The 57671-nt window shown below is 50.1% G+C and carries 37 protein-coding genes (1 of these 37 running past the window's edge); 22 read left to right on the plus strand and 15 right to left on the minus strand.

Annotated features, from left to right (window positions below; translation table 11 throughout):
* Window positions 1-51: 51 nt before the first annotated feature.
* From ACYVFD_RS21290 to ACYVFD_RS21325, 8 genes are all read right to left on the minus strand, one after another.
* Entirely contained in the window at window positions 52-1197 is a 1146-nt protein-coding gene (locus tag ACYVFD_RS21290; protein ID WP_461092517.1) for a glycerate kinase, read from the minus strand.
* 12 nt (window positions 1198-1209) lie between these two features.
* A complete protein-coding gene (locus ACYVFD_RS21295; RefSeq protein ID WP_461092518.1) occupies window positions 1210-2169 on the minus strand; it encodes a D-2-hydroxyacid dehydrogenase in 960 nt (319 codons plus the stop codon).
* 155 nt (window positions 2170-2324) lie between these two features.
* Window positions 2325-3236, minus strand: a complete 912-nt coding sequence (locus tag ACYVFD_RS21300; protein ID WP_461092519.1) for a sugar phosphate isomerase/epimerase family protein — start codon at window positions 3234-3236, stop codon at window positions 2325-2327.
* Window positions 3237-3312: 76 nt separating this feature from the next.
* Window positions 3313-5082, minus strand: coding sequence for an L-lactate permease (locus ACYVFD_RS21305; protein WP_461092520.1), 1770 nt, complete (start codon window positions 5080-5082; stop codon window positions 3313-3315).
* Window positions 5083-5179: 97 nt separating this feature from the next.
* Window positions 5180-7366, minus strand: a complete 2187-nt coding sequence (locus tag ACYVFD_RS21310; RefSeq protein ID WP_461092521.1) for an alpha-amylase family protein — start codon at window positions 7364-7366, stop codon at window positions 5180-5182.
* 54 nt (window positions 7367-7420) lie between these two features.
* On the minus strand, window positions 7421-9601 hold the full coding sequence (locus tag ACYVFD_RS21315) for a hypothetical protein (RefSeq protein WP_461092522.1): 2181 nt from the start codon (window positions 9599-9601) through the stop codon (window positions 7421-7423).
* 254 nt (window positions 9602-9855) lie between these two features.
* Window positions 9856-11565, minus strand: a complete 1710-nt coding sequence (locus tag ACYVFD_RS21320) for a GMC oxidoreductase (protein ID WP_461092523.1) — start codon at window positions 11563-11565, stop codon at window positions 9856-9858.
* A gap of 100 nt (window positions 11566-11665) precedes the next feature.
* Window positions 11666-12217 carry a gluconate 2-dehydrogenase subunit 3 family protein gene (locus ACYVFD_RS21325; RefSeq protein WP_461092524.1) on the minus strand — a complete coding sequence of 184 codons (552 nt, stop codon included), beginning with the start codon at window positions 12215-12217 and terminating at the stop codon, window positions 11666-11668.
* Window positions 12218-12791: 574 nt separating this feature from the next.
* On the opposite strand from ACYVFD_RS21325, the gene ACYVFD_RS21330 reads away from it, so the two are divergent.
* The 8 genes from ACYVFD_RS21330 to ACYVFD_RS21365 all read left to right on the plus strand — a co-directional run bounded on the left by ACYVFD_RS21330 (window position 12792) and on the right by ACYVFD_RS21365 (window position 28113).
* Window positions 12792-13490, plus strand: a complete 699-nt coding sequence (locus tag ACYVFD_RS21330) for an RNA polymerase sigma-70 factor (protein ID WP_461092525.1) — start codon at window positions 12792-12794, stop codon at window positions 13488-13490.
* 79 nt (window positions 13491-13569) lie between these two features.
* Window positions 13570-14583 (plus strand): FecR family protein, encoded by a 1014-nt coding sequence (locus ACYVFD_RS21335; RefSeq protein WP_461092526.1) that lies wholly within the window; start codon window positions 13570-13572, stop codon window positions 14581-14583.
* Between the two features lie 21 nt (window positions 14584-14604).
* Complete coding sequence (locus ACYVFD_RS21340; protein ID WP_461092527.1) at window positions 14605-18087, plus strand: SusC/RagA family TonB-linked outer membrane protein; 3483 nt, start codon at window positions 14605-14607, stop codon at window positions 18085-18087.
* A 32-nt stretch (window positions 18088-18119) separates the two neighbouring features.
* Window positions 18120-19559 (plus strand): RagB/SusD family nutrient uptake outer membrane protein, encoded by a 1440-nt coding sequence (locus tag ACYVFD_RS21345; protein ID WP_461092528.1) that lies wholly within the window; start codon window positions 18120-18122, stop codon window positions 19557-19559.
* Window positions 19560-19709: 150 nt separating this feature from the next.
* Window positions 19710-22004: a GH92 family glycosyl hydrolase gene (locus tag ACYVFD_RS21350; protein ID WP_461092529.1), complete on the plus strand. Its 2295-nt coding sequence runs from the start codon at window positions 19710-19712 to the stop codon at window positions 22002-22004.
* Window positions 22005-22009: 5 nt separating this feature from the next.
* On the plus strand, window positions 22010-24319 hold the full coding sequence (locus tag ACYVFD_RS21355) for a GH92 family glycosyl hydrolase (RefSeq protein ID WP_461092530.1): 2310 nt from the start codon (window positions 22010-22012) through the stop codon (window positions 24317-24319).
* A 314-nt stretch (window positions 24320-24633) separates the two neighbouring features.
* On the plus strand, window positions 24634-26403 hold the full coding sequence (locus tag ACYVFD_RS21360) for an L-lactate permease (RefSeq protein ID WP_461092531.1): 1770 nt from the start codon (window positions 24634-24636) through the stop codon (window positions 26401-26403).
* Window positions 26404-26475: 72 nt separating this feature from the next.
* Window positions 26476-28113, plus strand: a complete 1638-nt coding sequence (locus ACYVFD_RS21365; RefSeq protein WP_461092532.1) for a hypothetical protein — start codon at window positions 26476-26478, stop codon at window positions 28111-28113.
* Window positions 28114-28169: 56 nt separating this feature from the next.
* Here ACYVFD_RS21365 and ACYVFD_RS21370 read toward each other — a convergent pair whose 3' ends face one another.
* Complete coding sequence (locus ACYVFD_RS21370) at window positions 28170-28694, minus strand: low affinity iron permease family protein (protein WP_461092533.1); 525 nt, start codon at window positions 28692-28694, stop codon at window positions 28170-28172.
* 37 nt (window positions 28695-28731) lie between these two features.
* Window positions 28732-29613 (minus strand): hypothetical protein, encoded by an 882-nt coding sequence (locus ACYVFD_RS21375; RefSeq protein ID WP_461092534.1) that lies wholly within the window; start codon window positions 29611-29613, stop codon window positions 28732-28734.
* Between the two features lie 163 nt (window positions 29614-29776).
* Here ACYVFD_RS21375 and ACYVFD_RS21380 point away from each other — a divergent pair, with 163 nt between their 5' ends.
* Window positions 29777-30133 carry a hypothetical protein gene (locus ACYVFD_RS21380; protein ID WP_461092535.1) on the plus strand — a complete coding sequence of 119 codons (357 nt, stop codon included), beginning with the start codon at window positions 29777-29779 and terminating at the stop codon, window positions 30131-30133.
* A 37-nt stretch (window positions 30134-30170) separates the two neighbouring features.
* Here the strand turns inward: ACYVFD_RS21380 and ACYVFD_RS21385 are convergent, their stop codons facing one another.
* On the minus strand, window positions 30171-31649 hold the full coding sequence (locus ACYVFD_RS21385; RefSeq protein ID WP_461092536.1) for a capsule assembly Wzi family protein: 1479 nt from the start codon (window positions 31647-31649) through the stop codon (window positions 30171-30173).
* Between the two features lie 248 nt (window positions 31650-31897).
* On the opposite strand from ACYVFD_RS21385, the gene ACYVFD_RS21390 reads away from it, so the two are divergent.
* Window positions 31898-33274, plus strand: coding sequence for an AGE family epimerase/isomerase (locus tag ACYVFD_RS21390; protein ID WP_461092537.1), 1377 nt, complete (start codon window positions 31898-31900; stop codon window positions 33272-33274).
* A 235-nt stretch (window positions 33275-33509) separates the two neighbouring features.
* Entirely contained in the window at window positions 33510-34487 is a 978-nt protein-coding gene (locus ACYVFD_RS21395; protein WP_461092538.1) for a T9SS type A sorting domain-containing protein, read from the plus strand.
* Between the two features lie 63 nt (window positions 34488-34550).
* Here ACYVFD_RS21395 and ACYVFD_RS21400 read toward each other — a convergent pair whose 3' ends face one another.
* Window positions 34551-36215 carry a glycoside hydrolase family 28 protein gene (locus ACYVFD_RS21400; RefSeq protein WP_461092539.1) on the minus strand — a complete coding sequence of 555 codons (1665 nt, stop codon included), beginning with the start codon at window positions 36213-36215 and terminating at the stop codon, window positions 34551-34553.
* 439 nt (window positions 36216-36654) lie between these two features.
* On the opposite strand from ACYVFD_RS21400, the gene ACYVFD_RS21405 reads away from it, so the two are divergent.
* The 8 genes from ACYVFD_RS21405 to ACYVFD_RS21440 all read left to right on the plus strand — a co-directional run bounded on the left by ACYVFD_RS21405 (window position 36655) and on the right by ACYVFD_RS21440 (window position 51861).
* The gene (locus ACYVFD_RS21405) at window positions 36655-37839 is read left to right on the plus strand and encodes an esterase (RefSeq protein WP_461092540.1); all 1185 of its coding nucleotides are present in this window, start codon (window positions 36655-36657) and stop codon (window positions 37837-37839) included.
* 118 nt (window positions 37840-37957) lie between these two features.
* Entirely contained in the window at window positions 37958-39109 is a 1152-nt protein-coding gene (locus ACYVFD_RS21410; RefSeq protein WP_461092541.1) for an esterase, read from the plus strand.
* A gap of 156 nt (window positions 39110-39265) precedes the next feature.
* Entirely contained in the window at window positions 39266-43375 is a 4110-nt protein-coding gene (locus tag ACYVFD_RS21415) for a glycosyl hydrolase (protein ID WP_461092542.1), read from the plus strand.
* Window positions 43376-43499: 124 nt separating this feature from the next.
* Window positions 43500-45839, plus strand: coding sequence for a glycoside hydrolase family 3 protein (locus ACYVFD_RS21420; RefSeq protein WP_461092543.1), 2340 nt, complete (start codon window positions 43500-43502; stop codon window positions 45837-45839).
* Window positions 45840-45997: 158 nt separating this feature from the next.
* Window positions 45998-48079: a beta-galactosidase gene (locus ACYVFD_RS21425; protein ID WP_461092544.1), complete on the plus strand. Its 2082-nt coding sequence runs from the start codon at window positions 45998-46000 to the stop codon at window positions 48077-48079.
* Between the two features lie 268 nt (window positions 48080-48347).
* Entirely contained in the window at window positions 48348-49274 is a 927-nt protein-coding gene (locus tag ACYVFD_RS21430) for a sugar phosphate isomerase/epimerase family protein (RefSeq protein ID WP_461092545.1), read from the plus strand.
* Between the two features lie 82 nt (window positions 49275-49356).
* On the plus strand, window positions 49357-49758 hold the full coding sequence (locus ACYVFD_RS21435) for a hypothetical protein (RefSeq protein WP_461092546.1): 402 nt from the start codon (window positions 49357-49359) through the stop codon (window positions 49756-49758).
* Between the two features lie 195 nt (window positions 49759-49953).
* The gene (locus ACYVFD_RS21440) at window positions 49954-51861 is read left to right on the plus strand and encodes a sensor histidine kinase (protein WP_461092547.1); all 1908 of its coding nucleotides are present in this window, start codon (window positions 49954-49956) and stop codon (window positions 51859-51861) included.
* 3 nt (window positions 51862-51864) lie between these two features.
* Here ACYVFD_RS21440 and ACYVFD_RS21445 read toward each other — a convergent pair whose 3' ends face one another.
* The 3 genes from ACYVFD_RS21445 to fmt form a co-directional block, all read right to left on the minus strand.
* Window positions 51865-52359, minus strand: coding sequence for a dihydrofolate reductase (locus tag ACYVFD_RS21445; protein WP_461092548.1), 495 nt, complete (start codon window positions 52357-52359; stop codon window positions 51865-51867).
* 78 nt (window positions 52360-52437) lie between these two features.
* Entirely contained in the window at window positions 52438-53424 is a 987-nt protein-coding gene (locus tag ACYVFD_RS21450; protein WP_461092549.1) for a polysaccharide deacetylase family protein, read from the minus strand.
* 133 nt (window positions 53425-53557) lie between these two features.
* Window positions 53558-54481, minus strand: coding sequence for a methionyl-tRNA formyltransferase (fmt, locus tag ACYVFD_RS21455; protein WP_461092550.1), 924 nt, complete (start codon window positions 54479-54481; stop codon window positions 53558-53560).
* A gap of 386 nt (window positions 54482-54867) precedes the next feature.
* On the opposite strand from fmt, the gene greA reads away from it, so the two are divergent.
* The 3 genes from greA to ACYVFD_RS21470 all read left to right on the plus strand — a co-directional run.
* Window positions 54868-55341 (plus strand): transcription elongation factor GreA, encoded by a 474-nt coding sequence (greA, locus tag ACYVFD_RS21460; protein WP_461092551.1) that lies wholly within the window; start codon window positions 54868-54870, stop codon window positions 55339-55341.
* Window positions 55342-55454: 113 nt separating this feature from the next.
* The gene (locus ACYVFD_RS21465; RefSeq protein ID WP_461092552.1) at window positions 55455-55844 is read left to right on the plus strand and encodes an HIT family protein; all 390 of its coding nucleotides are present in this window, start codon (window positions 55455-55457) and stop codon (window positions 55842-55844) included.
* A 237-nt stretch (window positions 55845-56081) separates the two neighbouring features.
* On the plus strand, window positions 56082-57671 hold the beginning of the coding sequence (locus ACYVFD_RS21470; RefSeq protein WP_461092553.1) for a zinc-dependent metalloprotease. 2109 nt of this gene lie beyond the right edge of the window; 1590 of the gene's 3699 nt are visible here — the first part of the coding sequence; its start codon is at window positions 56082-56084; its stop codon lies beyond the right edge, outside the window.

Genomic DNA, 57671 nt, shown 5'->3' on the forward strand with positions numbered 1-57671 from the left:
GGCTTCTGCATCTGGTCGACTACCTAATCGACATAAACGATCCTTTCAAAATTATTGCCTGCCTGTAGCCGCCAATAGATTACCAATTTGCCGGGCGGTTCGGATTAGATTTTGCTCTGTATGACTAAGAGCGGTAGCTAAGTCGGTTGGGCTATTGCCAATCGCTAGCAGCATATCGAAATACTGTCCGAGCCCTTCATGCTGTTCAATTGGGATTTTACCGGCAAGACCAATAACGGGAAGATGCTTTGCTTTGGCCCGGTACGCCACACCATACGGACCTTTACCGTGTAGGGTTTGTTCGTCGATACTGCCTTCGCCCGTAACAACAAGATCGGCATTGTCCACCGCTTCATCGAAACCGGTGAAGTCCAGAAAGAACTCGATGCCATTGATCAGCTTAGCATTCAGGAATGTATAAAGCCCTGCCGATACGCCACCTGCAGCCCCGCCATGTTTGATCGCTGCCATATTGATACCCGTTACTTCCTGGGCCACTTTTGCCAGCGTAGTCAGGCCAGCATCCAGTTTTTTAACCATTTCAGGAGTTGCCCCTTTTTGTGGCCCAAACACAGCCGCTGAACCCTGATCGCCCAGTAAGGTATTCTCGACATCGCAGAGAATAGAAATGTCGCAGGCTAAGGCTCTTGGGTCCAGCCCCGAAACATCAATTTGGGTCATTTCAGTAAAGCTGCCGGGTTCAGTAAGTTCGTGGCCCGATGCATCGAGAAAACGGATGCCTAATGCCCGCAAAATACCGGTCCCTCCATCGACCGTGGCCGATCCGCCGATAGCCAGTACCAGTTGCTTTACTCCCTTATCCAGCGCTAGTTTAATCAGTTCGCCTGTACCAAATGACGTAGCCTTCAGTGGGTTTAACTCGTTGGCTTTAACCAGATGCAGACCAGATGCGCTGGCCATTTCGATTATGGCTGTTTCGCCATTGACTACTAGTCCAAACGAAGCGATTATTTGTCGGCCAAACGGGTCGGCTACGTCGGCTGAGATAAGTTGCCCATTGTGCTTACGAATCATTAATTCACCCGTGCCATCGCCACCATCACCGATCGGGAAACACTCACATACGCAGTCGAGCGTACTTTTCTGAAAACCTTCCTGAATGGCAAGGGCAGCGTCCAGCGCATTAAGACTGTGCTTAAAGGCATTAGGAGCAATCAGAATGCGGGTACTCTTCATAATGTAAAAGCCTTATTTATTGACAACATTGACCGGATTGCCATCGATATAAGCCGCCAGGTTCGATACAGTAATATCCATCAATCGAGAACGGGCTTCTTTGGTTGCCCAGGCAATATGCGGGGTGATGAGGCAGTTTTTAGCCGTAAACAATGGGTTATCGGCCGCTGGTGGCTCAACTGACAGTACATCGATACCAGCTCCAGCAATTACGTTGTTGTTTAACGCATCGGCTAAATCCTGATCCACGACAATGGGGCCGCGAGAGGTATTTAACAGGAAGGCTGTTGGCTTCATCCGCTTCAAATTTTCCTGGTTGATCAACCCTTTGGTCTCTGGTGTCAGGGGGCAATGAATACTGACCACATCCGATTGTTCCAGAATTTCCGGCACATCGGCCCAGCGGAAGTTTGGCCGGTGCGACTGATCGGTCTGGTGTCGTTTGGAACCTAGAACAGTCATGCCGAAAGCTGTGGCAATGTCGCCAACTTTCTCACCGATGCTGCCAAATCCAATGATTCCCATCGTTTTCCCGGCCAGTTCTACCAATGGATAATCCCAGTAACACCAATCGACAGAGTTGGCCCATTTGCCCGCCCGCACAGTGTCGCTATGGTGTTTGACGTGCTGGGTTAGTTCGAGCAATAACGCAAAAGTCATCTGCACCACTGAGGCCGTTCCATAACCGGGTACGTTGCTGACAATAATTCCTTTTGTTTTAGCGACGTCTGTGTTAACGATGTTGTAGCCTGTGGCTAAAACGCCAATAAATTTCAGGTTGGGTAGGTTTTCCAGTACCTCTTCACCCAGTGGGGTTTTGTTGGTAAAAATGACTTCAGCGTCTTTGGCCCGCTCCAGCACTTTATCGGCAGGGGTTCGGTCGTATACGGTCAGGTCGCCGAGTTTTTCGATGCCTTCCCAGGATAAATCGCCGGGGTTCAGGGTGTATCCATCCAGTACTACAATCTTCATTTTTGTTTGTCTCGTTTCAGAAGTCATGTATATAAGATTATAACACAGAGATACGCGGAGGTAAGGGAGTTACACAGAGATGGGTTAAGGAAAGGCCATCGGAGTTCTCTGTGTGTCTTTGTGTTGCTCTGTGTATCTCTGTGTTATAATTTACCTTAAACCCTTGCCCAAGCTTCGTTTAGAGTCCGTTTGGCGTTGGCAATTACGACATCCGGGTCTTCATCGCCAAATGGTTTGACTTCAAAACTGAAGATAGGAGGATTTTGCGTGTTCAGATAGCCAATATCGAGCAGTACTTTCAGGTAATGGGTTACTTCGGCCACATCGTTTTCGCCATTCGGGAAGCCAAAACGAGGGTGAACGTCACCGTAAGCGGGCATATCCGGGCTTTTGACCACGCAGTTGCCGACGTGGGCATGGGTAATGTAGTCTTTTACGGGTAACAGCGATTCTTCAATGGTTTCGTGGATCAGCGGAATGTGGCTCAAATCGACCATGAGTCCGAAATGATCGTGCGTTTTCCGGACTTCCTGGGCATAGCGTAGGGCCAGATCCGCCGGGCCAATCAACGATTTTTTGTCAACATCATAATCGAATACTTCCAGCGAAACCTTCATATCGCCCTTGCTTTTGGCATAAGCGCAGATTTCATTCGTTGATTCGACCAGCAGTTCGAAGGCTTTTTCTTTCTGTGCTTCGTCATATCTACCACTCAGGAATGAAAAGCCTGTAGCACCGAGTTCATACGCCTGATCGATACCTTCTTTGACGTTGGCAAGCGCCTTTTGTCGACCTTCTTCATTAGTGTCGTTGAGGTTTAGCCCCGTAGTAAGCAGCCGAGGTTGAGCCGCAAAGGCAACCTGCATATGGGAGGCATCCAGCAGACTTTTTACGTTCTGACGCACAACAGGGTCATTGACCGTGGTGATTTCGATGGCGGTGAAATAATCGTCGAGTACTACTTTTTTAATGGTTTCGAGGATAGGTCCGTCACCTTTCATGGTTTCCGGGAAAGCCATAAAATGAACCAGACCTACCTTCATGTACTTGCAAAGTGGAGCAGTCATAAATAGATCGTATACGAAAAGTTGCCAGACTTACATGGCCTGTACGATCATAGACTGAAAAAGGACCCTTTAGTACTTAGTTTGCGTAATCAGGAGTTTGTGCTTTTTTCTTGTTACTTACCAGAACCACGGTAGCTAATACGGCCAGAAGAATAGCCAGACCGATGAGATAGGTATAGCCTTTGGATAAGTCGGGAGTTGCTGCTGCCTTTGAGCCTGTAAGCATCTCGTAGACGGGAATAATCCATTTGAACACATAGGCCTGCGCCAGCGTGAGCACACAGATGAAAGCCAGCATAATGAAACTGTGCTTGACCGTGAATCGGAATAAATCCGACTCCTTGCCCACCAGATCACCAGCCGCAGCCGCCACCGCAATCGACTGGGGAGAGATCATCTTACCAACCACCCCACCCGACACGTTGGCCCCCACACTCACCACTGGATCAACCCCAATGGATTGGGCCGTGGCATACTGTAACTTGCTGAACAGGGCATTAGCCGAGGTATCCGACCCGGTGATGAATACGCCCAGCCATCCCAGTACCGGCGCAAAAAACGGAAACCAACTGCCCGTCTTGGCAAGCGCATCAGCTAGCGTAAGTGTAATCCCGGAATCATTGACGATATAGGCAAAACCCAAAACTGATGCGATGGTCAGAATGGGAAACCGAAGCTGATGGAGCGTAGCCCCAAAGACTTTCAATCCTTCGCCATAGGTCAGCCCAACTAATGGTATCGCTACCATCGACGCAATCAGAATGGCCGTACCGGCCGCCGACAGGTAGTTGAACTTGAAGACTTTAGCCAGCAACGTACCGTCCTGACCCTGAATAGCCTGATGCAGACCCGGAAACTCGAACTGAAGTTGTCCGTGGGCATTGAGCACGTCCTTGATCGACTGCATCCCCCAGAAAATGACCATGATCGTGAGCAACAGGAATGGGCTCCAGGCTCGCAGTAACTCCCCACCCGAATAGTGAATCGAGCTATCGAAAGTAGCCGCTGGTTCGTTGGCAAACCGCCAGATGGTTTTGGGCTTCCAGACGCGAAGGAACGTCATCAAACAGATGATTGACCCCAATCCGGCAATCACATCGGGCAGGGCAGGCCCCAGGTAATTCGACGAAAACCACTGCAATAAAGCAAAAGCTCCTCCTGACACCAGCACGGCGGGCAGCACCTCCTGCGCCTTCTTAAAACCGGCAATAATGGTCACCAGGTAAAACGGCAGGATCACCGACAGAATGGGCAGGGTTCGTCCCACCATCTGGGAGATGGGTAGTTCAGGAATGCCCGACACCTGGGAAGCGACCGTGATGGGAATACCGATGGAGCCGAAGGCAACGGGAGCGGTGTTGGCAATCAGGCAGATGCCGGACGCATATAGGGGGTTGAAGCCGAGTCCCACCAGCATGGCGGCTGTGATGGCGACGGGGGCGCCAAATCCAGCGGTACCTTCCAGGAAAGCCCCGAAGGAGAAGGCGATGAGCAGGGCCTGAAGCCGTCGGTCGGAGGTGATGGAGGCCATGAAGTGTTTGATGATGTCGAACTGACCGGCCTTAACGGTGAGGTTGAAGAGGAAGACAGCCATGATCACCAGCCAGCAGATGGGAAACAAGCCATAGAGTGCCCCGTGCGTAGCTGAAAGCAAGGCGAGTTTGACAGGCATGCCATAAACCGCAATGGCGATAACCATAGCAATGACGATAGCAATCAGACTGGCCTGATAGCCTTTCATCTTACGGATAATGAGTGCCCAGAAAATAAACAGGATGGGCAGGGCAGCTACCAGTACCGATAAGGTGATGTTGTGAAACGGGTCGATTACTTGTTTCCAGACCATGATTTGAAATGGTTATGTTCGTTTTGTGGTGTCGGTTTCTCAAAACCGACATGATTGCTGACGCGGAATGTCGGTTTTGAGAAACCGACACCACTCACTAGGCCAGATCCAGAGCGACGATTTCGTGGTCGAGAATCTTGGGGACCGAGACCATTACTTTGCCGCCCTTTAGTTCAAACTTAGGTTTTTGATCACTCATCAGTAATCTCACACCCGCTACTTTCGCACCCGCTGGGACCGGAACAGCAACCTGTGCTTCCACGGGAATCAACTCTCGAAACGGCCCTTTCATCATCATGGGATTGGTCAGGTTGACGAGGTGAACGGTCATGGAGTTAGCCTGCCGCCATACGTGTACATCGATCACACCCGGACCCTTGACGGTAGCAACCGGCTCTTCATCCAACGCCCAGTTTACCACATTGCCAAGCAGTTGACCGTGATCGATACTAAGCAGTTGCCAGAACGATCGGTCCAGATCACCGGGAATGTAGGCCACACGGCCCTTGCCAACCTGACGCAGGTACAATTCTCGGGTATCGGTCTGTGGTACGCGCGGATAAACATCTTCCATCGGCAGATCGGGGTAGGTTGGAATGAGCGTTATCGGACTGGGAAAATTGGTTGCTGTTGGCTTTACATCGACTTTGTAAATGGCGTTGATAATGCGGGGAGTATCGTCCAGTCCTTTCAGAATCATTTGAGTCTGGCTGTCTTTAGTGCCCTGTTGTAGATGCAGGTAGCTGTTTCGCATCGGGCCTTCTACCTTCTGGTCGTACGATACACCAAACAGGCTGGCCAGCCCAAAATCCGTTCGTTGTTTGCCTTCTTCATCATATAATGAGGTTTCGAACGTAGCCACCACACTACCCCCTTTATCGACAAAAGCCTGTATCTGTTTGCACTGCGTGTCGGAAAGAGCGGCAATATTGGGCAGGATCAACAGTTTGAACCGCTTAAGATCATCGGCTGAAAGGAGTCGATCGTTGACCATATCGAACGGGATACGGTGTTCCACCAGCGTATGGTACATGCCGTCGAGGTGGTCACCGCTTTTCTGCTGCCAGGGCTTTCCGCCATAATTTCGGTCAGTTTGTTCGGAATAGACCAACCCCACCCGAGCCATTGGTGCGGTATTGCGGAGGTATTTCTCATGTTTGTAGTAGCCTTCGTACACCTTCGCTATGGACTCCATCCAGCGTTTGTCGTAAATATCACCGCCAAATTTTACAAAGCAGGGACGCATGCCATTGGCGGTTCCTTCGGCGACCCAAATCCGAATTTCGGCATCGCTCTGCACGGAATCTTTCCAGCGGAATTCTTCTTCAATGCCCACACTGAAAATACCAATCAGGGGTTTCATGCCCAGCGTCGAGCGAAGTTCTTTGGCACCTTTGCCATTGGCCCAGGGTGGAATCAGACCTCGGCGAGCCTGCTGGTCGGCGAAGAACAGGTCGGCCTCTTTGCCCGTCATAACCTTGTCGGGGAAACCATTAGGTATAAATCGCGACGTAGGTTTAACCTTACGAATGCCCTCGTCCCAGGTTGCCCACACGTCGCGGAGCCGCTTCATACGCCATTCGGTCCATTTGCGATAGGTAGGGTCGAGTTTATCGATTTTCCGGGGTAAGTCCAGTCCGGAGTAGGCTTTAAAGTTGCGCTGGCAGTTGTCGCAGTAGCAGGTGTCATGGCCATGCCAGCGGTTTGAGAAAATACCCTCCGGCTGAAATTTCTCCATGATCTCTCTGTTGACCAGGGGCATGAAATCAAAACTGTAAGGGCCGAGGGCACAGGTTACCCAAAGCTCTGGATTGGCCCAGTGACGGCGTTTCTGACCATCGGCCGTGACTGCAATCCATTCAGGATGTGCATCGTACACATTCTGCCGGACAGCGTGGGGGTCGGTCCGAAGCATGATTTTCATCCCCTGCTTGCGACAACCTTCCACCAGATAACCCAGTGTGTCGGAGTTGCCCATGAAATCGCTGCGGTGGTGCAGCGGAATCTGAGTGTGATAAAACGCGACGATACCACCGGCACTGAGTAGCGCGCCATCGGCATGAATGCGTTTGAAATAGTTCAGCCAGAAATCGGGATCGTAGTGGCCGGGGTCACGCTCCACAAAGGCAAGTTGTACCCAGCGCATCGGGCCGTCGAGCCAGTAGGTTTCAGTAGGGGCTACGGTAGGAACCAGCGTGGATGGGTTGGCCAGAACGGAAGGATCCGAAAGGGCATAGGCACCGCCCAGAAGACTACTAGTTTTTATGAAATCTCGTCGTTCCATGAATTGCAGGAGCTTTCGCTCACGGTAAGGCTATAGGATCGTTACAACTATGTTTTACTGGCGACCAACCAGATCGCCCGCTTCGGCTAACTGAATGTCGCGTTCCACCTGCGGTACGTATTTGGACCAACTGAAGGTTCGGGCATCGTTGAAAGCCTTTTCCTTCGAGACATACCCATCGATGTAGGGCACCTCGTGGTAATGACTAGTGGTAATAGCACTGACAGTACGCCAATGGGTGAGACATCGGGTTAACAGGCTAATGGCTTCCTGCTGGTGCGCTTTATTCTGCGAAAGCCGGTACGTTTGTAGAGCCACCCCAGCCCGAAGTTTATCGGCAAAATACCGGCTCAAATAAGCCCAGGTTTCCAGATCGGCCAGCTCACAGGCTAGCGTCGGGGAAGCACCCGGCCGTAATTGCTGAACATTCGCCAGAACCGTTTTGCTATCAGTATCCAGCCAATTGGCCAGGGTTAGTGGGCTAATTTTACCGGCTGGTAGGGAGCTATTTGCCTGCTTTAAAGCGGCAAAATCTTTAATCGACAGGTAGGTTGGATCTAAGGGTTGGTGTTCGATCAGTTCATTGATGGAAATGAATGCCGACACATCATCCTGAAACCCTTTACCGGCTGAAAAAGGAGATAAAAAGCCTTCCGAATAGAGCGTATAATCCCAGGTCGATGCAAAAAAGGAGGCAAGTCGTAAGGGCATCTGACTGGCAGCAGCGATAGCTTCCAGCATTGGTTTCCCAGATTTGACCCCGTAGCGACTGGCAAAACCAGCTTCGAATACCGCATCGGGCGTTTGAGGGTCATAGAGCAGACGGCCCCAGAGCTGATAAAACAACCACTGTTTTTCGAACGCGTACGTCCAGGTTCGGTGTGGGTTATCGATATGGGAATAGTCTTTGGCTGGAATATATCCTTCTGAGCCAACGAAATAGCCATTCACATGCGGAGCTGTATTCTGCGCAATATGCCGACGAATAAAATCGGGCTGGCCCCACCGAAGGATGAAAAAGTCCTCATTCCGAATCATCCACTCAATGCGGTAGTTGCTGGGTAATGGATTCCAGTAGCCATCGTCACGTTTGCCTGAATGTGAATCATGCGTTAGAAGAAACGATGGAGTCGAATGACCGTGTGACCAGTTGAATTTGATCTCGACCAGAGTGGTATCGGGCAAATGGGCATTGTTGATCACTCGTCGCATCTCGGCTGGATCGGCGGAAAGGACAGAACGATGCAAAAACTTAACCGGTCGATTGGCAGCTTTGATACCCGCTACAATGGTTTCTTCGAGCCAGTCTTCCCGGTCTTTGGGCGTCATATCGGGTAGAGTAGAGCCTACTGCTTTGAAGTTGCTCATCCAGTCGGCCAGGGTAATGCCGATGCCAGCCAGATCAGGATACTCGTTGATGACTTGTGTTACCACTTCGCGCGTGTACCGTTTGACAATGGCAGAGGTATCGTTCCGTTCGTTGACCCCGTAATGCTTCGCAAATTCGGGTGAAACGGCAATGTTCCAGTTGACAATGTACGGATCGATTCCCCGCTCTTTAGCCATTCGAAACAAGCCCGTCCAAAAGCGCTTCCAGTCGGCCATCTCTTTTGCTGAAAAGGTATTGGCTTCGGGGAAATGGGTTGGCTTTACCATAAACGAGAAGGGATGAACGTTCCAGAGCGACAGAACATTGAAGCGGTTCTCGGCCATCTGATCCAGTAGCTTTTGCCAGTAGGCCAAATCCCGGCAGGTTTCTTTATGCACATCCATCACCCGACCTGTTCGGTACGACGACCACGGCAGATTAACCTTCAGCGCCCGGACCGTAAAATGGGGGTTTACCGTTTTGGTGCTAATAGATTTCCAGTTTTTCCCCATCCGAATCTGTTCTGCAACTTCCATGGCGCCATACATCGCTCCCGTTGCATTGGTGGCTGTTAACTGGAGTTGATTAGCCTGGTAGCTAATTCGATAACCTTCCTCCCGAATGGATGAATTTGCCTGAGCAGGCACCACCCGAATGGTAATAGTAGCAGCCGAGTTAACGGACTTTCTATCAACCGGATAACCAGCCTGCCGGAGGGCTTTTTTCAAATGATCAACGCCAAAGCGAATCGGGCTGCTGGTAGTGTCGAAAGCAATTGTCAGCATTGATTTTCTGGCCTGCCCGAACAACAGCATTGGCCAGAAAATCAGTGTCACTAACCCGAAACGAACGAATTGACCAGTCATACCGTAGCGTGATCGTAGGGAAAATGAGGAATAACGGGTACGAGGAGGCTTAAATCCACCTTGCTTTGAAAGAATAATCAACAAAATCAATCCTATCAGCTCGCAGCTTTAGCTGTGGGGCTCTACCAATCGATTCCATCAAAATGAACCGTTCCAACGGTTTACTGGCGTTAAACCGTTGGAACGGTTGCAGAGACCCCTTCTACTTTTCCTACCCATAGCTAAAGCAATGGGGTGATAGGGCGAGGGTTCTGTTATAAATTCCGTGCTTTCAATTGGGCAACGGCATAACTGGCGGCCCGTGCTGTCAGTGCCATATAGGTCAGCGATGGGTTTACGTTGGAGGATGAGGTCATACCCGAACCATCGGTTACGAACACGTTTTTGCAGGCATGTACCTGGTTATACTTGTTCAGTACCGAAGTTTTAGGGTCTCTACCCATCCGCGCTGTACCCATCTCGTGAATCCCCAGTCCCATGTGGGCTACCGGGTTATCATAGGGCGTTACGTTTTTGAATCCGGCGGCTTCGAGCATTTCGGCGGCATCGTTCATGATATCCTTCCGCATCGCCAGCTCGTTCTCGCCAAAATCAGCGTCGAATACAAGCTGAGGTAGGCCCCACTTATCTTTCTCCGTTTCGCTGAGATAGAATCGGTTATTCGGGTTGGAAAGCACTTCGCCAAATCCGGTAAGGCTAAACTTCCAGGGACCAGGTTTCGTCATCTGGTTTTTAAAATCGGCACCAAAGCCCGTTTCGGCTGCCCCCCGCGACCAGTCGGCCCGGCTGGCACCACCCTGGTAGCCAAAGCCCCGGAGATAGCTGCGTTTGTCGGTCCCCCAGTTGCGGAAACGCGGAATGTATAAACTCCCTGGACGCGAACCAAAGTAATAGTCATTCTCAAAACCTTCCACATCGGCACGAGCTCCAATGGCCAGGTGGTGGTCCATCAGGTTCCGGCCCAGTTGCTCGCTATCGTTTCCTAGTCCATTCGGAAAACGGGCTGATTTCGAGTTCATCAGAAGCGACGTAGAGCCGATGGTACCCGCGTTCAGGAAAAGAACTTTTGCATAAAACTCTCGTACTTCCAGCGTATTCTGGTCAATAACCCGTACGCCTTTGGCCTTCTGCGTCTTTTCATCAAACAGGATTTCTTTGACGATCGCATTGTGAACCATCGTCAGTCGGTTCGTATTCCGGGCGGCTGGTAGAGTAGCGGCCAGCGAACTGAAATAACCCCCATACGGGCAGCCACGCGTACAGCGATTCCGAAACTGGCAATCAGTTCGGCCGACGGCCAGATGCTGCGGTTGCGCTTTGGTCAGGTGAGCGACCCGGCCAATCGTAATGGGTCGGTTCAGCTTCTGCGCTACGGATTTTTTCAGATGAAGCTCAGGTGCCGTCATCGCCATGGGAGGCAGAAAATAGCTGTCGGGTAAAACGGCCAACCCTTCGGCCTGACCACTGACCCCCACAAATTTTTCCACGTAGGTGTACCAGGGAACCAGGTCTTCATATCGGATGGGCCAGTCGATTCCGATGCCTTCTTTGGCATTGGCCAGAAAATCCTGGGGATTCCAGCGGTAAGTATGTTTGCCCCACAACAGTGACTTGCCACCTGTATGATAAGCCCGAATCCAGTTGAACGGGCGTTTCTGGATGTATGGATTTTCTTTATCGTTGGTAAATAGGTATTGCGAGCCTTCTTTGGCGGAGAAGAACATGGTCGCATAGTGTTCTTCGGCGGCTACATTCGTGATTTTACCCCGGTGCGCAAACTCCCAGGGGTCTTTCATGGCGTTTTTGTAATCGGCCACGTGCTTCAGTTCATACCCCCGTTCGAGTACGAGCACGTTTAACCCCTTTTCGGTAAGTTCTTTAGCCGCCCAGCCGCCCGTCATGCCCGATCCAACAACGATGGCGTCGTAGGTCTGCGCTTTGTCTGCTTTGATATTCAGGTTCATATTTTTTTCAGGAGTGAGGAGTGAAGTATTAGGAGCGAGGAGTGAGAATGCTGACGCAAAAAAATGCTGCCGGATGGATTCTCGCTCCTCGCTCCTAATACTATACTTGATTGCCGTACATGAAGTCTTTCTGGCCGGGTTTGATTTTGATGGCTTCGAACCGTCCGGGAATGGGCTGGTAATCGAAGGAGGCCTTGATGCCGGGTTCCGACGTGAAGTAGCCCAGTAGGGTCAACTCTTTGGTAATGAGCCAGTACGTGGGCGACGTTGACGTTTGAGCATCGGCTTCTACCTGTTTGAGCAGCGCAGTTTGCTGATCGGGGCTGATCGTCAGGAAGTTCTTGCGCTCCAGGTCACTTAAGCCCGTCAGGAAGGCATCCTGAGCCGGTTTTTTGTAACAATCCCGCAGCATAAGGTCGATAAAGTCGGGAACACCGGCATCGATTGCCCCCGGTGTGTCGGTGCGGGGTAAAATCAGTTCGGCAGTTCGGGCCACGATTTCGCGTTGGGTTTCGGTCAGAAATGAGCCGATTCGTTGGGGCCGACCGCTCGAAACAAGCTGTTCCCAGCGATTCATGGCCTGTAGGGTCGGTGCTGAGAGGGTGCCCCCCAGTATCCAGGTTGCTCGTGTTAGGGCTTCCCGTCTGTTCATGTGATGCTTTTGATTTCGGTTGATTCGTTACGGTGTGATGTCGGAGCTTTACCTGCGACACCATCCTGTTCGATGATTTGACTTAAAAGGCCGTCAGGCGATTTTAATACCCCGGATTCTGCTTAATTTTTTCTTTATTCATATCAATCTGGCTTTGTAGGCCTGGAATACCAGATTATTGTCGGTCAGCGTGTTGGCCAGTCGAATCTGATCTTTCTTGCTGTTCAGGGCTGCTACAGCTCGACCCGTGCGACCAGATAAAACAATGGACTAAATTTTTAAACCACATGTTGAGGATATATTGGCGCAGCAATGCTTTTGTTGAAAAAAGTTGCCGTTAGCTGTACCATTTAGCTTACCTGCCTCACCACGTCAACCCATTGGATAGCGTTAAGCACCAATGACCTTTCCTCTCTTAAATTGCTTTCTGCACCGTTAAATTCAATTTTTTGAAAAAATAATGAAAACGGACTAAGTGTTTTCGGGCGGCTCATCGTCTTTACCAAGAGAAGTTATTAGTTCAAAGGACGATTCAGTGGCTCAGTAAGGAATCATTCGTAGAGGAAAAAATCAGATGAACCACCCACTTCAGTTACCCGTAGAGATGGGACAAGTCCTGCCACTTAGACAACGGCCTGAACCGGGGCTATTGACGGTTCAGGAATCGGAAGAAACAGGCCCGCCATCGTCTGGAAAGGCCGGATGGGATAATGAATTATTCCTGCGGAAAGCCTTTCAGGAAGACGTTGAACGCGGTATCAGTTTGCTATTTCGGCAATACTATGCCCTATTGTGTAGCCATGCAGTTCGGTATGTATCATCTAAAGCCATCGCCGAAGATATTGTCTCGGATATTTTTTATGAATTTCAGGCCGAGTCGCGCTACCAGACCATTACGAGTTCGTTTCGGGCTTACTTGTTCACTGCCGTACGCAACCGGGCGTTCGATTACGTACGGGCCGAAATGCGGCATAATACGTCGCTGGAAAATGCGGAGCTGATGCCCGCTCATAAAACCCAGAGCCCGGATTCGATTACCCAGTATGAAGAGTTGTATCACGACGTCGAAAATGCCATCAACGCCATGCCTGTGAAGCGTCGGCAGATTTATATTATGCACCGATTCGAAGGTAAAAAATACCAGGAAATTGCGGATGAACTCCAGTTGTCGCTACGAACCGTTGAAGCGCATCTGTTTCAGGCCATGCGGCAAATCAGGAATACGTTGAAAGATAAATGGTTAGTAATTATATGCCTGTTAAGCCAGCTTTAGCCTTGAATCCGTATTTTTCATTATGATGACTACGTAGTTTTCGTGTTGAAATCGTCATGATAGTATTAACATTTTATTGATGAAAACTCAGGTATCAAAAGAATCGCTTCTCAACTACTTTGCAGGCCGGGCAACGGCCCTGCAAAAGCAGGCTATTGACGAGTGGGCGAAAGAAGAGGATAACCGCGAGCTGTTTTTCGAGTATCTGGCTATGTGGGAGAGTCAAAATCCGCAATTCATTGCCGACGACCGAAAAGCGCTGGATCGGCATCGGCAGCGGATGCTCGATGGAGTAGCCAGAGAAGTAGATACTGAATCCACACCACTTGAAGAGCCTGTTATACACCCGCTAGGTTCAACCTGGTATCGCTGGCTGGTAGCGGCCTCGGTTAGTCTACTCCTCCTCGCCAGTGGGTATTTGTTCAGGGATTCGATTCGCTACACCACCTTCGAAACCGGCTTTGGGCAAACACGATCGCTGACACTGGCCGATGGGAGTCAGATTACACTGAATGCCAATTCGTCGTTGCGGGTACCCCGATTTGGCTTTGGGCAGAAAACGCGTGAGGTAGTGCTGGCGGGCGAAGCCGATTTCTCCATTAAGCACTTGCCTGATCATCAGAACTTTGTGGTACGGACCGATAAGCATTTTGAAGTGGTAGTGCTGGGTACGGAGTTTATGGTGAATACCCGCGAGCAGACCAAAAAAGTGGTGCTCAATAAAGGCAAGGTGCGGCTGTTTTATCAGGAAGGGCAGACGAATAAACAACTCACTATGAAGCCTGGTAATCTGGTTACCTTCGACAATACCGGGAAAGTGAGTTTAAAACTAACCGAGAAACCGGAAAACTATAGTTCCTGGAAAGAGCACCGCTTTACATTTGACGGGACTACACTGGCTGAAATCGGCACCTTGTTTAAAGAAAACTACGGTATTGTGCTGCAAATTCCTGACAAGGCACTAGCTCAGGAGACCATTTCGGGGGCTTTTAAAGCCTATAGTGCCGATGAGTTGCTTGAGACCTTGACGAGTATAGCCAACCTGAACTACCGACAACAAGGCGATACCATCATTATAACCCAAAATCATTAACCAAGAACCCCTTAACTAATTATGAAAAAACTCATACGTCTGCTACTCCTTTTCGGAGTAGTCCTGGGAGGAGTACGGCCGGGATTTTCGCAGGTGCTGGCCAAAGCTCAACAACTTCAGCAACGGGAGGCCTACCCGAAAGGGGCTTCGCTGAAGCTGAAAGAAGTCCTCAAAAAGCTGCAGGACCATTACGAAGTCGATATCCTTTTTTTCGACCGGAATGTAGAAGGCATGGTCGTGACCGAGAATACCATCAACTTCAATGCAAACATTGAGCAGAACCTCAACGCTGTGCTGAAACCGCTTGGCTTACGGTATAAGAAAGTGCGAAATGGTGGGTATGTAGTGATGACAAAAGAGCCGGCTGGCAAGGCTGAAACCAGCAGTAGCCAAACACCTACCTCGTTTCAGGAAATTCCGAACAAACCTGAAGAAACCGATAGTCGCGAATCGGCCATGACGCTTCCTGCAAAATTGCCTGCAGAGGCTAAACTAGCTGACATTCCGGTTCAGGGTACAGTAGTAGACGATAAGGGTGAGGGGTTGCCTGGTGTCAGTATCGTCATTAAAGGTTCTCAGAAGGGAACAACCACCGATGCGCTGGGAAAGTACCGAATGGATGTGCCGAACACATCCGCCGTGCTGATTTTCAGTTACGTAGGTTATCTGGCGCAGGAAGTAGCCGTGGGTAATCAGACCACCCTCGATGTTACGCTGAAAGCTGATAACAAAACCCTCGATGAGATCGTCGTTGTGGGGTACGGTACGGTTAAAAAGAAGGATTTGACCGGTTCCGTTGGGGTAATCAGTAACAAAGAAATCAAAGACCTGGGTGTCACCCGAATCGAACAGGGGCTGGCCGGACGGGTCGCCGGGGTTCAGGTAAAAGTTGTTTCGGGTGAACCAGGTGCCGCTCCACAAATCCGCGTACGGGGTATTGGAAGTATTTCGGCCGGGGCCAGTCCGCTGTATGTGGTCGATGGCTTTCCCACCGATAATATCCAGACCCTGAACCCCAACGACATTGAAACACTGGATATTCTGAAAGACGCATCTGCCACGGCTATTTACGGGTCGCGTGGTTCCAACGGGGTTGTGATTATCACCACCAAACGCGGTAAAGCCGGTAAAGCCAACATTACGCTCGACACCTACTACGGCTGGCAGAGTGTATCGAAAGTGCCCATCATGAAGAATTCGAAAGAACAGGCTCAGTTCTTCTACGATGGCATGCGCAACAAAAACCTGGATGCAGGTAAAGACGTAACGGGACCACCAACGTCTTGGGCAACGCCCGTACCGGCCATCATCATGGATGTGCTGGAAGGCCGGAACACGACCGACGAAAATTCACTGAACAAAGTCCTGATTACGGCTCCTCAGCGCCAGATTCAGCTATCGGCTACGGGTGGGTCAGAGAACGTTCGGTATGCGGTCAGTGGCGAATATTTCAATCAGGACGGGATTATCATCAATAGCGGTTTTAAGCGGTATTCGATCCGAAGCAATATCGATGCCCAACTAACAAAGCGATTAGCGTTAAAATTAAGCGTAAACCCTGCGTATACAGAGCTGCGTTCTCTGCCTTCAACGGGCGTGAGTGGTGGTACGGCCAGTACACTGGGTATAGTAGCATCTACCTTGCAGGTTCACAATTTCCGTCCGTTAGTGAATCCCGACGGAAGTTATTTTAATTATGCCGGTCTGGCCGATATGGCCGACATCTACAATCCACTAGCCGTAGCTCAGGAAACTATCACATCACAGAAAAACCTCCGATTGTTGGGGAATATTAATCTGGAATACCAGATCATTAATGATTTAAAATTCAATGTACTCCTGGGGGGTAGCCTGCTGAATAACAAAGGCATGTACTTCCGCCCGCAACGGGCCTATTTTGCCAACGAACTGCCCACCGGTTCGGACAACGCGGGCCTGATCACCAACTGGCTGACGGAGTACACCCTGAACTATAATAAGACGATCAATAAACATTCAATTGCTGCCTTAGCGGGTTTTACGGCACAGAAAGAACGGGGCGAAACCAGCTCGATGACGAGCAATAAGTTTCCGAACAACCTGGTACCTACGCTGAGTGCTGTGGGTGGATTGATCACCAACGGAACCGCCAACATCTACGAATGGTCGCTGATGTCGTATCTGGCACGTGTCAACTACAACTACAACAGCAAATATTACCTGACCTCTTCGATTCGAACGGATGGTTCGTCCCGGTTCGGAACTGAGAACAAATACGGTATTTTCCCCTCGCTGGCCGTTGCCTGGCGGATTTCGGATGAAAATTTCCTGAAAAACCGACGCGAGATCTCCGAGTTGAAACTGCGGGCCAGCTATGGCGTAACGGGCAACAACAACATTGGCAACTATGACCAATACGCTACTGTCAGCTACGAAAACTATGGTTTGGGCAACAGCGTAGCCACAGCTATTGCACCTGGCCGGATTGCCAATCCCAGCCTGACCTGGGAAACGCAGACTTCGCTCAATTTTGGTGTCGACGCTAGTTTTTTCAATAGTCGAATCACGGCTTCCATCGACCATTTTACTTCACGCAATACCAACCTGCTGCTGAACGTAAATATCCCAAACAACACGGGTTTCAGCACGGCGTTGCAAAACATTGGTGAGGTCAAAAACACAGGCTGGGAATTCGTACTGGGAACGGTCAACGTCGATCGGAAAATCAAATGGTCGACTGACTTTAACCTGTCTACGTACCGCAACAAAGTGGTCAAGTTAGGCCCTCAGGGCGATCCGATCTATTCGGGCAACAACGTAACCATGATTGGGCAGCCCATCGGTATGTTCTATGGCTGGCTGGTCGACGGGATTTTCAAAACGCAGGCCGAACTGGACCGGGGACCCATTTATAACCCAGGTGGCAGTGACCGCTCGCACGTAGGCGATATTCGGTTTGTCGACATCAATGGCGACGGGGTGATCACCAATGCTGATAAAACCATCATGGGCTCGCCTTATCCCGACTTTTTCTACGGCATGACCAACCGGGTTACGTATAAAAACCTAAGCCTAAGCGTCAGTCTGCAAGGATCAAAAGGGAATATGGTTTACAACACCTCGCGGGGTGGTGGCAACAGCGGCCGGGCACGGGTGAGAGGCTATGCGTTCAGCAACAACTACTGGAAGTCGGAGCAGGATCCCGGTGATGGCAAAACCCCTCGCCCCAACGATACGCCAACGGGCGGTGTTCGCCTGCCGAGTCAGTTGTTTCTGGATACAGGTACCTACCTGCGGATCAACAACATCACCCTGGCGTACGTGATTCCATCAACCATTACTCAAAAGCTCAAGCTGAACTCGCTGCGGGTATATGTCAACGCCAACAACCCATTCATCTTTACGAAGAATACGGCGTTCAACCCGGATGTCAGTACGACCGAAAATCCATTGACGCCGGGGGTAGAGGCCAACGATTATCCGCTGCCCAAAAGCCTGATGATTGGTTTGAATGTAGGATTTTGAACCGTATCTCGACAACTAAACGACTTAGCCAAATGAAAAAGATAATTTGTCTACTTACGCTGGCATCGGTGCTTACCACATCATGTCAAAAGAGTTTCATCGAATTGAACCCCATTTCCACTGTGAGCGTGGATGCCGTCTACAAAACGGATAAAGATTTCCAGGATGCTGTGGTCGGTATTTATGCCATGCTGCGGAATCAGTATCAGGACTTCTGGATTTTTGGCGACCTGCGGGCCGACGATTCCTGGCACGCACTGGGCAACGATGCCTTCCTGGTGTCGGTCGATAAGTTCAACATGAACAGCGATGCCAACCTGATGATCTCGACCTGGCGCAACTATTACAGTGCCATTAACCGGGCCAATCTGGTTCTGTCGAAACTGGAAACGGCCGACCCGGCTGTGGTGACGAACAAAGATCGGCATATGGGTGAAGCCAAGTTTCTGCGGGCGTTTGCCTACTTTGATCTGGTCCGTATATTTGGCGATGTGCCGCTCAATATCAAACCCACAACCGCCGACGAAGGCTACACGAAAGTTCGGGAGAAGGTCGATAAGATTTATGATGAGGTGATCGTCAAGGATCTGATGGATGCCGAAACGAAGCTACCGGCCAAATACACGGGCGTCGATGTTGGTCGGGCGACTAAAGGAGCGGCCAAAGCGATTCTGGGGCGTGTGTACATGACTCGCAAGGATTTCGTGAAAGCCGAAGCTAAGCTTCAGGAAGTAACCACACTGGGGTACGCGCTTCTGCCAAACTACAGCGATCTGTTCGACTACACTAAAGACGAACACCACAGCGAGTATATCTTCGATATTGAATATCAGGACGGTAACCTGGGAGCGGGTAGCGGTTTTTCGAATAAGTTTCTGCCCAAATCGGCCAACTCAGCCGCTGAAGCGTTCTACGGCGTAAAAGGCGGGGCTGGGGAGCAGAACACCCCCACGCTGGCGCTATTCGACTCCTTCGACCCGAAAGACCCCCGGCGCGACATTACCGTAGCCAAAGGGTACACGGATAACAATGGGGTGTTTCAGGGCTTTTTACAGATTGCTACGTTTACCAAAAAATACCTGGCCGCTACCAATTCGCTGAACGACAGCAAAGCCAACTGGAAAGTAATTCGCTATGCTGATGTGTTACTGATGTATGCCGAAGCCCTCAATGAGAATGGCAAAACCGATCAGGCACTTACCTATCTGAATCAGGTACGTACACGGGCCAAAATGCCAGCCTACACGACCATGACGAAAGACCAGCTTCGGGCTAAGATATACGACGAGCGCGTCTACGAACTGTCCATGGAAGGCGTTCGCTGGTTCGATCTGGCTCGTACAGACCGGCTCGCAACGGTGCTTGGGCCACTGGGTTACAAGCCATTCAACGCTCTGTTCCCCATTCCACTGGTCGAAATTCAGATTATCAATAACCCGTCGGTTCTACCCCAAAATCCGGGCTATAGTTGATTGTTTTCCCTCACCCCTAGCCCCTCTCCCAAAACGGGGGAGGGGGACTAAAAGAAGGACTCTACTTCTTAGCTCCTCTCCTGTTCTGGGAGAGGGGTTGGGGTGAGGGCGACTATCAAACCCATTTTCCGAACCTTCCTCTTTTCAGTTATGAAACGAAATATCAGCTCATTCGTCATTCTTGCCCTGGTTAGTTACCTGATGAGTAGTCAGGTGAGCTTTGGCCAGAAGAAACCGAATACAGCAGATGGATTAAAGTACATTGACCCAACTATTGGTAATGTGGCTCCCTTGCTGAACAGCAATCGGCCGGTGGTGCATTTGCCCAACCAGATGGTGCGCATCTACCCCAAGCGGCAGGACCACCTCGACATGCAGATTACGGACTTCCCAATGCTGTCGCAGAACGTTATTACGCCCCAACTAATTTTTGCCATCAAACCGTATTCCGGCGCGTTGGCCGACACGGGCTGGTACCGACGCCTTACCTACGATCACGATTTTGAAACGATACATCCCTGGTATTACTCGGTTCGACTTACCGACGACAATAGCCTGACCGAATTTACACCGGGCGCTCGTACGGGTATTTATCGGTTTACGTTCCCGGCCGGGGTAAAAAAACACTTGCTCTTATCCCACTATTACGCCAACGGTAAATACGATTTCCAGAATGGAAACGCTATTGTAGGTACCGAGTTTGTGAACGATGGCATTCATGAGCAGAAGGGCATGGCGTATCTGTATGGCGTATTCACCGGCAAACCACAAACCGGCAAGCGCGACGGCGAAAAAGACTGGGGCCGCTACACCGTGACGGGCACGCAGGAGAAACCTAAAAAAGTACCGGGTGAGCGGGCTTATGCGAGTTATTCGGAGTCAGACGGTCCGGTGGTGGAGTTTCGGTATGGGGTTTCGTTCATCAGCGTCGAACAGGCGAAAAAGAATCTGGAAACTGAGTTGAATGGTGTCAGTTTTGACCAGCAGAAAGCCAAAGCGCAGGCAGCCTGGGCTAAAACGATCGGTCGGATTCAGGTGGAAGGGGGGACTGAGGCTCAGAAACGGAGTTTTTATACGGCCCTCTACCGCTGCTATGCCCGTATGTTCGATATGACTGAGGACGGGAAATATTATAGCGGTTATGACAAGACCGTTCATACCGACAAGCGGCCCTTCTACAACGACGATTACACCTGGGGTAACTACCTGGCCTTGCATCCGTTACGCTGTATTCTGGACCCAGACCGGGAAGCTGACATGCTGGAATCGTACGTGCGGATGTACAAGGAAAGCGGCTGGATGCCCGAGTATCCCAAACCCTATGGCGACCGGCCGGGTATGTTTGGCTTCAAATCCTGTGTGATGTTTCTGGATGCCTACCGAAAAGGAATCCGCAACTTCGACACCAAAACGGCGCTGGAAGGGATGCTCAAAAATGCCGAACAAGCCACGATGCTGCCCTCCCGAAACGGACCTAAAGGCGCACTGGAAGATTTTTACTACGCCAAAGGCTATTATCCGGCTTTGCGACCGGGCGAAACCGAAACCGATCCGTTTGCCTCACAGAAGCGGGGACAAAAGCGGTCGGCGGTGGCGATTACGCTGGGAAACAGCTACGATAGCTGGGCCTTGAGCGAATTAGCCAAAGAGTTGGGGAATCAGCCGGTAGCTCAAAAGTTTGCCCCTTACGCCCAGAACTACAAAAACCTGTTCTATCCGAAAACGAGCTTTTTCATGCCCAAAGACGCCCAGGGCAACTGGATTGAAATCGATCCGAAGTTCGATGGAGGGCATGCCGGGCTTGATTATTACAACGAGAACAACGGCTGGAATTACCGCTGGAATGTGCAGCAGGACATCAAAGGACTGACCGAACTGATGGGTGGACCCGACAAGGTAGAGCAGAACCTCGACCAACTGTTTCGTGAAGGTGCCGATCGTCCAAAACCGGTTTTCTGGGAGAAATTCCCTGATCAGACCGGGTTGATCGGTCAGTTTGCAATGGGCAATCAGGTGACGTTTTTCATTCCCTACCTGTTCAACTACACCAATGCCCCCTGGAAAACCCAGAAGTACACCCGACTGCTGCTGGATACCTGGTTCCAGGACAACATCTTTGGCGTGCCGGGTGATGAAGATGCCGGTTCCATGAATTCGTTTGTGGTTTTTTCGGCGATGGGTTTTTATCCGACCACGCCCGGTATTCCCCGCTATTCGATCACCAGCCCGCTGTTCACCAAAGTCAGTGTTGCCTTGCCTAATGGCAAAACCTTTTCGGTCGTTGCCCGGAACAACTCCCGGATCAATAAATACATCCAGTCGGCCACACTGAACGGCAAACCGTTGAAATCACTTTCGTTTACCCACGACGAACTGATGCAGGGCGGTACGCTGGTGCTGGATATGGGCGAGAAGACCGACAAAAAATGGGAGATAATCTATTAACCCTCATGAAGACCTCAACACGCAATCAATCAGGCATAAAGCGAGGGCTGACCGGTTTGCTACTAAGCGTTTTAGCAACCCAGATCGGTTGGGCGCAAAACGGCAAACCGACCAATCCGGCTCTGAACCACATCGACCCGACCATTGGAAACGTGGCCCCGTTGCTGAATACGAATCGGCCGGTGGCACATCTACCGAATCAGATGGTTCGCGTGTTTCCGCATCGGCAGGACCACCTCGACATGCAGATCACGGATTTTCCGATGCTGTCGCAGAATATCATTACGCCCCAGATGGTGTTTGCTATTAAACCCGCCAAAGGTGCTTTAGCGGATACGGCCTGGTTCCGGCGGTTAACCTACGACCATGATCTGGAAGTGACGCGGCCCTGGTACTACTCCGTTAAACTGACCGACGATGACATTCTGCTGGAGTTTACACCGGGTGCCCGCACAGGAATTTACCGATTTACCTTTCCGGCTGGCGTCAAGAAAAATCTGCTCTTATCGCATAATTACGCCAACGGTAAGTATGACTTTCAGAATGGAAATGATATTGTGGGTACTGAGTTTGTGAACGATGGCATTCATGAGCAGAAGGGTATGGCGTACCTGTACGGTGTGTTTACAGGCAAACCGCAAACCGGCAAGCGCGACGGCGAAAAAGACTGGGGACGCTACACCGTGAGTGGTGTTCCCGAAAAACCGAAAAAAATACCGGGTGAGCGGGCCTACGCCAGTTATTCGGAATCGGACGGTCCGGTCGTGGAATTTCGGTATGGGGTTTCGTTCATTAGCGTTGAACAGGCTAAGAAGAATCTGGAGGCCGAACTCAACGGTGTCAGCTTCGACCAGCAGAAAGCGAATGGACAGGCTGCCTGGGCCAAAGCCATCGGAAAAATCACCATAGAAGGTGGGACCGAAGCCCAGAAACGCACATTTTATACATCTCTCTACCGTTGCTACGCTCGTATGGTCGATATGACCGAAGGCGGAAAATACTACAGCGGCTACGACAAGCAGGTGCATACCGATCCGCGTCCGTTCTACACCGACGATTACACCTGGGGCAATTACTTGGCCCTGCACCCACTGCAAATTATCCTGAATCCGAAAGGCGAAGCCGATATGCTGGAATCCTACGTGCGGATGTACAAGGAGAGCGGCTGGATGCCTGAATACCCAAAGCCTTACGGTGATCGGCCTGGTATGTTTGGGTTTAAATCGAGCGTCGTGTTTTTAGATGCCTATCGCAAGGGAATCCGAAATTTTGATGTCAAAGCCGCGTTCGAAGGGATGCTGAAAAATGCCGAACAGGCTACGATGCTCCCGTTTCGTAACGGCCCCAAAGGTGACCTGGAAGATTTTTATGCGAAGAACGGCTATTATCCGGCCCTGCGCCCCGGCGAAAAAGAAACCGATGCGTTTGCGTCGCAGAAACCCGGTCAGAAACGGTCGGCCGTAGCCATAACCCTGGGCGACTGCTACGATAGCTGGGCCTTGAGCGAGATGGCCAAAACGCTGGGTAACGAAAGCGTCTACGCCAAATATTCCCCCCGGACGCAGAACTACCGGAATCTGTGGAACCCCAAATACAACATGTTCATTCCGAAAGATGCGCAGGGCAACTGGATCGACATCGATCCGAAGTTCGACGGGGGGCATAACGGATTCGATTATTACAACGAGAACAACGCCTGGAGCTACATGTGGAATGCTCAGCAGGATTTGCCGGGTTTACGGGAACTGATGGGTGGCCCCGAAAAAATGGAGCAGAACCTGGATCAGCTTTTCCGCGAAGGCATGGAAAAGAGTAAGCCGGTTTTCTGGGAAATGTGGCCCAACCAGACGGGCATGATCGGTCAGTTTGCGATGGGCAATCAGGTGACGTTTTTTATTCCCTACCTGTTCAACTACACCAACGCGTCCTGGAAAACCCAGAAGTACACCCGACTGCTGCTGGACACCTGGTTCCAGGATACCATCTTTGGGGTTCCCGGCGATGAAGATGGTGGGTCAATGTCTTCATTTGTGGTTTTTTCGGCGATGGGTTTTTATCCGACTACGCCCGGTATTCCCCGCTATTCGATCACCAGCCCCTTGTTTACCAAAGTCAGTGTAGCGCTGCCAAACGGCAAGACATTTACTATATCGGCTCCCAAATCGTCCCGTACCAACAAATACATCCAGTCGGCTACGCTGAATGGTAAGCCACTCACCTCGCTTTCGTTTACCCATGACGAACTGATGCAGGGCGGCACGCTAGTGCTGGACATGGGCGAGAAAACCGACAAAAAGTGGGACATGCAAAACTGAGTTTTTGAGTACGTTCTTAGTCGAAGTGGCTATTGTAGATGATTATGATTTGTACACTGTCATCTAAATTTTTTGTCATTCCGACGAAGGAGGAATCTTCGGATGAAGGAGCAAACACAATACTTATCCGAAGATTCCTCCTTCGTCGGAATGACAAAAAATAGTCAAAAGCTTAGTTTACCCTGTATTTATTATGATTGTTATGGGGCTAATACACTGGTTGACAATAGATTTTTAGTAGTGCTACTAAAAATCATAACTGATCATAACGGATCATAATAATCCGTGTTCCATTTGTTTTAATTCATTTAACTATGGTCTGGAAACAAGTAATAGACCCGTTTGATAATCTGGTTCTTTCGGCTCTGGTGGCTGTTCTGCCTATTCTGTTCATCTTCTGGGCGCTTATCATCCGAAAGATGAAAGGCTATCAGGCCAGTCTGATTGCTATTGGTATCGCTGCGGTCATTGCCATTGCCGTTTATAAAATGCCCGTTCAACTGGCTGGCCTTTCAATTTTACACGGAGCACTCTATGGTTTGTTTCCCATTTGCTGGCTGGTGATCATGGCCGTCTTCCTCTTCAACCTCACCGTCAAGGCCGGTCAGTTCGACATCATCAAACACTTCATGGCCTCCATCACCTCCGACCGACGGCTTCAGGCCCTGCTCATCGCCTTCTCCTTCGGGGCTTTCCTGGAAGGTACCGCTGGATTTGGCGCCCCCGTCGCCATCACAGCCGCCATGCTGGTCGGACTCGGCTTCAATCCCCTGTATGCCTCCGGCATCTGTTTGATTGCCAACACCGCGCCCGTTGCTTTCGGCTCCATCGGTATTCCCATCACCGTCGCGTCCCAGGTATCGGGCATTCCTGAACTGCCCATCTCCCAGATGGTGGGCCGTACCCTGCCCATTCTGTCGGTGATTCTACCGTTTTACCTGGTGACCATTATTGCCGGTTTCAAAAAAGCGCAGGAGGTGCTGCCCGCCGTGCTGGTTTCGGGAGGAGCTTTTGCGTTGTTGCAATACCTTTCTTCCAATTTTCTGGGCCCTGCCCTACCTGATGTGATTGCCGGACTGGGGTCGATTATTTGTTTGATGACGTTTCTGCGATTCTGGAAGCCCAAAACGATTTGGCGGTTTGCCAACGAACCGGCTGCTACCTTCGATAGCTCGATTCAGTATTCGGGGGGGGAGTTACTGCGGGCCTGGAGTCCGTTTTTGATCCTGACGATCATGGTCATTTTCTGGGGGATGCAATCGATCAAGGATGTGCTGAATGCTCACGGGCAGCTTCAGTTCGAGTTTCCGGGTCTGCACAATGCCATTCAGGGTCAGGATGGGACGCTGCTGGCTAAAATATTCAAGTTCAACTACCTCTCGGCGGCTGGTACGGCCATTCTGATTGCCTCACTGGTGGCGATCCCGCTGGTCGGGCTGACCTATCGGCAGGGGTTACAGGTCTTGGGCGCTACACTGCATCAGCTTCGCTTTCCAACCCTGACGGTTGCCTCGGTATTGGGCTTTGCCTACCTGGTCAACGACTCCGGGATTACCCTCACCCTGGCGCGGGTACTGGCCAGTACAGGGAGCTGGTTTCCTTTTTTCGCACCGGTACTGGGGTGGCTGGGCGTATTCATCACCGGTTCGGATACCTCGGCGAATGCCTTGTTCAGCAAGCTACAATATGCGACGGCCCAATCGATTGGGGTTGATCCGGTGGTAAGTGTGGGGGCCAATGTATCGGGTGGTGTGGTTGGTAAGATGATTTCGCCCCAGTCGATTGCGGTAGCGGCTGCGGCCGGTGATCTGGTGGGTAAGGAGTCGGATTTATTCCGATTCACGGTCAAGCACAGTTTCATCATGCTGGGTTTCATCTGTGTGCTCACGCTGGCGCAGGCCTATGTGTTCAAGTGGATTATTCCCGTCTATGAAATGATTTCTGGGTCCAAATCTGCAGCTACACCTGACTTATCGAAAGGCTATACATATTTGATTGGACTTGTTGCCCTCCTGGTAATACTGTCGGTGGCTGTGCTGACGAGGGCAAAGAAAAAGCCCAACGTGCCGACACTGGTCGACTGATACCCAATAAAGCCTATCCTGAAGCGACTAAACTCAACTTTCTCATTCTATTCAAAAGACGCCATGACATTGATGACTCTTACTAAACGCCATCTTCTGGCAGCACTTTTTTGCCTGTGTGTTCAGTGGGTGCAGGCTCAGCCCCTGAAGCGCTCAAATGTTCCGGCTCCGGCCTTCGAGGTGACGGGCAGTATCTATCCCTGGGATGTACACGATGAAGGGATCGACCTGATTCTGGACAACATGACTCGTATTGCTGGCGTCAATTCGGTATACCTGATTGCTGTTATGCATGAAGAACATCGCCCGTTCAATAACGACAAACTACCTGGCACGTTTACGTTCATACATAACCCCGTTCGCTGGTCGTGGGATGCCGAAGATTCCCGAGCCTATTTCAAGCCGGATATGGCCATGTACGGAAAAATCAAACCCCTGATGTCGCGCGAATCCTGGCTGAACGAAACCGACTGGCTGAAAATCGTACTCGATAAAGCGCACGCTAGAGGCTTACGGGCTGGGGTTGAGGTATCGCATACATACATACCCGTTGAGGTGCTGAACGCGCATCCCGAATACAAACAGCGCGATATAAACGATAAGCCTGTCGATCGGCCCTGCACCAATAACCCCGATGTACGGGCGTATCTGACGACACTCTACACCGATCTGGCGAAGCATTACGATGTCGATTACATCCAGACCTGTATGTTGCTGTTCAGCCGGTCGGACGATCCGGTGAAGGGCGGCTCCTGTTTTTGTGGTTCCTGCAAGCACAAGGCCAAAGCGATGGGTTTTGATATGGAAGCGGCCATCCCCGTTCTGAAAGATAACCCTTATGCCGAACCGCAGTTGAGCAACTGGCGCAAATTTCGACGGGATTGTACCACCGAGATTTACAAGGAGGTAACCGATAAAATCCACCACGAAAATCCGGCTATCGATTTCCGGCTGAATGACCTGAACGACCGCACATCGGGCTTAACGTTGGAAGAACTGAAAGGGAATATCAACTCAGTTCACCTATCGACCCATACCGAACAGAATGGCTACCAGAAATCGGATCGGAAGTCGCGGATATTGACCACCCAATATTTTATGGGCAAAGATATTCCAATTATCCCCGGTGTACCGACTCGTCTGCTCACCACGCCTGAGATCATCAAATCGAGCATTAAAATATCGGTTGATAACGGTTCCAAAGGCATTGGTATCAAACATTACGATGGGTCACCATATTCGAATCTACGGGCCGTTCGGAATGGCCTGAGCGAAGCGGGCGTGGCCAGGTTTACACCCATCATGGGCATTGAAGCCGAAGATATGACGCTGTCGGGTTATTCTTCAGATAAATTTCTGCTTGAAAAATGTGTGCAGACTACCGGCAAAGGAACGGCCAAATCGACCTTCAATCAGGCGTCGGGGGTATATGATGTAGTGGTTTCGTATGTCGATGAAAAAGGCGGTCAGGGAAGTTTATCGCTGGCAGTAGCCGGAAAACAAAAGGCGTCGTGGAAGCTCAGCGAAGACGTAGACTGCTGGCGACGAAAAACCATTCCCAATGTAAAAATCAACACCGGTGATGCCATTGAACTAACGGGCATTGCCGATGGAAAAGAAACCGCTCGAATCGATTTTATTGAGTTTGTGGCACAAACGAACCCCGTGGCCGCTCAGAAAAACGATCGCAGGCAGCGAAAAGGTGAATAAGGAAAATAGGTAAATTGTTTATTGTAGGTTGGTTGGAAAGCATGATGGACCTTCTATCATGCTTTTTTATGGACAGCTTTTTTATGAGCCGATTCTTTGTGAGCTACTTCGTGAGCCTCGATACTTAGCTTTTCTTCCGTCTTGTCGATAGCTTCCTCAACCGAGTGGGATTTGCGTAAATCGCTGGTTTTCTTGGTCAAATCCGCCATAGCGCAGTAGTGTTTGTAGAGAATTTCCAGTTCTTCTTCACTTAGATTTTCGCTGGCTACCAGTCGGTTGCTCGCTCCTTTGGTGGCCGCAATCAGTTCGTTTAGTTTGAGTTGAACCGATAGCGATTCTTTGTTTTGCGCTTTCTGAATGACAAATACCATCAGGAATGTAATAATGGTCGTTCCGGTATTGATGACCAGTTGCCAGTTTTCAGAAAAATCAAAAAACGGGCCCAAAGCCGCCCAGACGACAACCGAAGCCAGCGCCAGAATAAAGGCTACCGATGAGCCAGTGGCTTTGGCTACCGATGACGAAAAGCGCTCAAAAAAGCCTTTGTGTGTATGTTCTGTGGGGTTGAATGAAGCTTCCATAACGTGATGTTTACTAAGTGAACTTGTAAATAGAGGGTTAATTTAAATTCAGACCAATGGTTACGCCTAGCCAGGGTTTGTGCTGGTAAATCCAACTGGCCCGGTTGCGATCCAGTAAGGTATCATAGCCAAACGCTAGCCCCAGGCTTACAGCCCGGTAGCCGAAAATAGCGGCCAGCCCATAACTCAGACAGGCTCCTTCGTAGTCGTCTGTTACCTGGTCCATGGTCGAGAAAGGCCCTACGGTTGCCGACCCAATGCCGGCCAGACCGCCAATGCCCAGGCTAAACGAACGAATATCGGACCGTTGCTCATGGTGATAAAAAACATTCCGCTGATAACCCTGATCGAAGCGAAGTCCTGCATAGAACGCAGCGTTGGCATTGGTCGTCAGTTCGGGCGGTTGCCCTCGTTGAGCCAGTCGGTATTTGAACGGAACCGTGACCAGATCCATATCGAACGAGGTGAAGTGATACCGAAACAAGGGACTTTTGCCATCGACCGGAATTTTCTTCGGTTTGGGATTGACAAAAAACACAAAAGCAGAATCCGATACATCCAGTGTGGTCGGGTTATTGTCGCTCGGGCGTAACGATGTCTTTATGGGCTCAACAAACAGGGTATCATTCTGAAGGTAGAGAGCCGCCTGTATTGTCTTTGTAAGCTGTTTTTTTTGGGTATGTCCGTTACGGTCGGAGTAAAACAACGTCTGCTCTTTGTTGACGGCAAAGGTCTGGTTCAGTTCCTGAATACTGCGTCGGCTGTGGTAAATTTTGGTACAGCCAGCCAGTGTAAATCCCAGTAAACCCGTGAGCAGGCTTAGCCGGACGGGTAAAGCTATAGAAAGCGCAGCCGCTGGGTAAGGACCGGTCATCATCGGAATCAATACATGTAAGGATGGTGGTTTAACCTTATTCATAGGTACTGAGTATAAGGCAATATCCACTAAACCCGCAAAGTCTGGTTTGGTTTATTGTGATCCATCTCCGTATGCTCATTTATTAATTAATTTTCGATTAATTCATGGCCATTCTGTTGAACACGCAGTTAGTCAGTGGAAACATAATTGCTCAACAGAACCAATGAAAAAGATCGTAATGATGGGAGCCCTGTTTCTGGCGGTAGCCAGCTTCAGCGCGCAGGCACAATCGACCACGGGGAGTGGTACGGGTAACGGAACGAATGGATCATCCGCACAAAATGGATCATCGGACCCCACAAGCCGAAGTGGGCAACAACCTCGGGCTAAGATGAATAAGAAATCATCGGATCGGAGCATGAACTCGACTGACAACAGCAATAGCTCGGGCTCAGCAACGATGAATGACGGAACAATGAATCAGGGAAATTCGCAGGGGCAGGGTCGCAATGGTCGGAAAATGAAACGCAACAGCAATCGGATGAATCGCGATTCGTCATCGAACGGCAATCAGCGTTAATTTTTCGATACAACCACAAGTATGGCATCGGTAAGACTTACCGATGCCATACTTGTTTTCGAAGACCAATATAACCACCAATGGCGTTGGGGTATAATTGCCCAACATCTGCTGCGACTGCCATTCTGAATGACATACCACCCACCCAGTTTAGCGGGCTTTCGACCTGGATCAATGAAGAAAATTGAGTGGGGGATCCCGGCAATGGCTCGCCGGGGGCACCTAGATTCCGACTGAACGATAGTTTAGCCATCAAACTAATTCGACGGGCTATGGTCGAACGCATGGCCAGATGAGCCATCTGCACACGATTGTTATTAACGGCCCAGGTTGTGTTATGCTGATTTTCAGGGCGTACGTCGGATTGGAGACTGATAAACGGAGTACCAATAATTCGATTTTTATACACCCATCCTTCACTGTACTGACCGTTATTGAAATAGTTGTCAGCGCCTTTGGTATGGGTATTATCCTGATAAAATGTAGGGCCGCTCTGGTTTAGTGTTGACAGGTATTCGATTAACAGGTCATCGATGTGAAATGAAGACAAGCCTTTATGTAATGGCCTGATTCGGAGGCCACTCAACCCATCGGGCGCATTCTGAAAAAACATCCCCGAAGCATCGTCATAGCTATGTTGATGATATAACATTAGCTGAGTGGCAGGAAGTCGTAGTTCAACCCCAAAGTCAATACTTCCCACGTGGTTTCCATACAGATTTGTGTAATCGAAGGAGGTAATACGCGGATTGTTTAGCCCACCCGTACGAATGGCAAACAGTACATTGGGATAATCACTGAGCTGATTGGGAAGCTGACCATCAGCGGCAAGTCGTGGGTCTATATAATCGGAATGCCCAGCCCACTGCACATTATGATTGATGCCAATATAACCTCTTATCGACGCAACGGGCTTTCCTATCCGAAGGATAAGCGATTTCTGATGCAGGTAGGAATGCTGCATATAATCGGTATTGGCAAACCACCCGTGGGCGATAAAGGCATTAATGGCTAGCCATTGTTTACGGCCAAGTGGGGCAAAACCTTTGGTCCCAAATTGAATTTTAGGAATGGGCAGCGCATTTCCCGACCACGCATATGAACCTGACGTAAGGGTTGTATCGACCAGACCAATCACCTCTTTCCGACGACCCACTACAAATTCTATCCGTCGATGAGATAGCTTGATATAGTATTCGGGAGCCAACAACTGACTTTGGGTTCCAGCATTTCCGACAACTTCTGCCCCATAACGTACGATCCAGGCCCGACTGGACGCCTTGTGGGTTGTATCGGTTAATGAGATGGCACCAGCCAGACCAGCCCGCAGCGTACCGGTTGGCGATGATTTGGGAATAATACCAAACTGATTTGCCTGAAGCCAGAAAGGTGTATGCGTTGCCGAAGACACTATGCCACCCACTTCTACATAGGCTTGATGGGTATAGTTCGATTGGCCATATAGCGAGAAAGTTGACGTAGTAAGTAAGCCAATAACAAGAAAAGTTAACTTCATATGCTAAGGTGTGTTCATGGTGTTTAAAAATAGATAATGTATTTCAGGAATGGTAGATACAAATTATTGAAAGGTTGATTAATGGAAAATATGAAGCAGGAATAATACCTGAATATCATTTGAGTGCATACAGCGAGTGGGCGTTTATTGTGTAATGGACACCAGAGTGGTGAGAAAATTAGCAGACATGACTTCTACGTCTGAAGGAATGCGGACCTGATGAAAGCATTCTTAATAGCCTGGTAAATATGAAAATCACTACCCTGATTGTTGCACTCGCTACCCTGTTTCTAAGTATAGCCCATTGGGCCCATTCTCAAAAGATTACCGACGACCGGATGCGTATTGCGGCCGAAATGGAGAAATCCATTCAAACTGAAATGCTGAATAAATGGTACCCGCAGGCTGTCGATAAAGAGTTTGGCGGGTTTCTCAGTACGTTTACCTACGATTTTACGCCGACCGGACCGCAGGACAAAATGATCGTGACTCAGGCCCGGCATGTCTGGACAACGGCCAAAGCGGCTGAGCGATACCCGTCTTTTACCTACTATAAAGACAATTCCCACCACGGTTTTCTATTTCTGCGCGACGTAATGTGGGACAAGCAATACGGTGGTTTTTACAACCTGGTCGACCGGAAGGGTACTGTCAAAGGGGGCGATATGAAGTTGGTGTACGGAAATGCCTTCGGACTCTACGCGTTAAGTGCTTATTATCACATGTCGCATGATACGGCAGCGTTGAATCTGGCGAAAAAATCCTTTGCCTGGCTGGAAAAACATAGCCACGACCCCGTTCATAAAGGGTATTTTCAGCACATGCGCCGGGATGGAACGCCGATCAAACGCGACGCGTCGGTGCCCTCTACTTCCGATCTTGGCTATAAAGACCAGAATAGTTCTATCCATCTGCTCGAAGCACTCACCGAACTCTATACCGTATGGCCCGACCCGCTCGTTCGTGAGCGACTCGATGAAATGCTTCACCTCGTCCGCGACGTGATTACCTCGCCCAAGGGTAATCTGGTACTCTTCTTTCAGCCCGACTGGAAGCCTGTTTCGTTTCGCGATTCGTCGGAAACGGTCATTCTGAAACATCGCAATCTGGACCATGTTTCATTTGGCCACGATGTGGAAACGGCTTATCTGATGTTTGAAGCGTCGTATGTGTTGGGACTAAAGAACGACACCAAAACGCTTCAGGTTGGCAAACGGATGGTGGATCATGCACTGGCCAACGGCTGGGACAAAAAAGTCGGCGGTTTCTACGATCAGGGCTATTATTTCCGCAATAAGCCAGGTATGACCATCATCGATGAGAGCAAAAACTGGTGGTCACAGGCTGAGGGCTTAAATACGCTACTGCTGATGGCCGACCAGTTCCCCAATGATCCCATGCATTATTTCGATCAGTACAAGCTCCTTTGGCAATACGTACAGACCTACATGATCGACCACGAACACGGCGACTGGTATGAAGAAGGGCTGGATAAAGACCCTGAACGCAAAACGGCTTTGAAGGGCCACATCTGGAAAGCGGCCTATCATACCTACCGGGCGCTTACGGGTTGTGTCGACCGCTCCAAAAGCAAATCCAGTAATCATTCAGCGGTTAAGCATTGATTTTATCTATAGGGATCAACGATTGTTTATATGCTACCCTATCGCCACGACTATCTATTCCCATGCTAAAAAATATTGAATAGGTAATTATATATCGAGATTTAGTACCTAATTTTGTGCCGTAGTTGCTTAGATGAGTTGATTATATCTACTTGCGGATTACAAGACCTGACTCTCTTTTAACGAAAAACTAAAATTGGTTTACTATTTTTTAGCTTTTTGTTTTTAAGAGTCAATGAAAAAACTTTTTCAGCTTCTCCTGTTAATAGCAACAGGAAATTCGTTTGCCCAGCAAGATCCATGTGCCAGTACAACTAGTTACAGCCTGATTTCTCAGTCTACGAATGGTGCTGGTAATTGCACATTTTTGTTTACGCCAACTGTAACAATTAATCAGACCGGCAATTCTGTTAAGTTAGTCCAGTATACATTTACAGTTGGGTCTACTACCGTACAGATATGTTATTCGGGCACTCCAGCGGCTATCGTAAACTGTAGCGGTCCATTTACAGCTTTGCCTCTGGGAACGAATCAAGTTTTTCCTACTGCAACTATTGTGATGCCTTGTACGGGCAGCGGAAGTTTGGTATTAATTGGTAGTACATCGGCTCAAGGTACAAGTACCTGTGCTACCCAAACGGTTTTTTCAGGCCCCTTACCCGTTAAGATCGTATCCTTTTACGGTTCCTCTGCATCAACAGGGGTCGTGCTGAACTGGGCTACTGAATGGGAATCGACCAACGAAGGGTTTGAGATTCAGAAGAGTACCGATGCCCGCTCATTTGAAGGGATTGGGTTTATCAAAGGAAAGCTAACGACAAATCAGGTGTCGAGTTATGAGTTTATTGACTCGAATGTAGAAACAGGCGTACCGTATTACTACCGTCTGAAGCAAAAAGACGTGAGTGGAACCACAGAGTATTCCCGTATAATTTCCGTCGTATATAAATCCGATCAGGGGATGCCGGTCAGGGTGTATCCAAACGCCAATGTGGGAGGAAGCTTTATGGTATCCATGCGCGACGCTCAGTCGGCAATAATCAGTTTGTTTAACGAAACGGGCATGGAAGTTCCAGTTAATGTCAGTAAAACACCCGACCCCAATAAAGTGTCAGTTTCGGTAAAAGCACCTGTTTCAAGTGGGATTTATTTGTTGAAGCTGAATCAGGCAGACGGGACGCAGCACCAGGCAATCAAAGTTGTCGTCCAGTAAAGTTTACAGTTTACGGTTGGCTGACGCGAAAGCAACTCTGGCGTCAGCCAACCGTAAACCGCTCTACTTCATCGTCAACACGTTGGCTGGTACATTGGCGTCGGTTTCAACGGTTTTCTTGGCCTTCGAAGTAGGGGTATTCAAGAGCTTGATGTCTTTGGAACGGTCGCCCGATATATGCATCAGCAAGTCAGTACCGTCGGTATATCGAATATTGTCGAGGACTAGACCACGGCTGTTCTGAACCTGCATCAGGGTCTTTGCCGGAGAGATCAGCGCTACATTTTTCAATCGAATGTTCTCCGCTTCGATGCAGACCAAGCCTTTCCGGCTTTGCAGCACCGCATTTTCGATCAGAATATCTTTCACTGCCATTTCGGGTAAGCCCCGAACCAGAATACCCGTTTCGGCTCCTTTGCAGGTTACATTCCGAATCTGGAACGACCGGAACTGAGGGGTTCCTTCCGACAGTGGCTGAGCCGGAATCTGAGGCAGCTCATTACTTTCCCCGTGTTGAGGAACCGGGTCTTTGGCTGCATAGTACATATCGAACAGAATGGCTTCGCCGGCGATGTTGGTCATATCGACGCCATCTACGTAAATATTTTCAACAATTCCGCCACGTCCACGAGCTGTTTTGAAACGAAGACCTACGTCGGTACCCATGAAGGTGCAGTTCGACACGTACAGATTACGCACTCCACCCGACATTTCACTACCGATCACAAAACCACCGTGGGCGTGGTAAACCCGGCAGTTGCGGACAATGATGTTTTCGGTCGGAACCCCCCGTTTGCGCCCCTGCTCGTCACGACCCGATTTGATACAGATGCCATCGTCGCCCACGTCGAACGTACAGTCTTCGACCAGACCGTTCCGGCAAGACTCCAGATCAAGGCCATCGCCATTTTGGGCGTACCAGGGATTTTTAGCCGTAACGTGCCGCAAAGTAATATGTTCGCATAATAACGGATGCAGGCACCAGGCCGGTGAGTTCTGAAACGTAATACCTTCTAGCAGAATGCGTTTGCAGCGGGTCAGACTCAGCATATTCGGGCGTAGAAAATCCTTTATACCCTCATAGTAGCTCATCGGTTGACCCGATTTGATGGCCGATGCGGTGGCTCCTTTGAATGACTGTTCCGATGGATACCACATGTCTTTTTTGTCATTCACAACGCCACCCGAGGCTACCAGTTTTTTCCATTGATCGTCGGTCATTTTGCTGCGTTTTACCATCCGCCATGCGTCGCCCGACCCGTCCAGAATACCTTTGCCCGTAATAGCAATATTCTCCAGATCGGTACCCGAAATAGGGGCCTGATTTCGAACGGCTTCTTCGCCTTCCCAGGTTGTAGTGACCAGTGGGTACGCACTACGCTGATCGGTGAATTGCAGCAATGCTCCTTCTGACAGGTGCAGATTGACATTGCTTTTGAGCGCTATAGGTCCCGTTAGCCATAATCCACGTGGGACTAGCACGACCCCGCCACCAGCACGATTACACTGGTCAATGGCTTTGGTGATGGCGGCCGTATTGAGGGTTAGCCCATCGGCTACGGCTCCGAATTTGTTGATGCTGAGCGTATCCTTACGAAACGTTGGTGCCAATACTTTTGGCAGATTAGGACCAGCGGCTGACGTATAGCGACTTGTTGGTTGGTGATCAGGAACGAATCGGAAGGCGGCTGTTAAGGCAACGAAAGCTAATCCGGCAAGTGTTTTCATGAGCGTTCGGGCAAATTATTCAAGTAAAATGACCCAAAAATTAAGACGCATTCAAGAAACGATTGCCCTTTTTTTACGCAATCGTTGCCGGGAACGTTGTCAGGTTTGCGAGGGCGTTATCAACTTCCCGAAAGTTTAGAACTTTCGGGAAGTTCGCTACATACAGTGTAAATTAATTTTTCTGTCATTCCGACGAAGGAGGAATCTTCGGATGAGTCTAGTTTTTCTCCTCTACCCCTTCCCCGCGGTCTGTGTCCTCACAGAACGTGGAGGAGAAACGCAAGCAAACTTAATTTACACTGTACTACATAGGTGCCCGTTCGTAAAAATCAGTCATTTCAATGATCAAGGCGTCCAGAAAAGCTACAAAAAAACCTTGGTGAATTACTAGTTGCTCATAATCTTTATGTACTTTTGACGCAAAGCTACTTACATGACTATGCATCGAGTTTACAGTCTGAGTATCGCTCTGGTATTCACGGCTAGTTTCGGCCTGAAAGCTCAACAGGCGCATGTAAACCTGGACTGGAATCCCCAGAAGAATACACAGAATCTGGTGCCTTTTGGAGCCAGCGTTATTTCGCCCGAAGTGCGCGACGACCGTACCGTGACGTTCCGGCTGAAAGCCCCGGATGCCAAACAGGTGATGCTCACGGGCGGTCCAATCTTACTGGCGCTATCGGCCAAAAATCCCATCCCGTTCAAAAAAGATACGGACAGTCTCTGGACGCTGACTGTTGGGCCGATCAAGCCGGACATCTACGTCTATAAGTTCGTTATCGACGGGGTAACGGTGCCCGATCCAAACAACACTCTGACGGGATTCAACGATCAGCCGGGTTATAGCAATCTGGTTGTTCCGGGCGATGGGCCAGCTTATTACGATGCCAGACCCGTACCGCACGGAGCCGTAACCCGACATGTCTATCACTCCAGCGTGCTGAATGGCGAGCGGGAAATGTACGTGTATACGCCCCCCGGTTATTCGCCCAAAAAGAAATATCCGGTGCTGTATCTGGTGGGTGGAAGTGGTGAGCTGGCGTCTGGCTGGGCGCTCGATGGCCGGGCCAATTTTATTGCCGATAATCTGCTGGCCGAAGGCAAAATGGTTCCGATGATCATTGCCATGCCGAATAACCAGGTCGTTCACCGCAACGACCCCAACCATACGGCCAAAACGTTCCCTCTCTTTGAAGAAGAGCTGAAAACGCAGATTATTCCCTTCGTTGATAAAACGTACAGCACCATCCCGAATCGTAAAGGCCGGGCCTTATCGGGTCTGTCGATGGGTGGGCGGCATACACAGTTTGTTGGCTTGAAAAACCTGGATCTGTTCAGCTCGTTCGGTATCCTGAGCGCGGGTGATGTGGACAGCGAAACCACCAGCACGGCTTTCCTGAACGACCCATCGGCAAATCAGAAAGTCGATTACCTGCTGGTAGGGCAGGGGACCAACGAAGCCAACGCGCCCATTGGAAAGCGAGCCATCGCTCTGCATGAAGCCCTGCAAAAACACAATATCAAACACGAGTACTACGTCGGGGGCGACGGTGCCCACGACTGGGCTACCTGGCGGCATTTATTGTATTATAAACTCCTGCCCAACCTATGGCGGAACAAATAACTAGTTAATGGATAATGTAAAATGAATAATGGATAATCATTGTCGGCTCTTCCATTATTCATTTTACATTATCCATTCTTCATCCTTCACATTATCCATTTAGATTCCCAACCCGATTATGCATTTCCCCAAACAACTCCTGTACACGGCCGTATGCACGGTCCTTATGGCGCCATCGGTAATGGCGCAAATGCAGCAGCAGCGAACACCCAACGATACCCTCAAATCGCCAAAAGTGCTGGATGATAAGCGGGTGATGATCCAGATTTACGCCCCTAAAGCCAGCGAAGTAACCGTTGGTGGCGACTTTCTGTCGAACCCAAAACCGCTTAGCCTGACGAAGAATGAGCAGGGTGTGTGGTCGGTGCTGATTGGCCCGTTGAAGCCTGACTATTATTCCTACACGCTTATGGTTGATGGCGTTCGGACAATGGACCCGAAAAACCCGGTTATCAAGCAGGGCATCAGCAGTCTCGAAAACATGATGGCCGTGACGGGTCCGGAAACCGCTTTCGAAGACAATAAAGCCGTGCCACACGGTGAAGTACGGGAAGTCTGGTATTCATCAAACACGCTGAACATGATGCGCCGGATGCACGTCTATACGCCACCGGGCTACGAAAAAGGCAGCACAAAATACCCCGTTTTTTACCTACTGCATGGTGGCGGTGACGATGATTCGGGCTGGAACACAATCGGTCGGTCGGGTTTCATTCTGGACAATCTGATTGCGGCCGGGAAAGCCAAGCCCATGATTGTCGTGATGCCAAACGGTAGCATGCCACTTCCTCCTTCAAACGGAATGCCGAATGCTCAGATGATGAATCAATTGCGGGATTTGTTCTCCAGCGAACTGCTGAAAGAAGTGATGCCCAACGTTGAGAAAAACTACCGTACGCTGACCAATGCCGAGAACCGGGCGATTGCCGGGCTGTCGATGGGTGGATTCCAGACGCTGGATGTTACCCTAACCCGCCCTGAACTGTTCAACTACGTAGGTGTATTTAGCTCTGGTTTCTTCGGAGCAACGGCCGATGAAGCGGACACGAAATATGCTAAAGTGCTCAACGATCCCAACTTCAACAAAGGCAAGAAGCTTTTCTGGGTAAGCATCGGCAAAGACGATTTTGTGATGGATGCCAACAAAAAGACGCTGGCCCTGCTCGACAAACACAACATCAAATACCAGTATAAGGAATCATCGGGTGGCCACACTTGGGTCAACTGGCGGCAATACCTGAATGAGTACACCCCAATGCTGTTTAAATAAGCTTGATGAAAGCTATAGGATGTTATTTTGTCATTCCGACCGTAGGGAGGAATCTCAAGCTTGACTAACAAGCGACTTTGAGATTCCTCCCTACGGTCGGAATGACAAATTTTTCTCAGGTAATCCGAGCCAAATTTGTGTATAAACCCACCTTACATGAAACGACGAACCTTTTTAAAGAATACCTCTACGGCTGGTTTAGCGGCACTCGTGACACCGGTAGGCATCATTGAAATCAATCGAAAGCCAACCACGCTGGATACCAAAGCCGCTGAATCGTTTGCCGATGCGTTTGTCAATCCGCCCATGTCGGCGCGGGCGCAGGTGTGGTGGCACTGGATGAACGGCAACGTAACCGCCGACGGCATCACCCGCGACCTGGAAGCCATGCAGCAAATCGGCCTGGGTGGCTTTCAGAATTTCGATGCCGGAACCGGTATTCCCAAAGGGCCTGTGGTGTACCTAAGTCCCGAATGGCTCAGTCTGAAACAGCACGCCATGAAAGAAGCCGACCGGCTGGGACTGGAATTTACCATGCACAACTGTCCAGGCTGGTCGTCGAGTGGAGGGCCGTGGATTACGCCCGAGCTGGCCATGCAGGAGGTAACCTGGAGCGAAGCGTACATAACGGGTGGGCAAGCCGTAACGGTATCGCTGCCACAGCCGCCGACCAAACTGAACTACTACCGCGATGTAGTGGTGCTAGCTTATCCGTCGCTTCCCGGCGAAGCGGCTTTGTCGACGCTGGTTAACAAAATAACGGCCAACGGGGGAACTGAACCAATTTCGGCGGAGCAATTGGCGGGTGCTGAAGGGATAACGGTACAGCCCAGTGCCGAAGGTCAGCCCGTTACGGTACTGCTTGAATTTAAGGAGCCGTATGAAGCGCAGTCCATCGCCTTTGTAAGCAAACCAGTGGGCAAGCCGTCCGCGGGTGGAGGTGGTTTTGGTGGCGGTCCTCAGCTTATGCTGGAAGCATCGGACGATGGTACGCAGTTTCGCAAAGTAGCTTCGGGAAGCGCCGGGCGTTCGCCGGAAGAAGCATTGACCCTCACAGAGTTTGCACCGACAAAAGCGCGGTTCTTCCGCCTTACATCGCCCGGCGCACGGCATTTTTCACAGCTACGGTTTTCGGGAACCGCCCGACTGGCCGATTGGCGTCGGAAAACTGATACTGCATTTGGGGTAATGGGCGTGACGGCTGATTCTGAAAGCGCCGGAAAAGCGGCTATCAAGCTGTCTTCTCTTGTCGATGTAACGAAGTTCATGGACAAAGACGGTGCGCTACGCTGGAATGCGCCATACGGCAACTGGACCGTTTTACGCGTTGGCTATACACCCAAAGGCGAACTTAATCGGTCGGCACCCGACACCGGCATCGGGCTCGAATGCGATAAATACAACCCGGCTGCCATTGATTTCCACTTCAACAAGATGATGGAAAATCTGCTGCCAACGCTGAAACCGCTAACCAAGAAAGGCAAGGTAGGTTTGTTGATTGACAGTTACGAAGTCGGTATGCAGAACTGGACGACCCAGCTTCCGCAGGAATTTCAAAAACGGGTAGGCGATTCATTGCTGGCGTATTTGCCCACCCTGACAGGCCGAATTGTCGAAAGCGTAGACCTTACGGAGCGTTTTCTCTGGGATTTTCGCCGGGTTCTGGCCGATTTGATGGCCGACAATTATTACGCCCGCTTTACGGAACTGTGTCATCAGCAGGGAATCGTTGCCTACGCCGAACCGTATGACCGGGGACCGATGGAAGAAATGCAGATTGGTTCGCGGGTGGATGTCAACATGGGCGAGTTCTGGCACGGACTTTCATCCCTGTTTCAGAATAACTGGACCATGCGCCGAACCACCAAACTGGCCGCGTCTATCGCGCATATCAACGGGAAAACCGCTGGCGGAGGTACACCCGCTAAACCGCAGATCGTTGGGGCCGAAGCCTTCACGGGGGAGCCCGAATCCGCACGCTGGCAGGAGTATCCGTTCGGTATGAAAGCCCTGGGCGACAGGATGTTTACGCAGGGGTTGAACCGGATTATTTTTCACCGATACGCGCATCAGCCCCATCCAACCGCCGTACCGGGTATGACTATGGGGCCCTGGGGCATCCACTTCGACCGGACTACAACCTGGTGGAATCAGGGGCGGGCCTGGCTCGATTACCTGGCGCGTTGCCAAAGCCTGTTGCAGCAGGGCCTGTTCGTTGCCGATCTGGCTTACTTTACCGGCGAAGACGGAAATCAATACACGAAAGTTGAGCCACATGAACTAACGCCGACACCACCGCAGGGCTACGATTATGACCTGATCAATGGAGAAACGCTGCTGAAACGCGCTCGTGTTCAGGATGGTAAGCTTGTCCTGCCCGATGGTATGAACTACCGGATTCTGGTGCTTCAGAATCATAAAGCGCTGAGTTTACAACTGCTCCGAAAACTGCGTGACTATGTAAAAGAAGGGTTGGTTGTCGTGGGCGAGAAACCCGAAACAACGCTGGGACTGTGTAGACATTCGGAAGGCTATACGGAATTTAGGCAGCTTTTGATCGACATCTGGGGGCCGATCAATGGCACTACGATCACAGAAAATAAGATGGGTAAAGGCCGTGTTTTCTGGGGGAACCCCATGTCGGCGGTACTTAATGCATTGAGTATTAAGCCGGATGTGGAAGTGACTTCTCGCTCGGGCGATGCCCCCATTACGTGGATACACCGGCGCGTTGGCGATGCCCATGTATATTTCTTGGCCAACCAGCGCCGTACAGCCGAAGAAACGGTCTGCACATTTCGGATAGCCGGCAAACAGCCCGAACTGTGGGATGCTTCGACCGGAAAAATGACACCGATACCGATCTGCGAAACCCTGGCCGGACACACCCGCGTACCTGTTCAGCTCGATCCGTCGGGGTCGGCGTTTGTCGTGTTTCGCACGTCGGCCAAAAAACAGCTACAAGCCATTCGTAAAGGACAGGAAACGCTGCTGAGCGCCAAACCTTTTCCGGCTCCTACGCGCAAGCGTTACAAAGACGTTGCCAACAACTTTACCATTAGCCTATGGGCCAAGCCGGAGCTGAATATCATGCTGGCGACTAACGGGTTTCTGGAACACGTAAAAAATCCCTGGACCGACTATTACGCCATCTATCCACCTTCTGGAACGGAACTGTACGGGGAGGGTCATGCTGCCTGCGGACTAACGGTTGGGCGGAATGGTGTGGCCATCTGGGAGCGAACCAGTGGGATGCCCGTCTTTCGGATGTCGGCGCAAACGCCCATCTCGGGCTGGAGCCATATAGCCGTCGTGTATAAGGACGGTGTTCCAGCCATTTATGTGAATGGTAAACTGATTCAGCAGGGGAAAGCGGGTACCAATATTGTGCATCCGGGCATCGCTCAGGCTTTTCTGAGCGATGGCGCTTCATTTTATAACGGCGACATAACCGAACCGCAATTGCTCACGGAAGCGGCATCGGATAGCCGAATCCAGCAGTTGGCCGCGCAGGAACGGCCGAAAACCGTGTCATCCCCGACCGTTGAACTGGCAACGAATGGAAAACCCGGGCTGATTATCTGGCAGAATGGCCAGTACACTGTACAGGATACGTCGGGGCGGGGTACGCCAATGGCTGTTGCGGGTATTAGTAAGCCAATGGAGGTGCCGGGTAGCTGGCAGGTTCGCTTTCCGGCCAATCTGGGCGCTCCCGATCAGATAACACTGGACAGCCTGATTCCCCTAAACACGCATGAGCAGGACGGAGTAAAACACTTTTCTGGTACGGCTACCTATGTCAAGACGGTTCAGATTCCGGCTTCGTTGCTACCCGGTACGTCAGAACGGCGGCTGTTTCTGGATTTGGGCCGGGTAGAAGTACTGGCCAATGTGTCAGTTAATGGTAAGGCCCTTGGCACCCTCTGGAAACGCCCGTATCGGCTGGATATCACCGAGGCTGTAAAGGCGGGCAACAATACGTTGGAAATCAGCGTGACGAATTTATGGCCGAACCGACTCATTGGCGACGAACACATGCCCGACCCGGATAAGTTTACGCCGGGCGGTGGCGCCGGTGGATTTGCCAGCCTGAGCAACGGTGCCATTGTCGAACTACCGGCCTGGTATAAAGAAGGAAAGCCAAAGCCCGCCGATGGCCGGGTGACGTTTACTACCTGGAAGCACTACAACAAAGATTCGCCTTTGCTGGATTCCGGCCTGATCGGCCCGGTGGTGCTGCGGGTTGCGGAGCAAAAGGCGATTTGAGCAATTAACTTTTGTCATGCTGACGAAGGAAGCATCTTAAATTTTCCTTGCTTATTAGTTGAGGAGCATTAAGATGCTTCCTTCGTCAGCATGACAAAAAAACATTTAGAAGCCAACCAAACCTATGAAAACAAGAAGCGTTACCCTCGGACTGCTAAGCCTGTTGGCTGCATCGTCCGCGTTCGGCCAGAACTGGACTGAAACGAAGGTGGGGAACTGGATGAAAGTGACGAACAAAGGCGGCAAAACCATTGGCTACGCACCATCGTCGGGCGTGAAGCTGCTGACGGAAAAGGGCTTTGCGTTTAAAGACCTCAACAAAAATGGCAAGCTGGATAAGTACGAAGACTGGCGCCTGCCAGTAGACGAACGGGCGAAGGATTTAGCCTCGAAAATGACCATCGACCAGATTGCCGGACTGATGCTCTACAGCCGACACCAGCCTATTCCGGCGGCCGCGGGTGGGCCATTTGCGGGTACGTATGGCGGAAAAGTATTTGCGCAGAGTGGTGTAAAAGCATCCGATCTGTCGGACCAGCAAAAGACGTTTCTGACCAACGACAATCTGCGGCATGTGCTGATTACGTCGATACAAAGCCCCGAAATTGCGGCTGAATGGAATAACAACGCCCAGGCTCTGGTCGAAGGAATTGGCGTAGGCATACCCATCAACAGTAGTTCTGACCCCCGGCATGGTACCCGCGCCGATGCCGAATACAATGCCGGTGCGGGTGGAGCTATTTCGATGTGGCCTGGTTCGCTGGGACTGGCCGCCACCTTCAATCCTGAGGCTGTCAAACGATTTGGTCAGATAGCTGCCACCGAATACCGGGCATTGGGCATCGCTACGGCGTTGTCGCCCCAGGTCGATCTGGCGACTGATCCGCGCTGGAATCGGGTGAGTGGCACCTTTGGCGAAGATCCGCAACTAGCTACCGACATGGCCCGTGCCTATATCGACGGTTTCCAGACATCCTTCGGGGCCAACGAGATTACGGGCGGTTGGGGGTACCACAGTGTGAATGCGATGGTGAAGCACTGGCCGGGTGGCGGTTCGGGCGAAGGTGGACGCGACGCGCACTATGGCTATGGTAAATACGCGGTGTATCCGGGTAAGAATTTCGAGACGGCGTTCATCCCATTCCTGAACGGGGCCTTCAGGCTGAACGGCAAAACGGGCATGGCGTCGGCGGTGATGCCGTACTATACTATCTCGTACGGGCAGGACAAGAAGTATGGCGAGAACGTGGGCAATAGCTACAGCAAATACATCATTCACGACTTGCTGCGGACCAAATACAAATACGATGGGGTCGTCTGCACCGACTGGCTCATTACGGCCGACGAAACCGCTGTGGATGTGTTTCTGACAGGGAAATCGTGGGGTGTTGAAAAGATGACAGTGGCTGAGCGGCACTATAAAATCCTGATGAACGGCGTTGACCAGTTCGGCGGCAACAACGAGTCTGGCCCGGTAATGGAAGCCTACAAAATGGGCGTGAAAGAACATGGTGAAGCCGCCATGCGAGCCCGCTTCGAACAGTCGGCCGTTCGGTTACTCCGAAATATTTTCCGGGTGGGTCTGTTCGAAAATCCGTATCTCGACCCGCAGGTATCGCAGAAATCAGTAGGTACGCCCGAGTACATGAAGGCCGGTTATCAGACGCAATTGGAATCGGTGGTGATGCTGAAGAATAAGACGAAAGCGTTGCCGCTCACGAAAGGGAAAACCGTTTATATTCCCAAGCGCTTTACGCCAGCAGGCCGGAATTTTCTGGGTATTGAAACACCCCAGAGCCTGGATTATCCGGTTAGCCTGAACATCGTGAAGAAGTATTTTAACGTAACGGACAACCCCGCCGAGGCCGATTATGCGCTGGTGTTTATCCAAAGCCCAAATTCGGGTGGCGGGTACAACAGTGCCGATGCCAAAGCGGGTGGTACAGGCTATGTTCCCGTCAGTCTACAATACGGCGATTACACCGCGCAGGGCACTCGCGACCCAAGTATTGCCGGTGGCGACCCGATGGAGAAATTCACCAACCGCACCTATAACGGCAAAACGGCGAAGACTATCAACACGACCGACCTGAACATGGTGACGGAAACCTATGCCAAAATGAACGGTAAGCCCGTTATTGTGGCGCTGAACGTGGGCAATCCGACGGTTGTGAGTGAGTTTGAAAAGCAGTCGAATGCGATTCTGGCGCATTTTGGCGTACAGGATCAGGCTCTGCTGGATATTCTCACCGGTGCACATGAGCCCTCTGCCCTGTTGCCCATGCAAATGCCTGCCGACATGAAAACGGTGGAAGCCCAGGCCGAAGACGTTCCCCGCGACATGACCTGCTACAAAGATTCAGACGGCAACACCTACGATTTCGGGTTTGGCCTGAACTGGAAAGGCGTCATTCGGGACGCCCGCACCGCCAAGTATAAGCAATCGGTACTAAGCGCGAAGTAAGCCGTTTGTATTTTTTTGTCATTTCGACGCAGGAGAAATCTCAAGCTTATTAATATGCACGCTTGAGATTTCTCCTGCGTCGAAATGACAAAAAGCGAAATGCCCAAAACCTTCCTTGGTAAGTCAGACTAACACGAATAGGCTTTATGCCCCCAATTATGCATCGCATTTTTTTGCATCTCACCACTCTTTTACTCGTTTCAACATGGGCCTTCGCGCAAAGTCCTGTACCCAATAAGCTGCTGTTTGGTGTGGCGTATTACGATGAATACATGCCTTACGAACGGCTGGAGAAGGATGTTCAGATGATGAAGGAAGCCGGAATCAATGTGGTGCGCATCGCCGAATCGACCTGGAGTACGGTTGAACCGCAGGATGGGGTATTTGATTTTACGCATATCGACCGGGTACTGAATGCCATGCACAAAGGCGGGATTCAGGTGATCATTGGCACTCCTACCTATGCCGTCCCGACCTGGCTGGTCCGTAAATACCCCGATGTACTGGCTACTACTGCGCGGGGACAGAACCAGTACGGTGTCCGCCAGAATATGGACATTACCAATCCGCACTTCCGTTTCCATGCCGAACGCGTGATTCGGAAAATGATGGAACACGTCAAGAATCATCCGGCCATTATTGGTTATCAGGTCGATAACGAAACCAAGCATTACAATACCGCCGGAGCTAACGTGCAGCAACAGTTTGTGCAGTACATGAAAGCGAAGTTCAAAACGCTGGATGCCATCAACAAAGCCTTTGGACTCGATTACTGGAGCAACCGGATCAACAACTGGGCTGATTTTCCGTCGATGGTGGGGACCATCAATGCCAGCCTGAGTTCAGAATTTGCGAAGTTTCAGCGGAAACTCGTCACAGACTATCTGGCCTGGCAGGCGAAGCTGGTGAACGAATACAAACGGCCTGGTCAGTTTGTAACCCAGAATTTCGACTTCGAATGGCGGGGGTATTCGTACGGTATTCAGCCCGATGTCGATCATTTTGCGGCAGCGAAGGCGATGGACATCGCTGGGGTCGATATCTACCATCCAACGCAGGATCAACTTACCGGTATCGAAATCTCATTCGGGGGCGATGTAACCCGGTCTATGAAGTCGGGTAAAAGTTACCTGGTCTTGGAGACTGAAGCGCAGGGATTTCCGCAGTGGGTGCCGTATCCGGGTCAGTTGCGGTTGCAGGCGTTCAGCCATTTGGCCTCGGGGGCTAATATGCTGGAATACTGGCACTGGCATTCGATCCACAATTCGGCCGAAACGTATTGGAAAGGGTTGCTGAGCCACGATTTTGAGCCCAATCCGACCTATAACGAAGCCAAAACCATCGGCCGTGACTTTGCCAGACTGAGCCCAAAACTGGTCAATCTGAAAAAGACAAACAACGTAGCCATGTTGTTCAGCAACGAAGCCCTGACGGCGTTCAATGCCTTTAGCTTTGGCTGGGGAGCGCCCGAACGCTACAACGACATCCTGCGCCCGATGTACGATGCGCTATATCGAATGAATGTGGGCGTTGATTTCGTCGACCCTTCCAGTACCAATCTGGAGCAGTATAAACTCCTGATCGTTCCCGCTTTGTATGCCGCTTCCGATGCACTACTGGAACGACTTAATCGCTTCGTAAAAGCCGGTGGCCATGTTGTTTACACCTTCAAAAGCGGTTTTTCGGATGAGAATGTCAAAGTTCGGTCGACACGCCAGCCGGGGATTATCAGCGAAGCCTGTGGCATTTACTATAGCCAGTTTACCGTTCCGCAGAAGGTTTCGCTGAAAGGTGATCCGTTTAAGGTAGGCCAAGCGAATAATGTGGTTAAGACGTGGATGGAACTGATTACACCGACTACAGCTCGTGTATTGGCTTCTTACGATCATCCGGTTTGGGGAACGTATGCGGCCATTACAGAGAATACCTACGGCAGTGGACTGGCAACTTACATTGGCTGCATGACCAGCGACGCTGTGTTGCAAAACGTGCTGGAAGGTGCTGTCAAAAAAGCGGGAGTCTGGGGTGCTGATCAACAACTGTCGTTTCCGCTGATCGTCAAATCAGGTGTGAATCAACAGGGAAAGCCGATTCATTACTTCTTCAATTATTCCGCTACGCCCGGCTCTGTCAACTATTCGTATAAAGCTGGCAAAGAATTATTGTCGGATGGTGCTATTTCGACAGGGTCATCGATAGCGATAGAGCAGTGGGGAGTGAAAATTGTAGAAGAGAATTAGTCTGTGATTTAATGCACTGTAAACTAAGCTTTGTCGTATTTTGAACGAGAACCTCTCCCGCGTTCTGTGAGGACACAGAACGCTTGTGCGCCAGCCCGGTTTGCCACCCGGATGAACGTTCTGTGTCCTCACAGAACGTGGGAGAGACAATTAGGATAGAGATGCCAGATAGCCTTCGTCAGCATGACAAAAGCTTACATTTTAGGCTTTTAGGTGAAGAATTTAACAGGTTCGTAAATCAAATCAGTGAAACATATTTTTCATGCTAATGAACTCAACTCGTCGTCAGTTTTTAGGCCAGCTGGGTGCCTTGTCTGCACTACCTTTCATACCCGCTTTCGACACTGAAGCGCCCAAAGACCTGTTCTTTAAAATTTCGCTGGCGCAGTGGTCATTGCATCGGGCTTTGGCCAAAAAGGAGACGACAACGCTCGATTTCCCCACCCGTGCCCGGCGCGATTTTGGTATCATGGCTGTCGAGTACGTCGATCAGTTTGTGAAAAATGAACCGGCCTATTTGAAGGAGCTACTCAAACGCAGCCAGAATGAGGGTATCGTGAACCACCTGATTATGATCGATACGGCCGGAAGTCTGGTCGACGCCGATGCCGCTAAACGAACCGATTCCATTAATCGACATTACGCCTGGGCGGAAGCGGCTAAGTTTCTGGGCTGTAAAACCATACGGGTTAATCTGCAAAATAAAGATGCGGTTGATGAGGTACGAAAGCGGGCGATTGAGAGCCTGGGGCGATTGGCCGAACGAATTAAACCATTAGGGCTGAATGTGGTGGCCGAAAACCACGGCGGTTATTCATCGGATGGTAGCTGGATGGCATCAGTGGCTAAGGGAGTCAATCGGCCGAACTGTGGACTGCTGCCTGATTTTGGTAATTTCTGTCAGTCGCACGATTGGGGAAGTACCGAAAAAGACTGCGAGCGCCCGTACGACCGCTACAAAGGAGTGACCGAAATGCTGCCGTATGCTAAAGGGGGTGTCAGCGCAAAAAGTTATGGCTTTGATGCAAAGGGTAACGAAACCAAAATCGACTATGGGCGAATGCTGAAACTGGTTAAAGCAACCGGATTTACAGGTTATATCGGCGTAGAGTTCGAAGGCGAGGGTATGGCTGAAGACGAAGGCATTCGCCGAACTAAAGCGCTGTTGGAAGTTGAAGGAAGGAAACTAAGCTAAGCGGAAAGAATATTAACTAGCGATTAACTGTCAAACATCTCGCTAATCGGATCGGTTAACGAACTAAGAAATTAGCAACGTTATGAAAACGATCCGATTTATTCTTATTACTCTATACGTAGCTTCGGCTGTCAGCGCCTGTACTCCTCAACTGGTTTTCAGTGATTCGTCGATTGTTCCCTCCGCTTCGGGGAAAGTTGGCGTTCGAAAGGATAAAAACAAAAACTACGTCGTCAATGTAAACGTGCGGAATCTAGCGGAGCCGAAAAAGTTGAGTCCGCCGATGAATACCTATGTCGTCTGGATGGAATCGGGAAGTGATCCTGTCAATAAATTAGGCCAATTGTTGCCTGCTGGTCGGGCACTGGAAGCACGGTTAAAAGCTACTTCTACGGCTAAACCCGATAATATCTACATTACGGCTGAAGATAACGCTGAGGTGATGAGTCCGAGTGGACAGACGATACTGACTACGAAGAAATAAATAGTTGTCTCATTTGGCCTTTAGTAATCGACCACTTCCAGGCTCTGAGCAACGAAGCCTGCCCAAAGAGAATCGGCCATACGGCAGAAGAGGGAAGCCAATGTTTGTGTATTTTCGGCTTAACATTGGTGCTGACGATTTGAGATCCCAGTAGCGAATGAACAAATTCCGCATGCCTGGGCCAGCTATTCTCTCATGAAGCGTTTTATTTGTACTGGTATTTTAGGAGTTCTGGTGTTGCTCGTAGGTATAAGTGGGCGGCCCCTTTGGGCGCAGGCTGTGCCGAACGACAGTGTGCAGGTCAGCTTGATACAGCCTCCTGGTGAGGAAATTTCTCGATTGAAAGGAAGGCTGGGGCGACATCGTAATTCGGTTCAGGAACTCGATACAATGCTTTCCAGCGCCCGCCGACTGACTTATATGCCAGGTCAGGTAGTTGCCCTATCGCAGCTGATTAACATCCGATTACAGGACCAGCAATCTCAACAGGCCGAAACTCTTATTCAGGAAGCTGTGCAGATAGCCAGCCGAATTCGCGACGTAAAGGAGACGAATTGGGCAATGACACAGGTAGGGCGACTAATACGGAGTACTGCCAAACGCCAGCCAGCCGTTGCCAATGCACTGGTGCCGGTTCTTGAGTCGTTAGGCGAAGCCATGAAAGCGAGTGCATCGATGGCTGCTAAAAAGAAAGAATCGGTATCAGAGCCTGTCGAGATAAGTATTCCTGGAGGCAATCGAGGAGCAAACAGACGGCCTCTTCAGCTAAACACGTCGGACTTACTGTCCTCATTACCGGTTCCACCTATTGATCTGACGCTGGGTCATAAGTTTAGGGTCAAACATGATTTTGGCGATCGTTGGTTGGATACACTCATACGATCTAGTGTTAAAAATCCCAAAATTGTACATCAGCTCAATGAGCGAAAAAAACTTCGGGATTCCACAAAAGCACTTAGTACTGCTTTTGCCAAAGAAGGCGATTATGCGCAGGCCTATCGGTATTATTTGCAATATACCGCCTATAAAGACAGCCTGACCGCCGAAGCCACCTCGCGCCGACTGGCTTCGTTGGCATACCGACAAAATTTACTGAAAAAAGAGACCCAGATTAACTTGTTGAAAAAAGACCAGCAACTCCGCGATGAGGAAGCGCATCGGCAACGTCAATATGTGTTCCTGATGATCGGTTGTATCGTTTTGTTGGTTGCCTTTTCCATCATACTGACTCGTAACAACCGGGCAAAGCAACTGGCAAACCAACAATTAAGTGAGCAGAAAGAAGCCCTTCAGGCGACATTGGCCCAATTAAAAACTACCCAATCTCAACTCATTCAGGCTGAGAAAATGGCCTCGTTAGGTGAACTAACGGCGGGTATCGCGCATGAAATTCAGAACCCGCTGAACTTTGTCAACAATTTTTCAGAAGTCAGTACCGAGCTAGTCGCAGAATTGCTGGAAAATCGCCAGAATCCTCAACGCGATGACGAACTGGAGCATGAATTATTAACGGATGTTCAGCAGAATCTTCAAAAAATAAATCAACACGGTAGTCGGGCATCAGCAATTGTTAAAGGGATGCTGGAGCACGCCCGCCCAAGTGGTGGACAGAAAGAACGCACGGATCTGAACGCGTTAACGGAAGAATATTTTAAACTGGCTTATCACGGTATTCGGGCCAAGGATAAAACCTTCGAAGCAAAACTCATCACAACGTTTGATACGGGTTTGCCTCCGGTAAGTCTGGTACCACAGGATATTGGTCGCGTACTTCTAAACGTATTCAATAATGCCTTTTATGCCGTACAGAAACGACAGCAAAGTGACCCTCAGGATTATCAACCTGAAGTATCTCTAACAACGAGTCAGGACGCGCAGCAAATTAAAATAACCGTTCGCGATAATGGAGTCGGAATACCTGATGCCATAAAACAGAAGGTTTTTCAGCCTTTTTTTACCACGAAGCCAACCGGCCAGGGCACAGGATTAGGGCTATCCCTCAGTTATGACATTATCACAAAAGGTCATGGTGGCACACTTACCCTGGCGAGTGAAGAAGATCAGTTTACCGAACTAGTCATAACGTTGCCCATCTCAGGCTAAGCCTTACGACTTACGCTCGTACTCTACAAAGTCGAACGGAGCCGCATGGCGTTCGTCGGCCGGGTGGTGATGACGACTAACTTCATGCCAATCAGCTTTATCGAACGGCGGGAAATAAGCATCGCCCTCGTAAGCTTTGTGAATTTCGGTCAGGTATAGCGTAGTAGCTATAGGAAGAGCCATTTTATAGATCTCAGCCCCGCCAATTACAAAGATTTCGGTTTGATTAATGGCCTTCGCATCGGCAATGGCTTCATCTAGTGTATGTACAACTGTTACACCCGGAGCTGTAAAGTCGGTATTACGGGTGATCACAATATTAGTGCGATTGGGGAGTGGCTTTCCTAACGAGTCCAGTGATTTTCGACCCATGATGATGGGATGATGGCTTGTTTTGCGCTTGAAAAAGGCAAAATCGTCGGGCAGATGCCACGGCAACTCATTATTTCGGCCAATGACGCCATTTTCCGCCACTGCGGAGATGAGACTTATTTTCATTACTAATGACTGAATGATAGAATTGATGAATGATTGAATAACCGAACAATTCTATCATTCAGTCATTCAATCATTCAATCATTTAGCTTTGCCCCGTCGTTCCATTAATTCCCGCCAGGTAGTTACGATAATGCCCTCTTTCTCGATGTAGGTTTTGAGAGCGGGGTCCATCATGCCCAGCATATCGCCTTTCCGCGACTGACCTGAACTGCTGATCAGGTCAAACGTGGGTGTAGGCGCGGTGCAGTGCATGATGATGTAGGTTAAACCTGGCTGTACCGTGTTCAACAGTTCGATGAATTTCTGGGTTTTAAATTTTTGCAAGTCTGAGTCTTTAGCGCCAGCGGGCAGGTTCAAACTGGTAATGCTTCCGTCCAGATCATCGAGTACGGGCAAGCCCGCGTCCCAAAGCTGTTTGCCTAATTGACGGGCCAGTTGCTGCATAGGCGCAGCTAACCGGTTGGTTTTGCTGATGAGTGCCGCATGGCCACCGGGGAAAAGAATCGGGATTTTTTCGTCGATCGCCACTTTTACATAGCGTCCAATAAATTTAGGTTCGAACAGCGTGCCCATGTGCGAATCCATGTGCGTAGGCTGAAACCCGAACGAACGATAACGTGCCAGTTGAGCCCGAACTTCTGCCTCTACTTCGTCGGGAGTGGCATGAGCGACTACCTGCGCAACTTCAGGCCAGAAACTTCCCTGTTCATCGTACAGGCCCGGTGCTTTGTCGCGTCCGACGATCGGATACCAGCGGTAATTTTTCCATTCGGAAGTGAGTGTTAGATGCACACCCGCATCAACATTGGGGTGCTCTTTCATGTACGCGAAGAAGTGGGGCACCCATCCACAGGGCATCATAATACTGGTTGAATTGGCAATTCCCTTGTCGATGGCGTTGATGGTGCCGATGTTGGAGTCATAGCTCATGCCCGCATCATCGACATGTAAAATAACCACTTTTTTGCCTTTCGGAAAGCCCAGCTTTTCGGCATAGGTTTCGGTTTGGGCCTGAGTAATTTGAACTGTGAGAGCAACTAACAGGCTGGTCAGGAATAGTTTCATAAATAATAAGTTGGTCATGGGATCAGTATTGATCATTCAATTGTCATTAATAGTCATTTATTGCAGTCGTGGTTGTGTAAGATAATACGATAAATGACAATAGAATGACTATCAATGACAATAAATGACTCTATCAAAGCTTATTCCCCCGCAAAAACTCCTCGGCGGTCATGCGTCGCTTGCCTTCGGCCTGGAGCGATTCGATCCGTAACCAGCCATCTTCCGCTCGAACCAGAATTGTTTTCTTGTTGTCGCTATAGGCTTGACCAGGTTCGGCAGTAAAAGGCGATTCGTTGGCAACGGCAACGTCATACAGTTTAAACACTTTGCCGTTGATCAGCGTCCAGGCAGATGGATAGGGTGATAGGCCCCGCACAAAATTTCGGATGGTATGCGCCGACTGATTCCAGTTGATCTCGGTGCTTTCGCGGCTGAGTTTAGGGGCCGGTTTCAGGTCGTCGGCAGTGGGTTGTGGAGTGCGCGGATAATCCCCCGCTTCGATGGCTTTCACGGTTTTCAGTACCAGATTGGCCCCTCGCTCCATCAGTCGATCGTGTAGGGTTCCGGCGGTGTCGCTGGGGTAGATGGGCTCAGTATCCTGAAAAATCATTTGCCCGGTATCGATTTCTTTTTCGATAAAAAATGTAGTGACGCCCGTTTCGGTTTCGCCGTTGATAACCGCCCAGTTGATGGGAGCCGCTCCCCGATATTGTGGCAACAATGATCCATGCAGATTGAACGTTCCTATAGTAGGCATCGCCCAGACAACCTCGGGAAGCATCCGAAAGGCTACTACCACCTGCAAATCGGCCTGATAGCTGGCCAGTTGCTCCAGAAAGACGGGGTCGCGGAGCTTCTCGGGTTGCAAAACCGGTAAATTGGCTGCTTCGGCCGCTTTTTTAACCGGTGAGGATGTCAGTTGCAGGCCACGACCCGATGGACGATCGGGTGCGGTGACAACAGCAACAACCTGGTAACCCGCCCCGAGCAGTCGCTGTAAGCTGGCAACGGCAAAATCGGGCGTACCCATGAATATGATGCGAAGGGGTGTTGGCATGAATCGATTTAGATAAATGAACGATGCATAATGTACAATGAATAATGCGTTTCAGTTGATAATCAGTTTGAGGATTGTCATTTTACAGTATCCATTATTCATTACCTACTGTATGTGTTGATATAGCGCGGAACTCTTTCTATTTTTGTCTCATCAATGCGCTGCTCCAACCGCATGACGGTAGAATGTGATGAGCCGCTTACTGGCACAGCCTATGCGACGAACCATTTTTTATAGTTCTGAATTATTCGCTTCGGGTACCCGACGGCGGCTCTGACTCGTCTGCAAAGAAAACCAATTTGGTTGCAGAACGGTCGGTGTACCGTTCTTTTTGTTTTAAGGAGCGTGCTAAACCAATGTGAATAACGAGTAAGTATTAACGGATTATGGGAAAGATTTCATACTACACCGAAGAAGGACTCAACCGGCTCAAAGCTGAATTAAATGAGTTAAAAACCAAAGGCAGAGCAGCTATTGCCCGTCAGATTGCTGAAGCCCGGGATAAAGGTGACCTTAGCGAAAATGCAGAGTATGATGCTGCCAAAGATGCGCAGGGCCTTCATGAACTGAAAATCTCAAAGCTGGAAGAGGTTCTCTCCAATGCCCGCATTCTGGATGAATCGACCATCGACACCTCCATTGTTTCGGTCCTTTCAAAGGTGAAGATCAAGAACAAGAAAAACGGCGCTGTGGTAACCTATACGCTGGTATCGGAAGAGGAAGCTGATCTGAAAGCGGGCCGTATTTCCGTGAGTTCGCCGATCGGCAAAGGGCTTCTGGGCAAGCGGGTTGGCGATGTTGCCGAAATCAAGGTGCCCGCCGGTATCATGGAATTTGAAGTAATTGAAATTGACCGATAAAAAGGGAGTTAGTAGTTAGGAGCGAGGAGTGAGAATGGCTGACGCATCACAAAAAATAGTGCGTCAGCCATTCTCACTCCTCGCTCCTAACTACTAACTCCTGGCAAAAAACCATGGCTTCTATCTTCTCCCGAATTGTGGCTGGTGAGATTCCAGCGCATAAGATTGCTGAGACTGACGACTATCTGGCGTTTCTGGACGTGATGCCTACGACCATGGGGCATACACTCGTAATCCCGAAAAAAGAAGTCGATTATCTGTTCGATCTGGACGATGCCTTATACATTGGCCTGATGGCCTTTGCCAAAAAAATTGCCCCGGCTATCGAGAAAGCGATTCCCTGCAAGCGCATCGGTGTAGCCGTGGTTGGACTGGAGGTGCCGCACGCACACGTCCACCTGATTCCACTCAACTCCATGGCCGACATGAATTTTCATAATAAACTGAAGCCTAGCCAGGAAGAACTGGCCGCTACAGCCGAGAAAATTCGGGCCTTTCTATAAGCTGAATGCATCTGCTTTCTGAAGATGGTAGCAACGGTTTTTAACAGAGTCTTCGAAATATAAAACTAGAGTAGGAAAGTAACTGGCGGGCTGTTATGAGATTCATAACGGCCCGCTATTTTATTTATAGTAGTCTAAATATATGTATAAGTAAATTTACAAATATATTCTAATTAACTTTAGGTTTTGTATTATTGCGACCGTAAAATTTTCTATCGCACTTGTACAGAAAACCTTATGAAGCACATCTGCTGGCTTATCTTATTATTTACCTGTTTTTTCTATAACCTACTTGCTCAAACACCGCTCACTTGCGGAGTTAACGACCGACAATTGCCGGATAGCACCATTCGGCTGATGGGGCAACTGCCTCGTCTGATGGCAGCACAAAAGGCGCGTAAAGCGGCTGGCGAACGAAACGTGTGCCGAATTGCCGTCGAAATCGATTCCGATACGTATCTGGAATTTGAGAAAGATACCAACCGGATTCGGAGCTATTTTCTGGAACGCATTGAACAGTCATCGAAGATTTTCGAGCGTGAAATCAATACCCAGCTAGTTGTTGTTTATTTCCATATCTGGAAAGATACCGAGGCTGATCCATATCGGGGGGAACTGGATATGTTCAGGCTATCTACAATTTTTTCGAATAAATGGGCTACCCAGTTCAATCAAATTCCCTACGATAAGGGGGTGTATTTCCCTACCAAAGCCGTGACAGGTGCAGGTGGCTTGGGTGGTGGTAATCAGGCTATATCAGGTAACGGGACCGATCTGACTACGCTTTCGCATGAACTGGGCCATTGTTTTGGTTCACCCCATACACACAGTTGTTCGTGGCCCGGTGGCCCTATCGATTATTGCTCAACTGCTGAAGGAGATTGTTATACCGGTGCTCTACAAACGATCCAAGGTACCATCATGAGCTATTGTCAGGTGGTAAATAATGCACTCAATATAACATTTCATCCACTTTGTCAGGCGTTGATGACCGATTACGCGGTGAAGAACCTGCCTAAACTGTCGGCTGCTAACCAGGCACCCGTGTTACCCGCCCAATTGGCGTTGTCGGGTATACCGTTTATGTACTGGAATGGTCAGGCGATGGCCGAACGGTACGATGTAGAAGTAGCCAGTGATGTTGATTTTACGCAGAAGATCATCAGCGATACTACACAAGTGAACGGCTATACCATGAGCAAACTGGCAGTGGGGCAAACATACTATGTTCGGGTTCGATCTGTAAACAGATTAGGCACTTCAGTCTGGTCAACTATTTGTCGATTGCAGCGTGTAGTGGTTGGAGTTGCTGCCCCTATTCTGCTGGTACCAACGCAGGATCAGCGGTTGATTCCTTACAATAACGGAGTTTGCCAGATGGCGGTGCAACCCGTAGAAGGCGTTACGGGTTACGAAATGCAGTTTACACAGTCAACGGACCCGCTCTTTAATTATTCATCAACTATTACAACGCCAACGGCCTCCTTTACAGCCAGTTTGAACCGTAGAGGAACAGTTTTATGGAGAACCAGAGCGATTGTGGGTAATACGAAAGGCCCCTGGTCGGCAATAGGTCGATTTGTGGTTAGCCCGGCATCTTATTATATCAGTCTACCTTTTAATACAAACGAATCTGCGCCACTAACCTTTCCTTATTTTTTTACCAAACCCCACGACCGTACAGAGATTCAGATGACGTTGGCAACTGATACGACATTTGCCAAACCAATATCAGTCCGAACGACTACCAATACCATGAGCTATTATTACGCGCTTGGAATGGCCGAAAACCTACAGCCCAACACGCAGTATTACATTAAGGTAGAA

It is taken from the genome of Spirosoma gilvum (assembly GCF_054776815.1).

What these genes read in the sequence shown, in the direction of transcription:
- fmt (WP_461092550.1), bottom strand. Translation starts at nt 54,481, where the DNA reads ATGCCAACACCCCTTCGCATCATATTCATGGGTACGCCCGATTTTGCC.
- ACYVFD_RS21410 (WP_461092541.1), top strand. Translation starts at nt 37,958, where the DNA reads ATGCATTTCCCCAAACAACTCCTGTACACGGCCGTATGCACGGTCCTT.
- ACYVFD_RS21380 (WP_461092535.1), top strand. Translation starts at nt 29,777, where the DNA reads ATGAAAAAGATCGTAATGATGGGAGCCCTGTTTCTGGCGGTAGCCAGC.
- ACYVFD_RS21320 (WP_461092523.1), bottom strand. Translation starts at nt 11,565, where the DNA reads ATGAACCTGAATATCAAAGCAGACAAAGCGCAGACCTACGACGCCATC.
- ACYVFD_RS21345 (WP_461092528.1), top strand. Translation starts at nt 18,120, where the DNA reads ATGAAAAAGATAATTTGTCTACTTACGCTGGCATCGGTGCTTACCACA.
- ACYVFD_RS21400 (WP_461092539.1), bottom strand. Translation starts at nt 36,215, where the DNA reads ATGAAAACACTTGCCGGATTAGCTTTCGTTGCCTTAACAGCCGCCTTC.
- ACYVFD_RS21430 (WP_461092545.1), top strand. Translation starts at nt 48,348, where the DNA reads ATGAACTCAACTCGTCGTCAGTTTTTAGGCCAGCTGGGTGCCTTGTCT.
- ACYVFD_RS21420 (WP_461092543.1), top strand. Translation starts at nt 43,500, where the DNA reads ATGAAAACAAGAAGCGTTACCCTCGGACTGCTAAGCCTGTTGGCTGCA.
- ACYVFD_RS21330 (WP_461092525.1), top strand. Translation starts at nt 12,792, where the DNA reads ATGAACCACCCACTTCAGTTACCCGTAGAGATGGGACAAGTCCTGCCA.
- ACYVFD_RS21350 (WP_461092529.1), top strand. Translation starts at nt 19,710, where the DNA reads ATGAAACGAAATATCAGCTCATTCGTCATTCTTGCCCTGGTTAGTTAC.
- ACYVFD_RS21465 (WP_461092552.1), top strand. Translation starts at nt 55,455, where the DNA reads ATGGCTTCTATCTTCTCCCGAATTGTGGCTGGTGAGATTCCAGCGCAT.
- ACYVFD_RS21405 (WP_461092540.1), top strand. Translation starts at nt 36,655, where the DNA reads ATGCATCGAGTTTACAGTCTGAGTATCGCTCTGGTATTCACGGCTAGT.
- ACYVFD_RS21290 (WP_461092517.1), bottom strand. Translation starts at nt 1,197, where the DNA reads ATGAAGAGTACCCGCATTCTGATTGCTCCTAATGCCTTTAAGCACAGT.
- ACYVFD_RS21370 (WP_461092533.1), bottom strand. Translation starts at nt 28,694, where the DNA reads ATGGAAGCTTCATTCAACCCCACAGAACATACACACAAAGGCTTTTTT.
- ACYVFD_RS21335 (WP_461092526.1), top strand. Translation starts at nt 13,570, where the DNA reads ATGAAAACTCAGGTATCAAAAGAATCGCTTCTCAACTACTTTGCAGGC.
- ACYVFD_RS21425 (WP_461092544.1), top strand. Translation starts at nt 45,998, where the DNA reads ATGCATCGCATTTTTTTGCATCTCACCACTCTTTTACTCGTTTCAACA.
- ACYVFD_RS21445 (WP_461092548.1), bottom strand. Translation starts at nt 52,359, where the DNA reads ATGAAAATAAGTCTCATCTCCGCAGTGGCGGAAAATGGCGTCATTGGC.
- ACYVFD_RS21355 (WP_461092530.1), top strand. Translation starts at nt 22,010, where the DNA reads ATGAAGACCTCAACACGCAATCAATCAGGCATAAAGCGAGGGCTGACC.
- greA (WP_461092551.1), top strand. Translation starts at nt 54,868, where the DNA reads ATGGGAAAGATTTCATACTACACCGAAGAAGGACTCAACCGGCTCAAA.
- ACYVFD_RS21305 (WP_461092520.1), bottom strand. Translation starts at nt 5,082, where the DNA reads ATGGTCTGGAAACAAGTAATCGACCCGTTTCACAACATCACCTTATCG.
- ACYVFD_RS21450 (WP_461092549.1), bottom strand. Translation starts at nt 53,424, where the DNA reads ATGAAACTATTCCTGACCAGCCTGTTAGTTGCTCTCACAGTTCAAATT.
- ACYVFD_RS21315 (WP_461092522.1), bottom strand. Translation starts at nt 9,601, where the DNA reads ATGACTGGTCAATTCGTTCGTTTCGGGTTAGTGACACTGATTTTCTGG.
- ACYVFD_RS21390 (WP_461092537.1), top strand. Translation starts at nt 31,898, where the DNA reads ATGAAAATCACTACCCTGATTGTTGCACTCGCTACCCTGTTTCTAAGT.
- ACYVFD_RS21300 (WP_461092519.1), bottom strand. Translation starts at nt 3,236, where the DNA reads ATGACTGCTCCACTTTGCAAGTACATGAAGGTAGGTCTGGTTCATTTT.
- ACYVFD_RS21440 (WP_461092547.1), top strand. Translation starts at nt 49,954, where the DNA reads ATGAAGCGTTTTATTTGTACTGGTATTTTAGGAGTTCTGGTGTTGCTC.
- ACYVFD_RS21395 (WP_461092538.1), top strand. Translation starts at nt 33,510, where the DNA reads ATGAAAAAACTTTTTCAGCTTCTCCTGTTAATAGCAACAGGAAATTCG.
- ACYVFD_RS21340 (WP_461092527.1), top strand. Translation starts at nt 14,605, where the DNA reads ATGAAAAAACTCATACGTCTGCTACTCCTTTTCGGAGTAGTCCTGGGA.
- ACYVFD_RS21385 (WP_461092536.1), bottom strand. Translation starts at nt 31,649, where the DNA reads ATGAAGTTAACTTTTCTTGTTATTGGCTTACTTACTACGTCAACTTTC.
- ACYVFD_RS21295 (WP_461092518.1), bottom strand. Translation starts at nt 2,169, where the DNA reads ATGAAGATTGTAGTACTGGATGGATACACCCTGAACCCCGGCGATTTA.
- ACYVFD_RS21365 (WP_461092532.1), top strand. Translation starts at nt 26,476, where the DNA reads ATGACTCTTACTAAACGCCATCTTCTGGCAGCACTTTTTTGCCTGTGT.
- ACYVFD_RS21375 (WP_461092534.1), bottom strand. Translation starts at nt 29,613, where the DNA reads ATGAATAAGGTTAAACCACCATCCTTACATGTATTGATTCCGATGATG.
- ACYVFD_RS21435 (WP_461092546.1), top strand. Translation starts at nt 49,357, where the DNA reads ATGAAAACGATCCGATTTATTCTTATTACTCTATACGTAGCTTCGGCT.
- ACYVFD_RS21325 (WP_461092524.1), bottom strand. Translation starts at nt 12,217, where the DNA reads ATGAACAGACGGGAAGCCCTAACACGAGCAACCTGGATACTGGGGGGC.
- ACYVFD_RS21310 (WP_461092521.1), bottom strand. Translation starts at nt 7,366, where the DNA reads ATGGAACGACGAGATTTCATAAAAACTAGTAGTCTTCTGGGCGGTGCC.
- ACYVFD_RS21415 (WP_461092542.1), top strand. Translation starts at nt 39,266, where the DNA reads ATGAAACGACGAACCTTTTTAAAGAATACCTCTACGGCTGGTTTAGCG.
- ACYVFD_RS21360 (WP_461092531.1), top strand. Translation starts at nt 24,634, where the DNA reads ATGGTCTGGAAACAAGTAATAGACCCGTTTGATAATCTGGTTCTTTCG.